General features: G+C 52.9%; 57 protein-coding genes (2 of these 57 running past the window's edge). 11 read left to right on the plus strand and 46 right to left on the minus strand.

Going from position 1 to position 57,201, the window contains the following annotated elements; translation table 11 throughout:
- The 3 genes from REH51_RS01340 to rpoE form a co-directional block, all read right to left on the minus strand.
- On the minus strand, window positions 1-574 hold the 5' portion of the coding sequence (locus tag REH51_RS01340; protein WP_009722080.1) for a MucB/RseB C-terminal domain-containing protein. Its footprint begins 392 nt before the window's first position; only the first 574 of its 966 coding nucleotides appear in the window; its start codon is at window positions 572-574; the stop codon falls past the left edge of the window.
- Window positions 575-613: 39 nt separating this feature from the next.
- Window positions 614-1,366 carry a sigma-E factor negative regulatory protein gene (locus REH51_RS01345; protein WP_009722079.1) on the minus strand — a complete coding sequence of 251 codons (753 nt, stop codon included), beginning with the start codon at window positions 1,364-1,366 and terminating at the stop codon, window positions 614-616.
- A gap of 296 nt (window positions 1,367-1,662) precedes the next feature.
- Complete coding sequence (rpoE, locus tag REH51_RS01350; protein ID WP_009722078.1) at window positions 1,663-2,262, minus strand: RNA polymerase sigma factor RpoE; 600 nt, start codon at window positions 2,260-2,262, stop codon at window positions 1,663-1,665.
- Window positions 2,263-2,641: 379 nt separating this feature from the next.
- Between rpoE and REH51_RS01355 the strand changes: the two genes are divergently transcribed.
- Window positions 2,642-3,718, plus strand: a complete 1,077-nt coding sequence (locus REH51_RS01355; protein WP_498936673.1) for a 3-deoxy-7-phosphoheptulonate synthase — start codon at window positions 2,642-2,644, stop codon at window positions 3,716-3,718.
- An 84-nt stretch (window positions 3,719-3,802) separates the two neighbouring features.
- Here REH51_RS01355 and dinG read toward each other — a convergent pair whose 3' ends face one another.
- Entirely contained in the window at window positions 3,803-5,932 is a 2,130-nt protein-coding gene (gene dinG, locus REH51_RS01360; protein WP_009722076.1) for an ATP-dependent DNA helicase DinG, read from the minus strand.
- 5 nt (window positions 5,933-5,937) lie between these two features.
- Complete coding sequence (gene rhlB / locus REH51_RS01365) at window positions 5,938-7,212, minus strand: ATP-dependent RNA helicase RhlB (RefSeq protein ID WP_009722075.1); 1,275 nt, start codon at window positions 7,210-7,212, stop codon at window positions 5,938-5,940.
- A gap of 145 nt (window positions 7,213-7,357) precedes the next feature.
- Between rhlB and REH51_RS01370 the strand changes: the two genes are divergently transcribed.
- Both REH51_RS01370 and xthA read left to right on the plus strand, forming a co-directional pair.
- Complete coding sequence (locus REH51_RS01370; RefSeq protein ID WP_009722074.1) at window positions 7,358-7,606, plus strand: hypothetical protein; 249 nt, start codon at window positions 7,358-7,360, stop codon at window positions 7,604-7,606.
- Window positions 7,606-8,439, plus strand: coding sequence for an exodeoxyribonuclease III (gene xthA / locus REH51_RS01375; RefSeq protein WP_009722073.1), 834 nt, complete (start codon window positions 7,606-7,608; stop codon window positions 8,437-8,439). Before REH51_RS01370 ends, xthA begins: the two co-directional genes overlap by 1 nt.
- 65 nt (window positions 8,440-8,504) lie before the next feature.
- Here the strand turns inward: xthA and REH51_RS01380 are convergent, their stop codons facing one another.
- Genes REH51_RS01380 through REH51_RS01405 form a run of 6 tightly spaced genes read right to left on the minus strand, consistent with a single transcriptional unit; the run spans window position 8,505 to window position 13,511 of the window.
- Window positions 8,505-9,599 (minus strand): hypothetical protein, encoded by a 1,095-nt coding sequence (locus tag REH51_RS01380; protein WP_009722072.1) that lies wholly within the window; start codon window positions 9,597-9,599, stop codon window positions 8,505-8,507.
- A gap of 57 nt (window positions 9,600-9,656) precedes the next feature.
- Complete coding sequence (locus REH51_RS01385; RefSeq protein WP_009722071.1) at window positions 9,657-10,421, minus strand: TonB family protein; 765 nt, start codon at window positions 10,419-10,421, stop codon at window positions 9,657-9,659.
- Window positions 10,418-10,825, minus strand: a complete 408-nt coding sequence (locus tag REH51_RS01390; protein ID WP_009722070.1) for an ExbD/TolR family protein — start codon at window positions 10,823-10,825, stop codon at window positions 10,418-10,420. The genes REH51_RS01385 and REH51_RS01390 overlap by 4 nt, the downstream gene beginning before the upstream one ends.
- Window positions 10,818-11,360: a MotA/TolQ/ExbB proton channel family protein gene (locus REH51_RS01395; RefSeq protein WP_009722069.1), complete on the minus strand. Its 543-nt coding sequence runs from the start codon at window positions 11,358-11,360 to the stop codon at window positions 10,818-10,820. Before REH51_RS01395 ends, REH51_RS01390 begins: the two co-directional genes overlap by 8 nt.
- A 1-nt stretch (window position 11,361) precedes the next feature.
- Complete coding sequence (locus REH51_RS01400) at window positions 11,362-12,732, minus strand: MotA/TolQ/ExbB proton channel family protein (protein ID WP_009722068.1); 1,371 nt, start codon at window positions 12,730-12,732, stop codon at window positions 11,362-11,364.
- Window positions 12,729-13,511, minus strand: coding sequence for a DUF3450 domain-containing protein (locus REH51_RS01405; RefSeq protein WP_009722067.1), 783 nt, complete (start codon window positions 13,509-13,511; stop codon window positions 12,729-12,731). The genes REH51_RS01400 and REH51_RS01405 overlap by 4 nt, the downstream gene beginning before the upstream one ends.
- Window positions 13,512-13,783: 272 nt before the next feature.
- Between REH51_RS01405 and REH51_RS01410 the strand changes: the two genes are divergently transcribed.
- Together REH51_RS01410 and REH51_RS01415 are read left to right on the plus strand one after the other, a co-directional pair.
- Window positions 13,784-14,095 (plus strand): BrnT family toxin, encoded by a 312-nt coding sequence (locus tag REH51_RS01410; RefSeq protein ID WP_009722066.1) that lies wholly within the window; start codon window positions 13,784-13,786, stop codon window positions 14,093-14,095.
- The gene (locus REH51_RS01415; protein WP_009722065.1) at window positions 14,070-14,342 is read left to right on the plus strand and encodes a BrnA antitoxin family protein; all 273 of its coding nucleotides are present in this window, start codon (window positions 14,070-14,072) and stop codon (window positions 14,340-14,342) included. Before REH51_RS01410 ends, REH51_RS01415 begins: the two co-directional genes overlap by 26 nt.
- A 169-nt stretch (window positions 14,343-14,511) precedes the next feature.
- On the opposite strand, the gene nrdF is transcribed toward REH51_RS01415, so the two are convergent.
- The 7 genes from nrdF to REH51_RS01450 form a co-directional block, all read right to left on the minus strand.
- Window positions 14,512-15,483: a class 1b ribonucleoside-diphosphate reductase subunit beta gene (gene nrdF, locus REH51_RS01420; RefSeq protein ID WP_498936675.1), complete on the minus strand. Its 972-nt coding sequence runs from the start codon at window positions 15,481-15,483 to the stop codon at window positions 14,512-14,514.
- 43 nt (window positions 15,484-15,526) lie between these two features.
- Window positions 15,527-17,740: a class 1b ribonucleoside-diphosphate reductase subunit alpha gene (gene nrdE, locus REH51_RS01425; protein ID WP_498936677.1), complete on the minus strand. Its 2,214-nt coding sequence runs from the start codon at window positions 17,738-17,740 to the stop codon at window positions 15,527-15,529.
- A complete protein-coding gene (gene nrdI / locus REH51_RS01430; RefSeq protein WP_009722062.1) occupies window positions 17,707-18,156 on the minus strand; it encodes a class Ib ribonucleoside-diphosphate reductase assembly flavoprotein NrdI in 450 nt (149 codons plus the stop codon). Before nrdI ends, nrdE begins: the two co-directional genes overlap by 34 nt.
- A gap of 9 nt (window positions 18,157-18,165) precedes the next feature.
- Window positions 18,166-18,387, minus strand: coding sequence for a glutaredoxin-like protein NrdH (nrdH, locus tag REH51_RS01435; RefSeq protein ID WP_009722061.1), 222 nt, complete (start codon window positions 18,385-18,387; stop codon window positions 18,166-18,168).
- 269 nt (window positions 18,388-18,656) lie between these two features.
- Window positions 18,657-19,268, minus strand: coding sequence for a superoxide dismutase (locus REH51_RS01440; protein WP_009722060.1), 612 nt, complete (start codon window positions 19,266-19,268; stop codon window positions 18,657-18,659).
- A 232-nt stretch (window positions 19,269-19,500) separates the two neighbouring features.
- On the minus strand, window positions 19,501-20,427 hold the full coding sequence (locus REH51_RS01445) for an electron transfer flavoprotein subunit alpha/FixB family protein (RefSeq protein ID WP_009722059.1): 927 nt from the start codon (window positions 20,425-20,427) through the stop codon (window positions 19,501-19,503).
- A gap of 14 nt (window positions 20,428-20,441) precedes the next feature.
- A complete protein-coding gene (locus REH51_RS01450) occupies window positions 20,442-21,191 on the minus strand; it encodes an electron transfer flavoprotein subunit beta/FixA family protein (RefSeq protein ID WP_009722058.1) in 750 nt (249 codons plus the stop codon).
- Between the two features lie 424 nt (window positions 21,192-21,615).
- Between REH51_RS01450 and REH51_RS01455 the strand changes: the two genes are divergently transcribed.
- Window positions 21,616-23,280, plus strand: coding sequence for an electron transfer flavoprotein-ubiquinone oxidoreductase (locus tag REH51_RS01455; protein ID WP_498936679.1), 1,665 nt, complete (start codon window positions 21,616-21,618; stop codon window positions 23,278-23,280).
- 34 nt (window positions 23,281-23,314) lie between these two features.
- Here REH51_RS01455 and REH51_RS01460 read toward each other — a convergent pair whose 3' ends face one another.
- The 15 genes from REH51_RS01460 to REH51_RS01530 all read right to left on the minus strand — a co-directional run bounded on the left by REH51_RS01460 (window position 23,315) and on the right by REH51_RS01530 (window position 36,468).
- Window positions 23,315-25,522 (minus strand): ATP-dependent helicase, encoded by a 2,208-nt coding sequence (locus REH51_RS01460; protein ID WP_009722056.1) that lies wholly within the window; start codon window positions 25,520-25,522, stop codon window positions 23,315-23,317.
- Entirely contained in the window at window positions 25,519-26,085 is a 567-nt protein-coding gene (locus tag REH51_RS01465; RefSeq protein WP_009722055.1) for a DUF1285 domain-containing protein, read from the minus strand. The genes REH51_RS01460 and REH51_RS01465 overlap by 4 nt, the downstream gene beginning before the upstream one ends.
- Before the next feature lie 31 nt (window positions 26,086-26,116).
- Complete coding sequence (locus REH51_RS01470) at window positions 26,117-26,950, minus strand: TatD family hydrolase (protein WP_009722054.1); 834 nt, start codon at window positions 26,948-26,950, stop codon at window positions 26,117-26,119.
- Between the two features lie 88 nt (window positions 26,951-27,038).
- Window positions 27,039-27,374 carry a PilZ domain-containing protein gene (locus tag REH51_RS01475; RefSeq protein WP_009722053.1) on the minus strand — a complete coding sequence of 112 codons (336 nt, stop codon included), beginning with the start codon at window positions 27,372-27,374 and terminating at the stop codon, window positions 27,039-27,041.
- Window positions 27,375-27,396: 22 nt separating this feature from the next.
- Entirely contained in the window at window positions 27,397-28,380 is a 984-nt protein-coding gene (locus tag REH51_RS01480; RefSeq protein WP_498936681.1) for a DNA polymerase III subunit delta', read from the minus strand.
- Complete coding sequence (tmk, locus tag REH51_RS01485) at window positions 28,371-29,024, minus strand: dTMP kinase (protein WP_009722051.1); 654 nt, start codon at window positions 29,022-29,024, stop codon at window positions 28,371-28,373. Before tmk ends, REH51_RS01480 begins: the two co-directional genes overlap by 10 nt.
- 63 nt (window positions 29,025-29,087) lie before the next feature.
- Window positions 29,088-30,095, minus strand: a complete 1,008-nt coding sequence (gene mltG, locus REH51_RS01490; RefSeq protein WP_009722050.1) for an endolytic transglycosylase MltG — start codon at window positions 30,093-30,095, stop codon at window positions 29,088-29,090.
- A gap of 30 nt (window positions 30,096-30,125) precedes the next feature.
- A complete protein-coding gene (gene pabC / locus REH51_RS01495; protein ID WP_009722049.1) occupies window positions 30,126-30,932 on the minus strand; it encodes an aminodeoxychorismate lyase in 807 nt (268 codons plus the stop codon).
- A 6-nt stretch (window positions 30,933-30,938) separates the two neighbouring features.
- Window positions 30,939-32,177 (minus strand): beta-ketoacyl-ACP synthase II, encoded by a 1,239-nt coding sequence (gene fabF / locus REH51_RS01500; RefSeq protein WP_234667759.1) that lies wholly within the window; start codon window positions 32,175-32,177, stop codon window positions 30,939-30,941.
- A gap of 193 nt (window positions 32,178-32,370) precedes the next feature.
- On the minus strand, window positions 32,371-32,604 hold the full coding sequence (gene acpP / locus REH51_RS01505; RefSeq protein WP_008956801.1) for an acyl carrier protein: 234 nt from the start codon (window positions 32,602-32,604) through the stop codon (window positions 32,371-32,373).
- Window positions 32,605-32,728: 124 nt separating this feature from the next.
- Window positions 32,729-33,472, minus strand: a complete 744-nt coding sequence (gene fabG, locus REH51_RS01510; protein WP_009722046.1) for a 3-oxoacyl-ACP reductase FabG — start codon at window positions 33,470-33,472, stop codon at window positions 32,729-32,731.
- 66 nt (window positions 33,473-33,538) lie between these two features.
- A complete protein-coding gene (gene fabD / locus REH51_RS01515; protein WP_009722045.1) occupies window positions 33,539-34,498 on the minus strand; it encodes an ACP S-malonyltransferase in 960 nt (319 codons plus the stop codon).
- Window positions 34,499-34,649: 151 nt separating this feature from the next.
- Complete coding sequence (plsX, locus tag REH51_RS01520) at window positions 34,650-35,669, minus strand: phosphate acyltransferase PlsX (RefSeq protein ID WP_009722044.1); 1,020 nt, start codon at window positions 35,667-35,669, stop codon at window positions 34,650-34,652.
- Window positions 35,670-35,712: 43 nt separating this feature from the next.
- Complete coding sequence (gene rpmF, locus REH51_RS01525; RefSeq protein WP_009099300.1) at window positions 35,713-35,883, minus strand: 50S ribosomal protein L32; 171 nt, start codon at window positions 35,881-35,883, stop codon at window positions 35,713-35,715.
- 36 nt (window positions 35,884-35,919) lie between these two features.
- Window positions 35,920-36,468, minus strand: coding sequence for a YceD family protein (locus tag REH51_RS01530; RefSeq protein ID WP_009722043.1), 549 nt, complete (start codon window positions 36,466-36,468; stop codon window positions 35,920-35,922).
- Between the two features lie 162 nt (window positions 36,469-36,630).
- Here REH51_RS01530 and REH51_RS01535 point away from each other — a divergent pair, with 162 nt between their 5' ends.
- Window positions 36,631-37,233, plus strand: coding sequence for a Maf family protein (locus REH51_RS01535; RefSeq protein ID WP_234667758.1), 603 nt, complete (start codon window positions 36,631-36,633; stop codon window positions 37,231-37,233).
- A gap of 3 nt (window positions 37,234-37,236) precedes the next feature.
- Here the strand turns inward: REH51_RS01535 and sppA are convergent, their stop codons facing one another.
- Genes sppA through REH51_RS01550 form a run of 3 tightly spaced genes read right to left on the minus strand, consistent with a single transcriptional unit; the run spans window position 37,237 to window position 40,020 of the window.
- A complete protein-coding gene (sppA, locus tag REH51_RS01540; RefSeq protein ID WP_498936683.1) occupies window positions 37,237-38,358 on the minus strand; it encodes a signal peptide peptidase SppA in 1,122 nt (373 codons plus the stop codon).
- Between the two features lie 60 nt (window positions 38,359-38,418).
- Complete coding sequence (locus REH51_RS01545; RefSeq protein ID WP_009722039.1) at window positions 38,419-39,069, minus strand: HAD family hydrolase; 651 nt, start codon at window positions 39,067-39,069, stop codon at window positions 38,419-38,421.
- A gap of 9 nt (window positions 39,070-39,078) precedes the next feature.
- Window positions 39,079-40,020 (minus strand): RluA family pseudouridine synthase, encoded by a 942-nt coding sequence (locus tag REH51_RS01550; RefSeq protein WP_009722038.1) that lies wholly within the window; start codon window positions 40,018-40,020, stop codon window positions 39,079-39,081.
- Between the two features lie 703 nt (window positions 40,021-40,723).
- Between REH51_RS01550 and rne the strand changes: the two genes are divergently transcribed.
- A complete protein-coding gene (gene rne, locus REH51_RS01555) occupies window positions 40,724-44,137 on the plus strand; it encodes a ribonuclease E (RefSeq protein WP_498936685.1) in 3,414 nt (1,137 codons plus the stop codon).
- 54 nt (window positions 44,138-44,191) lie between these two features.
- On the opposite strand, the gene murB is transcribed toward rne, so the two are convergent.
- The 7 genes from murB to REH51_RS01590 are packed head-to-tail and all read right to left on the minus strand — an operon-like array spanning window position 44,192 to window position 51,767.
- Window positions 44,192-45,232: a UDP-N-acetylmuramate dehydrogenase gene (murB, locus tag REH51_RS01560; protein WP_009722036.1), complete on the minus strand. Its 1,041-nt coding sequence runs from the start codon at window positions 45,230-45,232 to the stop codon at window positions 44,192-44,194.
- Window positions 45,219-45,704, minus strand: coding sequence for a low molecular weight protein-tyrosine-phosphatase (locus REH51_RS01565; RefSeq protein ID WP_009722035.1), 486 nt, complete (start codon window positions 45,702-45,704; stop codon window positions 45,219-45,221). The genes murB and REH51_RS01565 overlap by 14 nt, the downstream gene beginning before the upstream one ends.
- Window positions 45,701-46,492, minus strand: coding sequence for a 3-deoxy-manno-octulosonate cytidylyltransferase (gene kdsB, locus REH51_RS01570; protein ID WP_498936687.1), 792 nt, complete (start codon window positions 46,490-46,492; stop codon window positions 45,701-45,703). The genes REH51_RS01565 and kdsB overlap by 4 nt, the downstream gene beginning before the upstream one ends.
- Window positions 46,492-46,701, minus strand: coding sequence for a Trm112 family protein (locus REH51_RS01575; RefSeq protein WP_009722033.1), 210 nt, complete (start codon window positions 46,699-46,701; stop codon window positions 46,492-46,494). Before REH51_RS01575 ends, kdsB begins: the two co-directional genes overlap by 1 nt.
- A 13-nt stretch (window positions 46,702-46,714) precedes the next feature.
- Window positions 46,715-47,710, minus strand: coding sequence for a tetraacyldisaccharide 4'-kinase (gene lpxK / locus REH51_RS01580; protein WP_009722032.1), 996 nt, complete (start codon window positions 47,708-47,710; stop codon window positions 46,715-46,717).
- Window positions 47,707-49,443 (minus strand): lipid A export permease/ATP-binding protein MsbA, encoded by a 1,737-nt coding sequence (gene msbA, locus REH51_RS01585; RefSeq protein WP_498936689.1) that lies wholly within the window; start codon window positions 49,441-49,443, stop codon window positions 47,707-47,709. Before msbA ends, lpxK begins: the two co-directional genes overlap by 4 nt.
- A 56-nt stretch (window positions 49,444-49,499) precedes the next feature.
- Complete coding sequence (locus REH51_RS01590; RefSeq protein WP_234667757.1) at window positions 49,500-51,767, minus strand: DNA internalization-related competence protein ComEC/Rec2; 2,268 nt, start codon at window positions 51,765-51,767, stop codon at window positions 49,500-49,502.
- A 96-nt stretch (window positions 51,768-51,863) separates the two neighbouring features.
- On the opposite strand from REH51_RS01590, the gene REH51_RS01595 reads away from it, so the two are divergent.
- Window positions 51,864-52,415, plus strand: a complete 552-nt coding sequence (locus tag REH51_RS01595; protein WP_009722029.1) for a DUF2062 domain-containing protein — start codon at window positions 51,864-51,866, stop codon at window positions 52,413-52,415.
- 12 nt (window positions 52,416-52,427) lie between these two features.
- Here the strand turns inward: REH51_RS01595 and REH51_RS01600 are convergent, their stop codons facing one another.
- Together REH51_RS01600 and REH51_RS01605 are read right to left on the minus strand one after the other, a co-directional pair.
- Window positions 52,428-53,138, minus strand: coding sequence for an ABC transporter ATP-binding protein (locus tag REH51_RS01600; RefSeq protein WP_009722028.1), 711 nt, complete (start codon window positions 53,136-53,138; stop codon window positions 52,428-52,430).
- A 12-nt stretch (window positions 53,139-53,150) separates the two neighbouring features.
- The gene (locus REH51_RS01605; protein WP_009722027.1) at window positions 53,151-54,392 is read right to left on the minus strand and encodes a lipoprotein-releasing ABC transporter permease subunit; all 1,242 of its coding nucleotides are present in this window, start codon (window positions 54,390-54,392) and stop codon (window positions 53,151-53,153) included.
- A 240-nt stretch (window positions 54,393-54,632) separates the two neighbouring features.
- Between REH51_RS01605 and REH51_RS01610 the strand changes: the two genes are divergently transcribed.
- Window positions 54,633-55,703 (plus strand): agmatine deiminase family protein, encoded by a 1,071-nt coding sequence (locus tag REH51_RS01610; RefSeq protein WP_009722026.1) that lies wholly within the window; start codon window positions 54,633-54,635, stop codon window positions 55,701-55,703.
- A gap of 9 nt (window positions 55,704-55,712) precedes the next feature.
- Window positions 55,713-56,615 (plus strand): carbon-nitrogen hydrolase, encoded by a 903-nt coding sequence (locus REH51_RS01615; protein WP_498936691.1) that lies wholly within the window; start codon window positions 55,713-55,715, stop codon window positions 56,613-56,615.
- 88 nt (window positions 56,616-56,703) lie between these two features.
- Here REH51_RS01615 and REH51_RS01620 read toward each other — a convergent pair whose 3' ends face one another.
- Window positions 56,704-57,201 carry the 3' portion of a Nudix family hydrolase gene (locus REH51_RS01620; protein ID WP_009722024.1) on the minus strand. Its footprint extends 450 nt past the window's final position, so the window shows 498 of its 948 coding nt (coding positions 451-948); the start codon falls outside the window, past its right edge — the gene reads right to left on this strand; it ends in the stop codon at window positions 56,704-56,706.

The raw sequence follows: 57,201 nt of genomic DNA on the forward strand, positions 1-57,201 counted from the left end.
CACTAAGCACGTGCTTAAGTAACAGCCCCGTCTCTTGATCGATCCACCAAGTATGCTGATATCGCTGACTATCAATAGGCGAAAAGCGGAGTTCTACAGCATCACGTTCGGCTACCCGTGTTTTATCCTGAAGCGCTATTTCGTAATGCTCAGCAACATGCTCTGCCCATGCTTCTGGTGCAGACGTTGAGTCAGAGTCGCTGGGTGGAAACCAAGCTAAGTGCCCAGCAATGGAGCGGCGCTCAACACTAACGGACGGGCCATCCAGGTGTTGAACCACTTGTTGCCGGACGCCATCTCGAACACGATGGGAAAGTGCCAGCGTTCTCACCCCTATAGCATCAATAGAAACGGCGCGCGCTTGAAATTCAAAGCAGTGTCCAGCATAAACGCTCGACACAAGCCACTCATGAGCAGTAGTGAAGGGAGGTTGGTTAAGTGCATCTGCGCAGGAAAGCGACGGATAGCTATCAGCTTTCAGCTGGAGAGGCAGTAAACTGGTGCTCAATACGCCCAGGCCAACTGCTAACTTACCTCTCCAGGCAAGATATTTACCAATCACATTTCCAGCCACGTGGGCCCTCACTTGATATAAAGTCGGCCAAAATACCTATTAACGTTGCCCTAAAGGTTCCGTTACTGAAGAAGAGCGCATTAACGGCATCCAGCTATCACCACTCCCACCGGCAGCACCTTGCGCATGTTGCTCAAGGTACGATTTAAGCAGGCGAATCTGATCAGCATCAATAGCTAATGTCTGCTGAGCCATATCCCCTTGAGGCGCATGGGGCGAAGAAAACCCTGCATCGCTGACATTCATAAAACCGCCTTGACCGGATTGGCCATTAACACGAAACGGCGTTTGTTCGAACATCGGCATTTCTGATGGCGTCATCGAAGCGGGTTGAGATGCTGCTAAATTAACAGGCTGAACTTGCACACCACCGCCAGACTGGGCAGCAATGCTATCTCCTGCGCTTCCCCCCACACTCTGCGGGCTACCTGAGGTCGTGTTACCGTTGTTAAAGAACTGCACCCCAGTGATAACCATGAGCGAAACGGCAGCCGCTACCCCCGCACCACGGGCAAAGGAAAGCCCACCAGAGCGAGCGGGAGTAACCACGGTGTCGTCTTCAAGGGCTGGAGCAGGCTCATCACGCAATCGATCCATAATGCCAGCAGAGAGATCGATGCTCACATCTACATTTCTTTCACGCTGCATCATGCTGCGCGCCAAATGGTAGCGCCGCCATGTCTCCGCCGCATCAGAATCGTCAGGCAGTGACTTCAACACTCGGCGCAATTCAAGCTCGTCACTCTCGCTATCCATCAATGCTGAAAGCGACTCCCGTGTGTTTTGACTCATACTTCACACCCTCACACTGTGTTAAAAGAAGCGCTGCGATGACACTGCTAACGAGTGTTTACCACCCCAGCAACTCCACAGGCCAAGACCTTGTTTCAAATCGCCAACTTCCAAACGTTTAATAATCAGCAGATTAAACTGTGTAACTACTGAATATTGAACGTTCACTTGGCGCTTACTCGACCTAACCAAGATCGTCAGGTTCTATGACGCTTCACTTTCCAGACAGTTCACAAAAAAAGTAAAAACGTAATTAAATGTGAATTTAAAGCTCTGCGTCTACCACTATCCGCCCCTCACTCATCGCGACTATTCCTGGCTGTTGTCACTAATGGGCGTATATGCTCATCAACCGCTTCACGGGCGCGAAAAATGCGCGAACGCACTGTTCCTACGGGGCATTGCATCACCTGAGCAATGTCTTCATACGCAAGGCCATCTAGTTCACGCAGCGTGATCGCAGTGCGTAAATCATCTGGCAGATTCTCGATGGCTTCGTAAACGGCGGCTTCCAGCTGGTCCCGAGCAATCGATGCCTCTGGCGATTCAGAGTCAGCCAGCCGCCCGCTCTGATCAATCATTTCAGCATCGACAATATCTAGGTCACTGCCGGGCGGTCTACGCCCCCGAGACACTAAATGGTTTTTGGCAGTGTTGATCGCGATACGATACATCCATGTGTAAAACGCACTTTCCGACCGAAACTTACCGAGTGCACGGTACGCTTTGATAAAGGCTTCTTGCGCCACGTCTTGTACTTCGGAGTGATCGTGAACATAACGCCCAATCAATCCAATAATTTTGTGCTGATATTTTTTTACCAGTAGATCGAAAGCGCGTGTATCACCTTTTTGGGCACGTTCAACCAGCTGTTGGTCTGTTTCACGAGTGCCCATTCACACTTCCCTCCCGCTCGTGCGACGCACGCCGAGCGCTTTCTCTCTTCGCCCTTTCATGTGGGCCTTTACAGCAAGCAGCATAGTGTCCCTTGGGCATTGGTTAATCTTAATGATGACAGATGATAGTGAATGATTCGCCTACCACACCCAGTGTAAAAAAGTATCCAATGGTACTTAGTGTTACGCGTTCTTAGCGAGGCATCAAGCGCTTACACTCTTTCCCCTCCCATTCCTCCCGACCTAACCCACAGCCCCCGCAGAATCTTGACCGTGACACTTTTCGTTTAGATCAAGTTCCGCAACAATTGATTTTTACCTGCCTGACACGCCATAGTAGAGCCACTTTTTAGTCCATAGCGCACGCACAGGTAGCACGATGTCAGATCAGCAGGTTAGTAACCTTAACGTCCTTGCACAGGATGTTCTCACCACCCCCGAAGCTCTTAAACAGACTATTCCGCTGACAGAAGCTGCGGAACGCTCTGTTATTGAGGCCCGCCATACCATTCAAAACATCCTCGACGGCAAAGATCATCGGCTTCTCGTCGTTGTAGGCCCATGCTCCATCCATGATGTGGATGCCGCACTGGACTATGCGCGCCGGCTGCGTAAATTGGCAGATCAAGTGAGCGACAGCCTGTTCATTGTCATGCGCGTCTATTTCGAAAAACCCCGGACAACGGTGGGTTGGAAAGGACTGATAAACGACCCGCATCTTAACGATTCTTTCGAAATTGATGAAGGTCTTCACATCGCGCGCAAGCTACTCGTCGACCTGGCTGAGCTTGCCCTGCCGCTCGCAACGGAAGCGTTAGACCCGATCTCTCCCCAGTATATGCAAGACTGCATTAGCTGGTCGGCGATCGGTGCACGCACTACAGAATCGCAAACCCACCGTGAGATGGCGTCAGGTCTATCCTGCCCAGTCGGCTTTAAAAACGGCACCGACGGCAGCCTTGACGTCGCTATTAATGCACTGCAGTCCGTTGCCAGCCCGCATAACTTCCTAGGTATCAACAACGCAGGCCAAGTCGCCATTATTCGCACACGCGGCAACGCTTACGGCCACGTCGTGTTGCGCGGCGGCAACGGTAAGCCTAACTACGACAGCGTCAGCGTTTCGCTAGCTGAAAAGGAGCTTAAAAAAGCCGACCTTTCAGCCAACATTATGATCGATTGCTCTCACGCCAATTCTAATAAAGATGCTGGCCTACAGCCGCTTGTGCTCGAGAACGTCACCAACCAAATTCTGGAAGGCAACACGTCCATTATTGGTCTGATGGTTGAGTCAAACATTGGCTGGGGCAACCAAAAAGTTCCTGCCGACCTTAGCCAGCTGACGTACGGCGTTTCCATCACCGACGCCTGCATTGATTGGGATACGACGGTCGAAACTTTTACCCATATGAACGAAAAACTCGCTCCGGCGCTCACCAAGCGTATCGCACAGTAAGAAAAAACGGCTAGTAATCATAAGTGCCCCGCAAGGATATTAGCCTTAGCGGGGCATTTTATTGCTACATTTTATTACCACTTATTACTGCATGATTTCTCGTTTGAATGGCGGCAATGCATCTAGCAACGCTTGGCCGTACCGGCGAGTAATCACCCGTCGATCTAGCAGCGTAATGACACCGCGGTCGCTCTCCTTACGGATCAGCCGCCCGCAAGCCTGCACTAGCTTGATTGACGCATCTGGAACGCTAATCCGCATAAACGGGTTCCCACCCTGGCTTTCAATCCACTCGGCAAGCGTGGCCCCCACCGGATCATCAGGCACCGCAAATGGCAGCCGCGTAATCACCACATGGGTGAGATAGTCGCCGGGCAAATCGATACCTTCAGCAAAACTAGCCAAGCCAAAAATAATGCTGCCATTGCCGTCATCGACAGCCGCGCGATGACGCTCAAGCAGTTCGCGCTTGGGCAACGCATCCTGCGCCAGCACTCGCTCTTTAGTTGCCGCAGGCAGCGCTTTCTCCACCGCCCGCAATTGCGCCCTAGAAGAAAACAGCACCAGCACCGCTTCGTTATTTCCCAATTGAACCACGAAATTAACGATGGCGCTTTCATGGGCATCGCGATCACTGGGGTCGGTCGCCTCTTTAGGCACGCGCAGAATGGCATTGGCATAATCAAAGGGGCTCGGCAGCGCCTGATAGCGATAGCGGTTTGCTAACCCAGCGCGCTCTTGGATTCGCTCAAAACGCCCCAGCGCGGTAAGCGTGGCTGATGTTACTACCGCGCCATGACAGCGTCCCCACAAATGTTTCGCAAGGGTATGCGCCGCTGATACGGGACTTGCCGAAAACTCGATTTCCGGCTCTCCCGCCACACGACTAAGCGTTATCCAGCGGGCACTGGGTGGCGCATTGGCAGCATCCTGCTCACTGAAGGCTTGCCATAGCGCATGGGCATCAAGTGAACGCCCATGCAGCAGTGCAATCAGCGGCAACCACGTGTCGGCTTGATCCCTATCCAGCCCTGTTTGCTTATCAGGGTCGAGACTTTCGCGCAGGATATCGCTAATGCTTTCCAGGCTACGTGACAACGTGGCAAACATAACCAACAGTTGCTTGGCTTGTTCGCGAAGCGCTTCCGGCACCTGGCCTTTTTCAAAACGCTGCTGATGGCTAGCTTCTTCATCCGACAAGCCGTTTTCCCGCCCGGCCAGTTGGTGACCCATGCTAAACACATCGCCCAAGGCAGGCTCTAAGCTATGCAGTAACTCAGGTAACCCCGCGAGCAAGCGCGCGATTGTCGGCTGAGCCGCTAGCCCCTGATGAAGATCAGTCAAACTGCTTTTCAAGGTTTTAAGCCAGCGCAAACAGCCATGCACCGCAAAACGATGGGCAAAGTGGGAAAGTGCCTTATCTGGCAGGTGGTGGCCTTCATCAAAGACAAAAATGCAGTCAGCGGGATCGGGTAGAATCGCCCCACCACCCAACGCCAGGTCAGCAAGAACCAAGTCATGGTTGGCCACGATTATATCGGCATCTTCCAGATCACGCCGAGAACGAAAAAAGGCGCAAGCACCAAAATGACCGCAGCGACGGCCTGTGCATTGGCGATGATCCACCGTTAGCTGCCGCCAATGACTGTCGTCGATGGACGCCGACCACGTATCGCGATCGCCTTCCCACTCACCCTTGCCGTAAGCCTCTGCCATATCCGTGGCTAATAGGGAAAAGTCACTGCTGTTGGATTGAAGTGACTGCTCAAATAGCGACAGCGTCGGGTTTGGCTCAGAGCCTTCTAATGCCTGGTCAAGACGCGCAACACACACGTACCTGCCACGCCCTTTTGCCAAGGCATAACGAAAGGCAATACCGCTATGGCTGGCAAGCGAAGGCAGGTCTTGATTAAGCACCTGCTCCTGCAGTGCCACCGTTGCAGTGGAAACAATCAGTCGCTTTCCCTGCGCTTTGGCAATCGGCAACGCGGCAATCAGGTAGGCAAGCGTTTTACCAGTTCCGGTGCCCGCCTCCAGCACGCACACATGATTATCGTTTGTGCGCTTGCCTTCGCCATCCTGCTCAATGCCACCTAGCGTACGAGCAATTTCTGCAATCATCAGGCGCTGGCCGTAGCGTGGCGTCAGCTCAAGCTTTTCCACCACGCGACGATAGGCGTCTTGAATATCGCTTTTCAGCGCATTATCGAGCATGCGCGTTACAGCATGCCTTCCGGCGGATGTTCGCAGGGCAGCTTACCGTTAATGTAGCGCTCAATTTCTGGTAGCGAGAACGCATCTTCTTCACCAACAAAACTAATCGAAACGCCTTTGGCACCGGCACGTCCGGTACGTCCAATACGATGAACGTAATCTTCCGGATCTTCAGGCAACGTGTAGTTGATCACGTGGCTGACATCTTCGATATGAATGCCACGCCCTGCGACATCAGTAGCCACCAACACTTGAATTTCTCCCTCACGGAAGCTTTCCAACGTCTTGATGCGCTGATTCTGCGGCACATCGCCTGATAGCATGGCGACACTAACGCCTGCTTTTTTCAGCAAATCATCTAGCTTGCGTACGAGATCGCGACGGTTACCAAACACCATTACTCGCTCGAAGCTTTCCTGCGTTAGCAGATTCACCAGCAGTCGCTGCTTGTCGTCATCAGACACTAGATAAACGCGCTGATCGATATCTGCCTGGTTCTCAACGGTGACTTCAATCTCTACATGGGCAGGATCGAGCGTCCATTGACTCGCCAGACTCAAGATATCGTCAGTGAAGGTTGCCGAGAACAGGAACGTCTGGCGCTCCTCTTTTTTAGGCGTATAGCGAATGATGCGCTTCACATCGGGAATAAAGCCCATGGAAAGCATGCGATCCGCTTCATCCAGCACCAACACTTCGACTTCAGAGAGGTCGATATCGCGCTTCTGGTGGAAATCCAGCAGGCGTCCTGGTGTTGCCACCAAAATATCGATCTTCTTGCCCAGGCTCTCGCGCTGCTTTTGGTAATCCATGCCGCCGACAACACTGGCCACATTGAGCTGCGTGAAGCGAGCAAGCGCTTTAGCATCTTTTTCGATTTGCAGTGCCAGCTCCCGGGTAGGCGCGATAATCAACGCACGGGGTGCGCCTGATTTTTGGCCATCAGGGGTCGGCTCTTCCAGAAAATAAGCCATTACCGAAATCAAAAAGGCAGCAGTTTTTCCGGTACCTGTCTGCGCCTTGCCGACAATATCGCCACCCAGCAACGTATGACGCAGCGCCTCTGACTGAATAGGCGTGCAGTATTCAAACCCTTGGGCATGAATGGCACGCATTAAAGGCAGCGGCAAATCAAAGTCATGGAAGCGCCACTTGCCGGCAACGGCGGGCACCTGAAACTGACGAAGATCCCAGTTCGATTGACGACGACGCGGCTTCCGACGGCGGCGTTTTGGCTTGCGGTTCTGGGCCGATGCTGTGGTCTGTTCCGACTCGCTCATAGGCTGTGTATCTGTCCATTGCTGTGGATGTTAGGCATCACGAAGTGCGCATTGTACCAGGGGTTGGCGATAAGAGCGCGTCCTGCTGTCGAAGGAGTACGCTTGCCTGTTAGAATGAGGCATAAATTAACCCAAGGAGCGCGATATGACGCGTAAGAAAAAAACTCGTTCGCTGGCGGATAAGGTAACTATCCGTACTGGCCGCCGCAAAGATTACAAGAAGTGGCGCCATGATAACCCTGACCAGGTAACCTCTTCACGCCGTTTTGTGGCTAAAAAGCAGCAACAACGTAAGCTTCAAGCAGTGCGTAAACTAGCGCGCCAGCAAGAAGGACAAAATATTGTTATCCATCCTGACAAAGAAGGAGACAACCCGTCTGGAGAGCATTCGTAATGCGTTTGGTCTCGTTTAATATCAATGGCATTCGGGCACGACTGCATCAGCTTCAAGCGCTGATTGACACGCAGCAGCCAGATGTCATTGGCCTGCAGGAAACCAAAGTGCAAGACAGCGAGTTTCCCCTGGCTGACGTTGAAGCTATGGGCTATCACGTTTTTTATTACGGTCAAAAGGGCCATTACGGGGTTGCCCTACTGTGTCGGCAAAAACCTCAAGCGGTTTTTTATGGCTTTCCTGATGATGAGGAAGACGCCCAGCGCCGCATGATTGGCGTGCGGCTACTCGCCGATAATGGTGAATCAGTCACCGTGTGGAATGGCTACTTCCCCCAGGGTGAAAACGTTGAACACCCAACTAAATTCCCTCATAAAGCGCGCTTCTATCAGCAATTGGCAAGCCTGCTTCAAAACCAGCACCGCCCCGACGAACAGCTGGCGATCATGGGGGATTTCAACATATCGCCGGAAGATCAGGATATTGGCATTGGCGAACCAAGCCGCAAACGCTGGTTACGCGAGGGCAAAGCCAGCTTTCAGCCTATCGAGCGAGAATGGCTTGAAGGTATAAAAGCGTGGGGCCTTAGCGACAGCTATCGGCTGTGCCACCCGGATAATAGCGAATGGTTCAGTTGGTTTGACTATCGTTCAAAGGGTTTTGACCGCGAGCCAAAACGCGGCCTGCGCATTGACTATATTCTTGTGTCTAAACCGCTTGCCGAATGCGTCACCGATGCAGGCATTGATTATCAATTGCGTGGTATGGAGCGGCCTTCCGATCACGCTCCCACCTGGAGTGATTTTGCGCTGACGCTTTCACAGGCAGACTAAGCACAAACAAACAAGCTCGCCCCTCTCATCAATCGAGAGGGGTCCGATCAAGGGCTTCTCACCCTTCAAAAATTCGACAACCACTGCTTGGCCTGATCATCGCCAAGATTCACCGCTTTGATAAGCGCTTCCTCGGCCTGATCATCTTGCCCCCAGCGGTAAGCAAGCTGTCCGTATTGCCGCCAGTCTTCAGCTTTTTGAGTGTTCTCAGCAAGCGCCTTCCAAGCATTCAGCGCCTTTTCGATATCCTTGGCCTGCTGCCATGCGCCCGCCAACAACCTTAGCGCTTCTTCATCACGCGTCAAAGCACCTTCTTGGATAGCCGCTTCCAAGTGTTCGCCTGCCCTGGCTGGCGTACCACCGGCCAAATGCAGGCGAATTAACGTCAAGCGATCTTCGGTCGTGGTGAACTTACCCAACTGCCATGCCATCTCCCACACGCCGGCAGCCACGCCAGCCTGGCCTGCTTGTTGGGCAAGCCCGGCCGCCTGACGCCAGGCATCAGGCTCGCTCTGTGCATTCAAACCACCCACTAGCCAACCGAGAGCTTCATCGTTTTGCCCCGCATTGCGCAATACCGCGGTGGTTAGCGTCTGCTGCGTGTCAGTCAAACCGCCTTTTTGCAGTAACGGCGACAGCCAGCCTGCAGCAGCATCCCAGCGCTCCTCTTCCGCCAATAAGCGAACCAGCCGCCATGCTGACTCGTCATAATGAGAATTGCCCTGGGACTGCGTTAGCCACTGCTCATACAGCGCGATGGCCTCAGTGGGCTGGTTACCTGCGCGACGTAGCGACGCCTCATCACGCAGCCAGCGCAGGATTTGGCTGTTAGGCACGCTAGGGCGCTGTCGTGCGCTGGCTAACTCATTAGCAGCCGCAACGTGATCACCTTGACGCACTAACGCACTCGCGGCGAGCTGATGATATAGCGCACTTGCCCACTGGTCGGCACGATTGCCGCTGGCGAGACGCGCTGCCTGAGATCGTGCATGATCAGCAATACGGTTGAGCACATCGCTGTCAGCCTCGCCATTGGGCTGCTCAGCTAATTGGCTTTGAAGCCTGTTAAGATCGCGAACAATGTCACCCGGCAGCGGTTCGTTCGCCTGCGCCACAACGCTTAGCGCGCTCAATACGACGATTCCCACCCAACGCTGCATACTTTTTCCTCGACTGGCGTTCTCGACGAGCCAATTCATACTGGCTATCTCAACTGGCTATCTCAACTGGAACTCAATGCGCTGCGTGGCGCGGCGAAGCTGTTGGCCGGGCTCAAACTGCCAGCGCGCAATCGCTTCGCGGGCAGCGTCTTCAAACACTCGCCTTGGCTGTGCTCGCGTGACGCGAATCGTGCCGTTATCGACGCTGCCATCTCGGCGAATAACAAACTCCACCTCAACAAAGCCCTCCATGCCGCGCCTCTGAGCACGCGGCGGATAAGAAGGGTTCACGCGGCTGGTTGGGGCGACTTGCCCAACACTGACAGGCTCATTCGATGGCGCAGGCTCTGCCACTGGCGAGGCTTCACGCTGCACTGTCGTAGGCGCAGGAGAAGGCGCCGCCGTTTCAGCTGGCTGAGGTGCAGGATCAGGCTGCGGCGCTGGCCTTGGAGACGGCTTCGGCGCGGGCTGCGGGGTTGGTTCGGGAGTAATTTCCGTTAGCTCTGGCAACTCACTCTCCAACTCAACTGGTTCCACTGGCTCATCTGGAAGTTCCACTTCAGGCAGCGCAATCGCACTCTCTGCAACAGGTGCCGGTGCAGGCATAGGCATCGGCGGGGGTGCTGGCGCCGCCTCAGAAGGTGCAGGCGACGGCGCTTCTTGCTCTGGCGCTACCTCTGGTGCGTCTATCATAGTCATCGACATGGTCATTATCGGCGTCTCTGGCGAACGCTCTGGGGGTGTTACTAGTAGCGCCAGCATCCAAAACAAACCAACGGCTAAGGCAATACCACCTAGTATCGAGAGGGCATGACGAATCATGGAGCGCTCCGGCTCGCTGCCACGGCGATCTGATCAACACCCGCCTGCTTGAGGCGATCCATCACTTCAATCAACAGCCCAGTGGTGGACTCCCGATCGGCTTGGATAACAACGGAGCCATCATCACTCAACATACCGGCCACCTGCTGACCAATACGATGCACATCGACTGGCTTACCATCGACCCAAACAGCACCTTCTGGCGTCACCGCAATCAACACCTGTGCATCTGGCCGCGGGCTTGCCGCTGCCGCTTCAGGGCGGTCAATCTCAACACCGCTCTCTTTAATAAAGCTGGTCGTCACGATAAAAAAGATCAGCATGATAAAGACAACATCCAGCATCGGCGTCAGGTTAACTTCATTGCTATCAGCCGTGGTATCTATAGAGCGGCGTCTACGCATCATTCTCCTCCAAGGCACGAGCTAAGCGGTCGTGTAACCGCTGGTCTTCGCGACGAATAACGTGCTCTAAACGACTAATAAACAGCAACCCCACCACCGCAATCGCCATGCCGGTTAGCGTGGGCAATGTGGCACGGGCAACACCGTCGGCCATTGCCCTCGCCTGATGGGTATCACTGAGAGAAAGGCTATCGAACACGGTAATCATACCGGTGACGGTACCCAACAAGCCTAACAGTGGACATAGCGCCACGAGCAGCTTGATCCATGGCAACGGGCGGCGCAGCTTAGCAACCAGCGCCTCTGTCCAGACATTGCGCAGCGTGCGCGCACTCCAGCTACGATGATCACTGCGTGCCGCCCAGCGACGAATCAGTTGGCGCCGGGCACGCCGCCAGCTAAAGCGGTAATACCACCAACGCTCTATTGCCATCCCAAATACCAGCACGGCAACGAATGCCAGCACCATTAAAACGGCACCACCGGCATCAAGCAGCCGCTCAACGGGCTCAAGCCAAAGAGGTAACGTGGGCATATTAGGTCACCGCTTGCGCATTAGCCGTCGACTGCGCTTCGAGGTGGTCAGCCAAGGTAGCGCTTGCTTCGCCTTCAATGGCTTGGGTAATCAAGCGACTCCGGCTTGCCAAGGCCGTCTGGGCAAACAGCAGCGGAACCGCTGTCACAAGCCCCAGCACCGTTGTTACCAGCGCCTGACTGATACCACCGGCCATTAACTGCGGGTCACCGGTGCCAAATACGGTAATCGCTTGGAAGGTGACAATCATACCGGTCACGGTACCCAGCAGGCCTAGCAGCGGTGCAATGGCCGCCAACAGCTTAACGATAGGCTGACCACGTTCGATACGTGGCAACTCAGCTAACACCGCCTCATCTAACCTCGCTTCCAGTGCTTCCGGCGTTTGGTGTTTATCCAACTCCTTGAAGCGCGCCAGCACACGACCCAGTGGGTTATTGGCATTCGGTTGATCCAACGCTTTACGCTGACGATGCACTCGTGCACTGACGACGACTAAATAAAGGTACTGAGCCAGTGCCACCAATAGGCCAAAGCCACCCAGTGCCACTACTACGTAACCAACATAACCGCCCTGCTGGAAACGTTCCCAGAGGCTTGGCCGCTGAGCAAGGGCTTCCAGCACGCTACCCTGGGTAGGATCAATGGCAAACACACGGCTTTCGCCTTGATGATAGGCCGACAGTACAGCGCTAATTTCTGCAGGAGTACGCGGCACTTCGGCCAAGCTATCATCATCCTGGCCTTTTCTGAGCAGCGCTGTTTCGGTAAACGCCGCAAAATCGCCCAAGCGCACGACATTGCGCGGCTCAATCTCGCCACTAGCATCAGCCACCGGCAATTCAAGGCGTTCGGCACGCCCGGTGTTCCGTGTAAGTGTCGCTAAGCTGTCCACAACGGACTCGATCTGTTGACGCTCCAGCACTTCAATCTCATTGAGACGCGGCGGTAGCGCATCAGCATCCAGCGTTAACCAGCTGTCACCGCCAAGTTCGTTGCGTACCTCTTCGCTGTGCCGTGTCAAATCCGCCAGCAACGAGGTGATCGCTTCGCCTTGATCTTCCTGACGCTCGGCCAGCGCTTGAGCCTGCTGTGCTTGTTCCTGCTGCTGCGTGGCTAATGCTGCCTGCTGCTCTTCAGCGTCTTGATGCTCAGCACGTGCTTTTTCTAGCGCAGCCTCTAGCGCTTGCTGATCATTCAGAAATGATTGTAGTCGCGCTTGGTCGCGAGCTTCGGCGGCTTCACGAGCTTCACGTAACGAACCAACACTGTCAGTTTGTGCCAGCGCCACACTGCTGCCCAGAAGGCTTGCCAGTAGTGCTAAACAGATAATGGTTCTGCACGCACCTCGTTGGCGTGTCAACAGACTCATTGCTGGCCCCCTGCGTGGTCGTTAGCAATAATGGAAAGTGGTAAACGCAGCAATTCTGGCGTGCGCTGATCGTCGGCAATACGCAGGCCGTTGCGCACCTGACGGCGAGCACGTTCATCAAGCCCCTGCCATTCACCGCTCGCTTTATCCCACACACCCCCTTCTCGACCATCAGGGGTTAGGTAATAAAAGCCGATTCGGCCAATACGCAAGTATTCCACCTCACGCGGGTTACCTTCTGCCAATTGCAAACGACCACGCCAGCTATCAACCTCGCGGCCGTACGCTAGCTCGGCTCGCCACGCTTCCAACAAATTAGCAATGCGCGCTGCGCTCTCTGATGGCTGCTGTTCATCAGGCTTAACACGCGCCAAACGCTCGGCCTTCAGAAATGGCAGGTCAGACTCGATCCAACTGATCAGCTGTTCCATCATGTCCTGCTCAACCGCAGGCAGCGCGGCGCGGGTGTCGCTCAACGTATCGAGTGCTTGGCCAAGGCGCTGTTGGCGCTCGGCCTCACTGGCCAAGCGACCGCTTAGAGCAGCATTGGACGCTTCCATCTGGCGGGTTTCCTGCTCCAGGCGGCGCAGCTCTTCAAGCGCGGAACGCGTGACGTCATCAGCCTCATCAATTTGCTGCTGAAGTACGGACTGCGCTTGCTGGGCCTCGACACTCTGGGCCGCTTGATCGACTGTCTCATCGCTTGCCATTAGCGTACCGCTGACCAGCACCCCGGCAAGCCAGCCTCCATACAAGGCAAAGAAAGGCCTTTTCAGCACGTTACGTCTCCGTTACTGGTAAAAGCGCATAAAAATGGCGCCCCTACCCTCATTAGGTATGAGAACTATTTGCGTTTGATTGCAGAGGCATAGCCTAACATTAATTCAATAAATGACAATATTTATCATTAGCATTTAATGGTGTGCCGGATGAAGGCGTCATAAGAAAGGCTGTTCATCAATTCACCTACAACATCACCGCAGGCGCCATCACTGCAAATGGCTTTATTGGCACTAATTGACGCCTGCGTATATGCTGATAATATACTTCCATGATCAATTGGGCAGATGTGTCTGGCTTTGACTGGGACGAAGGCAACTCTCGCAAAAACGCGGAGAAGCATAGTGTTAGCCAGTCCGAAGCAGAAGAAACTTACTTTAATGAACCGCTTCTGGTGCTGGAAGACTCCAAACACAGCCAGAAGGAGCCTCGTTTTCACGCCCTTGGCAAAACTGATGATGAAAGACTGCTACATATCACGTTTACACTAAGACATCACCGCACGCTAATCCGAGTGATTTCCGCTCGCGACATGCACCGCAAAGAGAGGGCTCTTTATGAACAAACTAAAAAAGATGCCTGAGTTCAATACTGAGGCAGAAGAGCGAGCATTTTGGGAGACCCACGACTCCGCTGATTACCTGGATTGGAGCCAGGCAACACCGGCCTATTTCCCGAAGTTGAAACCCTCAACCAAGACTATCTCACTTCGCTTGCCCGAAACTCTGCTCGACCGTATCAAAATCGAGGCTAACAAGCGGGATATGCCCTATCAGTCGCTGATCAAAGTATGGCTTGCAGATGACGTAAATGACAGTCGTCGGAGTTGAGGTGTTGACGCGGAGTTTTGCGGTACTGAGTCTACATTCTCTCAACCCGCGCTCATGCCACTTTCCTGTGTCAATTACCTTTTCGAGGCTGGGCGTAGCCGAGTTTGCTGAGGCGGGAAGTGGCGAGCGCCTGCTCGCCACCCTTTCAAGCTAACTTCTTAACTGGGGCTCAAAACGCCCAGTCATCGTCCTCGGTGGCGACGGCTTTGCCGATCACGTAGGAAGAGCCGGAGCCGGAGAAGAAGTCGTGGTTTTCATCCGCACTTGGGGAAAGTGCCGCCATAATGGTTGGATCGACGTCGGTGACACTGCTGGGGAACAACGGCTCCAAGCCCAGATTCATCAGCGCCTTGTTGGCGTTGTAGTGAAGGAATTTCTTCACGTCTTCCGTCAAGCCTACCTCATCATAGAGCGATTCGGTGTAGCGCACTTCGTTGTCGTAAAGCTCTAGCAGCAGCTCATAAGCGTAGTCTTTCACCTCTTGCTGGCGCTCGGGCGTGGCTTCTGCCAGCGCTTGCTGGAACTTGTAGCCAATGTAGTAGCCGTGCACTGCCTCATCACGAATGATTAAACGAATCAGATCCGCCGTGTTGGTCAGTTTGGCGTGGCTCGACCAATACATGGGCAGATAGAACCCTGAATAGAACAGGAAGGATTCCAGGAAGACGCTGGCCACCTTGCGCATCAGCGGGTCGTCAGAGCGATAACGCTCAAGGATCAACTCAGACTTTGCCTGCAGTGTCGGGGTTTCTTCACTCCAGCGAAACGCATCATCCACATCCCGCGTAGTGCATAGCGTCGAGAAAATCGAGCTATAGGAACGCGCATGCACCGATTCCATAAAGGCAATATTGGTGTAAACCGCCTCTTCGTGTGGCGTGCGGGCATCTTCCATTAATACTGGCGCGCCCACGCTGCTCTGAATCGTATCCAGCAGCGTCAGGCCGGTGAACACACGAATCGTCAGCTGCTTTTCCTGCTGTGTCAGGGTATTCCACGATTGAATATCGTTGGAGAGCGGCACTTTTTCCGGCAACCAAAAGTTGCTGGTCAGGCGGTTCCACACTTCCAGGTCTTTATCGTCCTGAAGGCGGTTCCAGTTGATCGCATCGACCCGCGATAAACGTTGCATAGTGGTCATCAGAATTCTCTCACCAACATGATCTAATAAAAGCGATATACGATTACAGCGAGCAGGAAACGCAGCCTTCTACTTCCGTACCTTCAAGCGCGCTCTGGCGTAAACGGATGTAGTAAAGCGTCTTGATGCCCTTACGCCACGCGTAAATTTGCGCTTTGTTGATATCCCGAGTGGTGGCGGTATCAGGGAAGAACAGCGTCAACGACAGCCCCTGATCAACGTGTTTAGACGCTTCCGCATAGGTATCGATAATTTTCTCAGGGCCAATTTCATAGGCATCCTGGAAATAATCGAAGTTCGCCTCATTCAAGAATGGCGCCGGATAGTAAACACGCCCCAGCTTACCCTCTTTACGGATCTCAATTTTCGCTGCCACCGGGTGAATACTGGAAGTGGAGTGATTGATGTATGAGATAGAACCCGTTGGCGGCACCGCTTGCAGGTTACGGTTATACAGCCCGTGCGCCATCACCGAGGTCTTTAGCGCCTGCCACTCTTCCTGGGTAGGTAGTGCAATACCGCTACGCTCAAACAGGTGACGCACTTTATCAGTTTGCGGCAGGCATGCTTGATCGGTGTACTTATCAAAGAACGTGCCCGATGCATAGGTGGAATCTTCAAACCCAGCAAAGGCTTCGCCGTGTTCAATCGCCAACTGGTTAGATGCACGAATCGCATGGAATGCCACGCAATAGAAGTAGAGATTGGTGAAGTCCAAGCCCTCTTCTGAACCATAATAAATGTGTTCGCGCGCCAGGAAACCGTGCAGGTTCATTTGCCCAAGGCCAATGGCTCGAGACTTGGCGTTACCTTCAGCAATGGAGGGCACACTACGCAGGTTGCTCATCTCAGAAACCGCGGTCAAACCACGAATGGCAATCTCAACGCTGGTGCCAATATCGCCTGAGTCCATCACCTTAGCGATATTCATCGAGCCAAGGTTACAGGAGATGTCCTGACCGATCTGACGATAACCAAGATCGTCGTCGTACTCGGTGGGCGTATTCACCTGGAGAATTTCAGAACACAAGTTGCTCATATTGATACGACCGGCAATCGGGTTCGCACGGTTGACCGTATCTTCAAACATGATGTACGGATAGCCCGATTCGAATTGCAGTTCAGCCAGGGTCTGAAAGAACGCACGCGCATTGATCTTGTGCTTACGGATGCGCGCATCAGCAACCATTTCATGGTACTTCTCGGTGACGCTGATATCACCAAACGGCACGCCATAAACCCGCTCAACATCGTAGGGAGAGAACAGGTACATGTCGTCGTTGCGCTTGGCCAGCTCGAAGGTAATATCCGGAATCGTCACGCCCAGCGACAACGTTTTAATGCGGATTTTTTCATCGGCATTTTCGCGCTTGGTATCGAGAAAGCGCAGAATATCTGGGTGGTGAGCATTCAGATAGACCGCACCGGCACCTTGGCGTGCGCCCAGCTGGTTAGCGTACGAGAAGGCATCTTCCAACAGTTTCATAATCGGGATAATGCCCGACGACTGGTTTTCAATACGCTTAATGGGAGCGCCGGATTCACGAATATTCGTCAACAAGAAGGCAACGCCGCCGCCGCGCTTGGAGAGCTGGAGCGCTGAGTTAATCGAGCGACCAATCGACTCCATGTTGTCTTCAATACGCAGCAGGAAGCAGGAAACCAGCTCGCCGCGCTGTTGCTTACCACAGTTAAGGAAAGTCGGCGTGGCCGGCTGAAAACGGCCGCTAATGACTTCATCGACCAGCGACTTGGCCAAGGCTTCATCGCCGCGCGCTAACGTCAACGCCACCATGCAAACACGGTCTTCATAGCGCTCAAGGTAACGCTTACCGTCAAACGTTTTCAGCGTGTAGCTGGTGTAATACTTGAAAGCACCTAAGAAGCTCGGGAAACGAAATTTATAGGCGTATGCCTGCTCGAACAGGGCTTTGATAAAGGCAAAGCTGTACTGAGCAAGCATTTCTGCCTCGTAGTACTGCTCTTCCACCAGGTAATCGAGCTTTTCTTCCAACGAGTGGAAAAACACGGTGTTTTGATTAACGTGCTGCAGGAAATACTGACGGGCGGCTTCGCGATCTTTATCGAGCTGCAATTCACCGTTGGCACCGTATAGATTCAGCATCGCGTTCAGCGCATGGTAATCCAGGGTACGCGCCTCGGATGCCCCCGCAGTAGGCCGTTTTGTTTCTGCCGAGTTTTTTGTAGCAACGTTGTTAGAAGCTACGTTGTTAGAGACTGAGCTTGACGTTTCCAAAACTCTTCTACTCCTTTGCGGACCTTGGCGACATCGTCGTCAGTGCCAAACAGTTCAAAACGATAAAGCAGCGGCACTTGGCACTTTTGGGCAATGATTCGCCCTGCCAACCCATATGCTTCACCAAAATTCGTATTACCAGCGGCAATAACACCCCGTAAGAGATGTCGATTGTGCTCATCGTTTAAAAATCGGATCACCTGCCCCGGCACTGCCCCTTCGGCATAGCCGCCACCATAGGTAGGTGTCACTAATATGTAGGGCTGTTCTATGCGTGGTGTCGGTTCTTCACGGTTTAGTGGCAGCCGCTGAGCGCTTAAGCCAAGCTTTTGTATAAAACGGTGGGTATTGCCTGACTTAGTGGAAAAATAAACTAACGAACCAGCACGCTCAGTCTCCACATCAGCGTTTTGCATAGCGACGTTTTACGCTAGCGCTTGAATGCGGTCAGGACGAAAACCAGACCAATGATCCTCACCTGCAACTACGACCGGTAACTGGCGATAACCCAGCGCTTCCACTTCTTCTTGGGCACCGCTTTCAGCAGTAATATCGATAACGGTATATTCCAGGCCCTGCTTATCCAGCGCTCGGTAGGTAGCGGTACATTGAACACAAGCAGGCTTGCTATAAATTTGGATATCCATGGCTATTTTTCCTTTTCATAGCGGTGTTTTTCGGGTAGAGCACATCTTGTGCTCGCCCTCTCTGGAAGACACAACGCATACTATATATAGACCATGAGAAAATCAATTCAAGCATATGTGGTATTTTTCATCCACAGGTTATTGACAGCTCTTACCCAGGATAGTAGCCAAACGTATCATTCAAAACGAAAAAACCGCCCTCTTGATGAGGGCGGTTTTTAACTAGACGCCAACTAAATTGGCGTCCCTTCTTTCTTTCGCGCGTGGACTTAGGCGATAGCAGCCTGATAACGACGCTCAACATCTTCCCAGTTAATTACGTTGAAGAAGGCTTCTACGTAATCAGGACGCTTGTTTTGGAACTTCAGGTAGTAAGCATGTTCCCAAACATCCAGACCCAATACCGGCGTGTTGCCATGCATTAGCGGGCTGTCTTGGTTCAGCGTGTTTTCAACGACCAGCTTTTTCTCAGGCGTAACGGAGAGCCATGCCCAACCGCTACCGAAACGACCCAGTGCCGCTTTCTTGAAAGCTTCCTTGAATGCGTCAAGGCCACCTAGCTCAGCATCAATGGCTTTTGCCACATCACCCTGGGGCTGGCCGCCGCCATTCGGTGACATCATTTGCCAGAACATAGAGTGGTTGGCATGGCCGCCACCGTGATTAATAACGGCTTGACGCTTCTCTTCAGGTACACGATCAAGATTAGCAACTAGCTCTTCTACCGGTACGTCTTCAAGACCCGTGCCTTCAAGCGCAGCGTTCAGGCTAGTGACGTAAGTGTTATGGTGACGAGAGTGGTGAATCTCCATCGTCATCGCATCAATGTTCGGCTCAAGCGCGTCGTAGGCGTACGGTAATTCTGGAAGTGTATGTGCCATGCTAACTTCTCCTTAAGTGGCTTTTGTTACGTTCACTTAACTAAGTGTGGTCTTACCCCACCTTTTTCAACCATCACGGCCATTTTTATTACCGTGAGCGGCGATTATTTACGACCGGTACGTTATATACCCCAGTACCTTAGTCAACTATTGGCAGTTTATCGAATTCATCGCCAATAAAAAAGCCGACTTCTGGCGAAGTCGGCTTTTTAGCCAGTTAAGATTCAGTGGCTTATAGCTTGCTTTCAAGCTCCGGCAAAATATCGAAGAGATCGCCTACCAACCCGTAGTCGGCAACTTGGAAGATAGGTGCTTCTTCGTCTTTGTTGATCGCAACAATGACTTTAGAGTCTTTCATACCCGCCAAATGCTGAATTGCACCAGAAATACCCACGGCAATATACAGCTCAGGCGCAACAATCTTACCGGTTTGGCCAACCTGCATATCGTTGGGCACAAAACCTGCGTCTACGGCAGCTCGTGATGCACCAATGGCGGCACCCAGCTTGTCAGCAATGCCGTCGAGCAGCTTAAAGTTTTCGCCGTTACCCATACCGCGACCGCCTGACACTACTACTTTGGCACCGCCAAGTTCTGGGCGATCAGATTGCGCCAACTCTTGTTTAATAAAGCTAGACTGACCATTTTCGACCACTACCTCTACCGCTTCTACAGCGGCACTTCCCGCGCTCTCGACCGCATCAAACGCGGTAGTACGCACGGTCATAACTTTCAGTGCGTCGTCGCTTTTTACCGTGGCGATAGCGTTGCCAGCATAGATAGGGCGCAGGAAAGTGTCTGCGCTCTCAACGCCAATCACGTCGGAAAGCTGGCTGACATCTTTTAAGGCAGCCAAGCGCGGCAGTACGTTTTTACCGGTGGTAGACGCGCTAGCCAGTACGTGAGTGTAGTCGCCTGCCAGCTCCACCAGCAGCGCTCCCATTGGCTCAGCCAACTGATGCGCATAAACAGCGTTATCTGCGATGCGAACTTTACTGACGCCATCAAGCTTTGCAGCAGCATCAGCGGCCGCTTGAACGCCTTCACCAGCCACCAATACGTCAATATCACCACCAATCGCCTTGGCAGCAGCAACTACATGGGCTGTTGCGCCCGCCAACTGACCTTCATGGAGGTCGGCAAGTACCAGAATGCTCATGAGATCAGCTCCTATTAAAGCACTTTGGCTTCGTTTTTCAGTTTGTCGATCAGTTCGTCTACCGAGGCGACTTTAACACCACCTTTACGCTCTGCCGGGGATTCCACTTTGAGCAGGCTAACTTTGGAGGCCACTTCAACGCCGTAATCAGCGGGCGTTTTAACATCCAGAGGCTTCTTTTTGGCCTTCATGATGTCTGGCAGCTTAGCGTAACGCGGCTCGTTCAAACGCAAATCGGTGGTGACGATAGCGGGCAGAGAAAGCGCAACGGTTTGCAGACCACCATCGATTTCCCGAGTGACATTAACCTTGTCACCGTCAACGGCAACCTCAGAGGCAAAGGTACCCTGGGGAAGGTTGGTCAACGCGGCAAGCATTTGCCCTGTTTGGTTGTTGTCGGTATCGATGGCCTGCTTACCGAGAATCACCAAACCGGGCTGCTCTTCGTCAACGACTTTAGCAAGCAGCTTGGCCACCGCAAGCGATTCAACGCGCTCGTCGGTTTCAATATGGATAGCACGGTCTGCCCCAAGCGCCAGAGCGGTGCGCAACTGCTCTTGAGCTGCTTTAGGACCAACGGTAACGGCCACGACTTCTGTCGCAACACCCTTCTCTTTGAGGCGTACTGCTTCTTCTACGGCAATTTCGCAGAAGGGGTTCATCGCCATTTTGACGTTAGTAAGATCAACGTCAGAGTTGTCCGCTTTCACGCGGATTTTGACGTTATAGTCGATGACGCGTTTAACCGCGACGAGTACTTTCATAGATTCCTCGCTTGGCTTGTGATGGAAGCCGTTAGCCTGTCCCAGCATCGTACCAACTGATGCCGCTTAAAATAGGGGCGACGTTAATTTTTAAAACGACACCTTAAAAATTCATGCAAGCGTTTGATAGGTCTGTAAATGAAAACCCCTATCAATCTGCCACAACCTAGTGACTAGCGACAACATCGATTAACTACGGCCTTGGTCGTAGCAGCGATGCAAACTCCATGGATAAATGGTGCTTTTGCCATCGTAGGGGTGACCTTACAAGGGTATTATGCCTATCATGGAGCATAACCAGAAGCAAACGACCGTTTAAAATTAAGGCCATCTTTTTATAAGCTAGTTCTCATAACGCTCATTTGACGTTCACACAGGCTAGTTTTTGTAAATAATGGCACTTATGAGAATAAGGAGAAGCTGGGTGGAAAATGTTGAACGCGATGTCATGGACTTCGATGTAGTTATTGTCGGGGCTGGCCCGTCTGGTCTGGCTGCTGCCTGCCGTTTAATGCAACAGGCAAACCAAGCAGAACAAGAGCTGACGGTTTGTGTAGTAGAAAAAGGCTCCGAAGTCGGCGCCCATATTCTTTCCGGTGCTGTCTTTGAGCCCCGCGCACTGGCAGAACTATTTCCTGATTGGGAAGAGCGCGGTGCGCCGCTCAACACACCTGCCGTTCGTGACGATGTTTATCTATTAAAAGATGCCCAAAAAGCGCAAAAAATCCCTAATGCCCTAGTGCCCAAAAGCATGCATAACACTGGCGGCGAACTTACTCGCTATGTGATTAGCGCAGGCAATCTGTGTCGCTGGCTGGCCGAGCAGGCCGAAGCCCTTGGGGTGGAAATATTCCCCGGCTTTGCTGCCCAGGAAGTAATTATCGAAGACGATGCAGTACGCGGCATTCTCATTGGTGACATGGGCGTTGGCGCAGATGGCACACCCAAAGATGGCCATATGCCGGGTATGGAGCTACGTGCTAAGTACACGCTATTTGCCGAAGGTGCCCGCGGCCACTTAGGAAAACGGTTAATCAAAGAGTTTTCGCTAGATGCTGGCCGTGACCCTCAGCATTACGGGATTGGTTTGAAAGAACTATGGGATGTTCCCGCCGACAAACATGAACCAGGGCTTGTGCTTCACGGCTCCGGCTGGCCGCTTGAAAAAGACACTCACGGCGGTTGGTTCCTCTATCACGCGGAAAACCAGCAGGTCGTCGTTGGCCTCATTATGGATCTTGGTTATAAGAACCCCTGGCTGTCACCTTTTGATGAATTCCAGCGCATGAAGCATCACCCGGTGCTTAGCCAGTATTTAGAAGGCGGCAAACGGGTTGCTTATGGTGCGCGCGCCATTACGAAAGGCGGTTTTAATTGCCTACCGAAAATGACTTTCCCGGGTGGTCTATTGATTGGCTGCGATGCGGGCACGCTGAACTTTGCCAAAATCAAAGGCCTGCACACGGCGATGAAATCTGGCATGGTCGCTGCAGAAAGTGTCTTTGAGGCAATTAAGGGTGGTGATGAAGGTGCTCAGGAGCTAGGTAGCTTCACTGAGAAATGGGAAGCCAGCTGGGCCCATGAAGAACTGAGAGAGAGCGCAAGCTTTGGTCCTGCTATCCATAAATATGGTACGGTAGGCGGTGGTGCTTACAACTTCGCCAATCAACTGCTGGGCAATAAGCTACCCAATGTTCACGACACCACCACTGACTACGGCGCGCTGAAGCCTGCTGCTGAGTTCGAGAAAATTAATTATCCGAAGCCCGATGGCAAGCTATCGTTTGATAAGTCGACCTCCGTCTTCTTGTCTAACCCCAACCACGAAGAAGACCAGCCCTGTCATCTGCGCCTAGCAGACCCGGAACTGCCAATTCGCGACAACCTGCCAACCTATGCAGAACCGGCGCAACGTTACTGCCCTGCTGGGGTTTATGAAGTCGTTGAGGATGATCAAGGTAAGCCACGCTTTCAGATTAACTTCCAGAACTGCGTGCACTGCAAAACCTGCGATATTAAAGACCCTGCCCAAAATATTACCTGGGTAGCACCAGAAGGTGGCGGCGGACCTAACTATCCCAATATGTAAGCCGCTCTGCTAGATAGCTATCCTGCGCGGCCAGTTATGCTGGCTGCGCTGGTGGCTCTATTCGTTCTATCGGCGCACGCCGGGCAATGAGACGACGCCGACCGGCCTGAGCAAAGCGCACGTCGATGACCGGGTCAGAAGGGTTGCCTTCCACCGACGCTACCTCCCCTTCTCCAAACACGGCATGCATCAAGCGCTGTCCAGGGTAAAAGTGAGCATCAGCCTGATAACTTGCCGCTGCCTCATTGATCTGCGGCGCTGCCAGCTCAATATCCGTTCGCCCTAATCGCTCAAGATAGCGCCTCACCAAGCTCGGCGATGCGACTTGCACGGCCGTTGCAGGGGGATCTTGACGCGACAGACACGACGCCATCCGCAGACTGTCCTGCCAGGCGCTTTCCGCAATAAAGCGACTAGGCCGATGAACTCCACCATCATGCAGCACCAGCAGTTGCTCTTGAGCCCGCGTAATCGCTACGTAAAACAGTCGTCGCTCTTCCTCTAGCCGCTCATCATTAAGCGGGTTATCGCGGCTGTAGTGAGGAAAATCCTCTTCGTTTACGCCAGCAACGGCGACCAACGGCCATTCAAGGCCTTTGGCTCCGTGAACCGTACTAATCAAAACGCCGCCCGCTTGGTTTTCTACTGGACGCTCAAGCAGCTCGATAAACGCATCTGGATCTTTCACGCTATCGGCCTGCTCAATAAGCACATCCAATAGACGAACGTCCTCCTCGCCCTTGTCGCGTCTTGCAGCTGCTCGCTTTAGGGTTTTTTCCGCGTCAATCGTCTCCACCACATGACTCAGCAGCTTCGCAGGCGGCCAATCACTCAATTTGGGGAGCTCACATAGCAGTGACCAGCGTTTTTTTAATGTGCGGCGCTGCAGTGGCTTTAAAGCGGCCAGAACAGGCTCATGGCGCTCAGGCCAGCGCTGGGTGCTGGCCAGCTGATACGCGAGCTGCTGGAGCCGCTCACGGGCAACGAAAGGCGTTGGCTGAGAGAGCAAAAGCAAGAGTTGCTCTGGGTCGTGCAGTAGTTCTGGCTGGCGAGACAGTTTCAAATAGCCAGCCAATGCCTGCACTAGAGGGAGTCGGAAAACGAAACGATCTTCTCGCTGAAGACGAAACGGGATACCCGCCTGCAGTAGTGCCAACTGAAACGGCACCGAAAGCGCCCAGCTACGTACCAACAAACTGGCATCACTCAGTGCTCGCCCCTGCGCTTGCCAATCGACCAAGGCATCGAGCAGCAGTCGGCTGCCCTGGCCGACAGATATATGAGTCTCAGGATTATTAGCATCTGCCAAACAGAGCTGGTCTGGTCGGCGCTGATTAGCCATAATGGCGTGGTTAGCGGTTAGCGCCAGCGCGTGGCCATGACGAAACGTTATAGAGAGCGGGTAGTCTGTGGCGCTGCCAAACGTGGCGGTAAAGTTCTCCAGCATGGTGTCAGGGCGTGCGCCCCGCCACTCGTAGATGCACTGATTCGCATCACCGACCGCCATCACATTGGCACTGGAGCCCGCTAGCACCGCCAGCAACCGTTGCTGAGCAGTATTAATATCCTGATATTCATCAATGATGACATGATCCAGAAAGCCTTCCACACGGCTACGCAACGTCTGATCTGCTTCTAAAACCTGTAGAGGTCGATACAGCAAATCGGCATAGGTCATGACGCCTTCGGCGTGTAGCAGACGTTCGGCTTCATCAAACGCCATGGGAAAGTAGTCAGTATCCGGCTCATAATTAAGTCGTTTGTAAAGTGCATCAGCCGATAGCATTTCCGCTTTTACCAGCCCACAGAAATGAGCAAGCGCTTCTAACCGATCCCCTTCTATTGCCGCATCACGACGCTCGACCGCAGCGCTAAGTACATTCAGGCTGGCTTGGCGTAAAAGACGCTCTAACTGCCAATCGGCAGATAGTAGACGCCTTGGCGCAATCGCGCCCCAGCGACACAGACTCTGCGTCAACCGATGGCCAAGGGAGTGAAAGGTGCGCACATCGGGCAACGACTGTCCTTTAGGCGCCATGCTGATCAAGCGGCGTTGAAAGTCGTCCCGGGCGGAGCGGTTAAACATTAGCACCAGCATACGCTTCGGCGACACGCCAGACGCCAACAGGTGGAGTACCCTTGCTGCCATCGTAGTAGTTTTACCTGCCCCCGCGACAGCAGCTACGCGGGCATGCCCCTCGCGATGATGGACAACAGCTTGCTGTTCAGCGGTTAATTTCACGTCGCCTCGCCTGGCATCACATCGTTGGCATTAAACTGACCTAAGACATACCAAGACCCAGCGCTATAAAGCCGACACTGACATTCGCCGTCGTCTGCTTCGCTCAGCGTGGCCTGCTCTACCAACCGATAATACACGTTGCGATGCAAGCGAGCCGCTAGCCCAAAGCGAACGGCACACTCAGGCGTAAGATCGCCCTCAGGCGTTTTGGAGAGGCTGAGTGGGTGCTCTGCATCTACACGGACAACGTCGTCAAACTGGGTCGTCAGCCACCAGGCATCATCGTAAAAATCTGCCTCTACCGCCACAAACGGGCAGTCAACCACGGTGACACGCCAACGCTCAACAGGTGTTACCAGACAATAGCCATCGGCATCGCGTCGTAATAGGCTCGCTAACAGCCGTGGTATGGCAAGGCGCTCAAACGGCTTTCCTTCATGCAGCCACGTGCCATCAGCCTGAATAACGATATCGATATCGCCGCTTAGGGCTGGCTGCCACTCATCAACGGGGGGAATCGTCGCCGAGCCGTTAAATTGCTGCATAAGCCGATCAATATTCATCGCTTACCTCCCAGGCTGTGCTTTCAGCCACTTATACCACTAAACCGGACTGCGCCAATGCTTCCTTTACGTTATCAGGTGCATCGGGCACAGCAGCGCGGAATAAGTGATAAAAGTTGGCGGTGGTTTGCATCGCCACTTCATCAACGCTGATACCCCGCTCTTTAGCGATACACTCTGCCACCTCAACCACCCAGGCGGGTTCGTTGGGTTTTCCACGATAAGGTACAGGCGCTAAATAAGGGCTATCGGTTTCAATCAGTAGTCGGTCAAGCGGCAGCTTTCTGGCTAGTTCTCTAAGCGACGCGGCATTGCGGAAGGTGATAATACCCGATAACGAAATATAGAACCCAAGCCGCACAGCCTCACGCGCCATGTCTAAATCTTCAGTAAAGCAGTGTAATACGCCACCAATATCTGGATTAGTGTGCTCGCGCAGCAGCGCTAACGTGTCTTCTTTCGCTTCACGGGTATGAATAATAACCGGCAACTCTAGCTCGTTAGCCGCTATCAAATGGCGCTTAAAACGCTCGTGCTGAACCGCCACAGGCACGCTGTCCTGATAGTGATAATCCAGCCCTGTTTCACCAATGGCGACTGCACCATACTGCTCAGCAGCATCAACAATATCGCTAACGCTTGGCTCTTTTGAGGCCTGATGTAGCGGGTGCAATCCCGCCGAAATAACGACGTCGTGGTGCTCACGGGCGATTGCAGCTAACCCCGGCATCTCCTCAAGCGTCACCGCAATAGCTAAGAACTGGTTCACGTTAGCAGCACGAGCAGCTGCCAGCGTTGCGGCAATATCGCCATCATGGGTGAGTTCAGATAAACGGTCTAAATGGCAGTGGGAATCGACAAACATGCAGCTCTCTTAAATTCTTGTAAACAGGTAAAGGGGTAGGCCTTGTTCAGTGCTATTACGGTGTAAACTCGGTGTTAACTCGGCGCTATCAAAGTGTAAAAGAGGGAGGCGCTTTATCTAACTGGCCAGCCAACAACGTTTCAATACGATCACGTACGGAGTAGTCCTGCTGACTGAAATGTACCCCAATACCTGGCATTCGCTGTCCACTTACGCCTTCAGGCGAGACCCAAACAACATGGCCAGTAATGGAGAGGCGTTCACTCTCCCCTGGCAATGTCAGCAATAGATTGACCTGCTCTCCAAGTTTGTAGGGCGTTTTAGTCGGTACAAAAATGCCGCCTCTATCCAGAAAAGGCATATACGCGGAAAGCAACGTCGGTATATCCGGTATTGTCAAAGAAAGTGCTTTTTGAACCGTCATAACAGCCTCGTTGGCAACAACCCTAGGAGCGTAACAGCGCCGACCAGCGCCCCAGCCACGCTTCAAGTACTAGCTGAGGGTTCGGGTTAGCACCGACTGCAAATAAACGGCGCTGCTCTCGGGCATAATCCAGTAACCGGAACCAGTCCTGCACCCGTCCATTTTTCATCGCTTGACGGTATAACGGCTCTAAATCAGGGTTATGCAGCACCGAGGTTTCTCCAGACAAGCCCAGCCGTATCAGGTCTTCAAGCCAAGCAATACCGTACCACAAGATGGCATCAATGGCCTGACGATCAAGCCTGGCAGCTTCTGAAACAGGCTCAGCACCACGCACCAACTGCTCGAAGCTGTCATGAATTTGATGGCGAAGAGCGCGCTCCTCTGGCGTTGCTAATTCCACTGCAAGCAGCGGCAAACCACCCGACACTCGCCACCAAAAATGTGCTTCGTCGCTGCCAAGCTTCTCAGTCACCCAGCCACGGCAATCATTAAAAGGGACACTGGCTAATGGCCACTGCTGACAGCGGGAGCGAATCGTGGGTAGCGTTCGCGAAGGGACGTCTGACAGCAAAATAAATAGCGTTTTATCGCCGGGCTCTTCAAGGCTTTTAAGCAATGCGTTTGCCGCCGCAATATTCATCGCTTCCGCGGGAGAGATCACGATCACACGATAACCTCCCTGCTGCGCGGTTTGCGAAACAAAGCGGTTTACATCTCGTATGGGGTCAATTCGAATCTGGCGCTTCCCCTCTTCCGGAGAAATGCGCATCAAATCAGGGTGGTAACCTGAGGCTAGCATGGCACAGCTATGACAATGGCCACAGGCTAGCTCGCCAGGCTGTGCGCATAACGTTCGAGCGATTAACGCTTCCGCCAACTGCTGCTTGCCAACCCCGTGAGCGCCACTGATTAACAGCGCATGCGGCAGTCGTCCTTCATTGGTGAGACGAATCAACTGCTGCCACGTAGACTGGTGCCAAGGCAGCACTCCCGTTATTGCCATAGAGCCACTCGTTCTTCTAGCGTTTGAGCTAGCGACGCCTGTACTTGATCAAGCGCTCGCCCTGCATCTATTAACGCGAAACGCTGAGGCGCCGCAGCAGCACGCTCTAAGTAAGCGTGGCGAACAGCCTGAAAAAAGGCGAGCTGCTCTTGCTCAAAACGATCACGCTGCGTTTGCTGGTCTCTTAACCGCCCTTCAAGACGCTCTTTCGCAGCATCGGGTGACATATCTAACAACAGGGTTAGATCTGGGGAGAGGCCTTTTTGCACGAACTGCTCCAGTTGAGCAATGCGATCTGACTCAATACCTCGGCCGCCGCCCTGATAAGCAAAGGTAGCGTCGGTAAAACGATCACAGATCACCCAGGCACCGCGCTCAAGGGCTGGGACTATTTTTTGCGCTAGATGCTGGGCTCGCGCGGCAAACATTAATAGTAATTCGGCATCACTGTGCAAGGGCTCATCGAAAGAGGGATCAAGCAGCAATCCTCGAATCGCTTCAGCGCGCGGCGTCCCCCCGGGCTCACGGGTTCGCACAACCTCTATCCCGCGCTCTTGTAGCCATGTCTCTACAAACGCCACGTTAGTAGATTTTCCGACTCCCTCACCACCCTCAAGGGTGATGAAGCGTCCGCGCTTGCTCATTGAAGCCCCTTACTAAGTAAATTCGAGAAAAACACATCACACTTAAACAATGACTTAACCTAATTAGCGATTGCGAATATAGCGATTAACCGCGTTATTATGCTCACGTAGCGTACGTGAAAAATGGTGGGTACCGTCACCGCGCGAGACGAAGTAAAGCGTTTCTCCGGGTAGCGGATTCACAGCCGCTTCAAGGGAAGCGCGCCCGGGCAAGGCAATCGGCGTTGGTGGCATGCCGTCAATCACATAAGTGTTATAGGGTGTTGCCTCACGTAAATCCGCACGTGTGATTCGCCCCTCATAGCGCTCGCCCATGCCATAGATGACGGTGGGATCTGTTTGCAAACGCATTCCCTGCTCCATACGACGTTTAAAGACGCCTGCAATTTCTCGACGCTCATCCGGCGCGCCCGTTTCACGCTCAATGAGCGATGCCATAATGAGCGCTTCGTAAGGTGTATCGATCGTCAGATCATCATCACGCGCATCCCACACCTCTTCTAAAATCCGCTCCATACGGGAAAGCGCCTGACGTAGAATATCAACATCGCTCATGCCCAGGTGGTAACGGTAGGTATCGGGGAAAAACCAGCCTTCAGCAAACGTATCTTCACGTTCTAATAGTGCCATTACTTCGTTATCACTTAACGATTCGGTATGGTTCTCTAACTTTGGCGCACTGTTGAGCAGCTCTCGCATTTGGCGAAACGTCCACCCTTCGGGAATCGTTAACGCATAAGTGACAACGTTATTGCTCCCCAGGAGAGCAATCAACTCAAGACCACTCATGCCTGGAGTAAGCTGATACTCACCCACACGTAAGCGTGGCACCCGCTCAGGCTCAACACGCGCTAATAGCTGAAACGCCCAAGCATCTTCAATAAAGCCTTGGCTTTCCAGTTCTCGAACGACCTGATTGAAACCAGCACCAGCAGGAACCTGATAAAGCTTGGGTTCTTCAAGTGTGATCGGTGCCGATAAGCGGTGTTGCCAGTAAGCATAGCCGCCCACGACTGCGGCGACTCCAACTACAACCACGACACCTACGGCAGCTAATAACCGTTTCACCATGACACCTCAATAATGTTGATAAAATTCTGCTTAACGGGATGTCGGCGAATAGCCAAGCAAGTCATGGCCTATTACTTGCAGCCTATCTTGGCCTGAGGATGACCAGCACTTCAGGACTGCGCCTGTTTTACTTAAAAGCGTGTTCACTGGCCACACACCTTGTACCGAGTTAGCCACCCAGAGACGATCAACCTCATGGATAGCGTTCAGCGCAATCGTGGCTTCCTGCACCACTCCACGATCCAGTAATGCAGCACGCAGTGTTCCCGCTACGCCACATTGCGATAATGGAGGCGTGAATAGCGCTCCCGCCTGCTGCCAGAAGACATTCATGCTAGTGGCTTCCACTAGCCAACCATCGGTATCTCCCAGCAAACCCTCAGCGATAGATGGGTCATTCCACTCCTGGCGTGCTAGTACATTTTCCAACCGATTAAGGTGTTTAATGCCTGCCAATAGCGGCTGATGCCCCAAACGCAACTGACAAATCCGTACGTTAACGCCCTCATGCCAATGGTCGGCATTCACCACAAAAGGCGTTCTACGGCTAATCAAGCGCGGCTGAGAATTGTCAGCCGTCGCATACCCTCTCCCACCACTTCCACGCGTCAGAATTAGCTTGAGTACTTCAAGCTCAGCGATAGGCGGGGATTGCCAAGTAGCGACTAATTGCTCCATAGAGGGCAACGGAATATTTAAACGCTGACAGCCCTGCAGTAAGCGCGCGTAGTGGTAATCCCATAGCACAGGGACACCAGCACGCAGCAGCACTGTTTCAAATACTCCGTCACCATACGCAAGCCCTCGGTCGTCAAACGGCACCTGGGGCATTGACATCGCGTGCTATACCTTTTTAAACAGCAATGAGCCGTTGGTACCACCGAACCCAAACGAGTTTGAGAGCGCAATATCAATGGGCATCTCCCGTGCGGTGTGCGGCACGTAATCGAGATTACAACCTTCCTGCGGGTTATCCAGGTTAATGGTAGGCGGCGCAACCTGGTCTCGAATAGCCAGAATACTAAACACCGCTTCAACCGCACCTGCTGCACCTAAGAGGTGGCCAATCATTGACTTGGTAGAGCTCACGGCAACCTGCTGAGCTGCGCTACCTAGCACTTTTTCAATCGCACGGCTTTCTGCTAAATCACCCGCTGCGGTAGACGTGCCATGCGCATTAATATAATGCACATCCGCTGGGTCGATACTCGCATCTTTAATGGCATTGCTCATAGAAAGTGCAGCTCCACGACCATCTTCCGGCGGTGCCGTCATATGGTAGGCATCATCACTCATACCAAAGCCGGCAAGCTCTGCGTAGATATTTGCGCCGCGCGCTTTGGCGTGCTCGTACTCTTCCAAGACAAGCACACCAGCACCGTCTGACAGCACAAAGCCGTCACGATCAGCATCCCATGGGCGACTCGCCGCCTGAGGATCTTCATTGCGCGTTGAGAGTGCTCGTGCTGCAGAAAATCCGCCCAATCCTAACGGCGTAGTAGCCATTTCCGCGCCGCCACAGATCATCACATCGGCATCGCCGTAAGCAATAGTACGAGCGCTGTAGCCAATATTATGGGTACCCGTTGTACACGCGGTGGTGATCGCAATATTCGGGCCTTTGAAGCCATGCTGAATCGCCATGTTGCCGGAAATCATATTAATGATTGAACCGGGAACAAAAAACGGCGAAACGCGGCGTGCGCCTCCCTTGTTAAGCGCATTGTGGTTATGCTCAATCATCGGCAAACCGCCAATGCCTGAACCAATAGCCACACCAATTCGCTCAGCATTCTCTTCGGTACACTCAATCCCCGAATCCTGAACGGCTTGGGCACCCGCCGCCATGCCGTACTGGATAAACAGATCCATCTTGCGTGCATCTTTAGGATTCAGATAGGGGCTAATATCGAAATTTTTAACCGACCCTCCAAAACGCGTGTTGAAGCCACTTGTATCAAAGTGCTCAATCGGCGCTATGCCACTTTTGCCGGCGACAATATTTGCCCACGACTCATTAACACTGTTGCCCACTGGGGTCACCAGGCCTAACCCAGTTACCACTACCCTTCTTCGCGCCATCAGCTTTCCTCCAGGCATCCATGGTGACACGACCCATCTGGGTCATTTGCTGCAGAAATTTGGTGACTAGTATAACGGAGATTGAACGTTATATTCATTGTGACAACAAAGCAAAAAAGCCGCCCCTACTCAGGACGGCTTTTTATACGGGTGGGTAAGCACCCCACCCTGGCTCACTGCTTCGACTCAACCCTTACTGATGGGCGTTTACGTAGTCGATAGCTTCTTGAACCGTGGTGATTTTTTCGGCTTCTTCGTCAGGAATTTCAGTATCAAATTCCTCTTCAAGTGCCATCACCAGCTCAACGGTGTCAAGAGAATCAGCACCCAGGTCTTCAGTAAAAGAAGAGCTGTTCTGGATGTCTTCTTCTTTAACGTTCAGGCGCTCTGCCACAACTTTCTTCACGCGCTCTTCAATAGTACTCATCAACGTACTCCAGTCGTTCACATTAGCCGTTTTTGATAACCAGCCATTTGGAAACCGCAAGCCAAAAGCTGCGGGGTAGTTTATAGACGCCCTTAAGCTGACGCAACCGCCAAACCCAAGGCCATCAACGCATATTCATGCCGCCGTTAACGTGTAGCGTTTCACCAGTGATATAACCTGCAGCATCACTTGTCAAAAAGCCAACGGCGGCAGCAATTTCCTCAGGCCCGCCTAAACGCGAAAGAGGGATTTGCTTGAGCAGCATTTCATGCTGCGCTTCAGGCAACGCTTCGGTCATGTCTGTTGCAATAAACCCAGGCGCTACCGCATTAACCGTAATGGCACGAGAAGCGACCTCACGCGCCAAAGCACGACTAAAACCTTCCATCCCGGCCTTGGCGGCGGCGTAGTTAGTTTGGCCTAGGTTACCCATCGTCGCCACTACGGAACTTATCGACACGATACGCCCAAAGCGCGCCTTTGTCATACCACGTAGACATGCTTTGCTAACGCGATAAACAGATTTAAGATTGGTATCCATCACGGAGTCCCACTCATCCTCTTTCATGCGCATTAGCAAGTTATCGCGGGTAATGCCGGCATTATTGACCAAAATTGTGGGCGCACCAAAACGTTCGCCAATGGTCTTTAGCACCTGATCAATACTCTGCTGATCGGTAACATTAAGGCACATTCCTGCACCTTCAATGCCATTCTCTTTTAGATCAGCATCAATTTTTTCAGCGCCCGATTCGCTAGTGGCAGTTCCCACTACGATACGTCCTTGACGCCCAAGCTCATGAGCAATGGCTCGCCCAATACCTCGGCTAGCACCAGTAACTAGTGCCACTCTTCGTTCTTGAGTCATAACGTTCTTCCTTCAACCTAACTAAGCAAGGGTAGCGGAAAATAGCGACTTAACACGCGCCATTTCTCACGCACCACCCGCCGACGCCTCACGTGCTAACTCAAGGGCTGAATCCAAGCTATCAGGATCATTTACCGCCAACCCTTTGGCACTACGTATAATGCGCTTGTTTAACCCGGTAAGCACTTTGCCAGGCCCGCATTCAATGAACACATTAGCACCTTGCTCGACCATCGCTTCAACGCAAGATGACCAACGAACCGGCTGATACAGCTGCTCGATTAGGCGCGTACGCAATGTCTCAATATCAGCATGGGCTTGCGCATCGACGTTTTGAATAACCGCATAACGAGGTGCACGTAACTCAATTTCCTGCATAGCCGCAGCAAGGCGCTCAGCGGCTGGTCGCATCAGCGCACAGTGGGAAGGCACCGAAACCGGCAGTGAAAGCGCTCGCTTGGCTCCAGCCTCTTGGCAAGCAGCGATGGCACGCTCAACGGCATTTTTGCTGCCTGCGATGACAACCTGCCCAGGCGAGTTGTAATTAACGGCAGACACTACCTCATCTTCAGCCGCTTGGGCACAGGCCGCTTCCACGGCGCTATCATCAAGCCCAAGGATCGCCGCCATGCCACCCTCTCCCGCAGGGACAGCTTCCTGCATAGCTTCACCACGCAATCGAACAAGGCGTACGCCTTCAGCGAACCCCATCACTCCAGCGCAAACCATAGCACTATATTCACCGAGACTATGGCCGGCCATGACGCTTGGGCGAGGCCCTTCCAACTCTTGCCAGATACGCCAAATAGCAACGCTGGAGGCAAGTAGTGCCGGCTGAGTGCATGCCGTCGCATTCAACGCTTCTTCTGGACCTTCCTGGACGACTTTCCACAAATCGTAGCCCAGAGCGTCTGACGCTTCCTCAAATGTAGTTCCCACCACACTGTAGCGCTCGGCTAGCTCTCGCAACATTCCAAGCTGCTGAGAGCCTTGCCCGGGAAAAATGAGGGCAAGGGGTTGAGACATGTCGTTCACCTTTGCTCTTGTAGGCATTTGCTCAGTTGAGCGATAAGCGTGCTATTGGCGCCATTGCTGTAACAGCGTTGGCCACATCCTGCTACCACCAATAGCCCGCAAAAAATATATAACGTCTTATTATCTACTGCGTTGACAGCGCTCAAGAACGCGACCAGCGTGCTGCAATCCGGACAGGCAAATCATGCTCCACTTCTTGCAATGCACGCTGGATAGCATAATAAAAACCATCCGCCTGGGTGCTGCCATGGCTTTTTACCACAATACCCTGCAACCCCAAGAGGCTGGCCCCATTATAGCGTACCGGGTCTAGCTCCCGTTTAAGCCTCTTCAGTACAGGCCTGGCCAGTATACTTGCCAAACGTCCACTCAGGCGTGACTCAAACGCCATTTGTACACGCTCCACCAACATACGAGTCAACCCTTCACTGGCTTTCAAAGTGACATTACCAACAAAGCCATCGCAAACCACGACGTCAAGATCACCTTGAAAAATATCGCCGCCCTCGGCATAACCAAGGTAATCAAAGCTTAAGTCACTGACACTCTCACGGAGCAAACGATCCGCTTCGCGTACATTAGCGCTACCTTTTGTAGCTTCAGACCCCACATTCAGCAAGGCAACGCGAGGCCGCTTAATGCGATCCATGCACTGGGCCATGGCGGCACCCATCATGGCAAAATCAAACAGCCTGGATGCTGGAGAATCAACATTTGCTCCTAAATCAAGCAAATAACAACGTTTTCCCCCACGCGCGGGTATTGCGGTACTTATTGCAGGCCTTGAGATACCAGACAACATGCCAAGTTCACGCCTCGCTAAAGCGACCAAAGCACCGGTATTTCCGGCACTCACTCCCGCCGCCGCTTCACCGGAAGACAGGCTGCGCAGCATACACGCCATGCTGGTAGCGCCTCCGCGCCGCATTGCCCAGGCAGCTGTTGCCGCTTGAGACACACTTTCTGGAGCATCGACAGCCACCAAACGTGACGTTGCCGCAGCCAAAGGCTGCGGCAAACGCGAAAGCTCAGCATCAATCTGCTGACGCGGACCAAACAGAGTTAATGCTAAGCCAGGGCGCTCAATAACCGCCCTTGCGGAGCCTTCGATAATGGCACGGGGGCCTTGGTCACCCCCCATTACATCAATCGCTAGGCGCACACAGCACCCACCCTGTTTTGCCGCTCATAAAAAGCGCTAAGGCTTAAACCTCAACCACTTTACGACCGCGGTAAAAACCGTCTGGAGAAACGTGGTGACGCAGGTGAGTAGTACCGGTTTCTTTGTCCTGAGACAGAGTCGGTGCGCTCAGCGCATCGTGGCTACGACGCATACCGCGCTTGGAACGAGTTTTACGGTTCTGTTGAACTGCCATGGGTGTTTACTCCAAGGTAATTAAGGTAAGTGATGCTTACTTTTTGCCTTTCAAAGCGCCACTGCTTTTCAAAGCATTAAGCACTGCGAAAGGGTTTTTGGCCGGAGCGGACTCTTCCGCCGTGCCCTCGGTCTTGCTGACCAGCTGCTCCGCCGAGACATGGCATTCGGTCTCATCGTGATAGACCACCTGCGGCAAGCTAAGGATAAGCTCATCCTCTATTACCGTCAGCAAGTCCAGCTGTTCATTTTCCACCAGCACCGGCTCATGACTGGCAGGCAGCTCGGCAGCCAAGGCTTCGTCTGCAATCATTCCTAATAAGAAATCACTGGAAACGTCTTGGCTTAGCGGCACCAGACAACGGCGACAAGGCAACGCCAGGGTCGCTTGCAAATGGCCACGAATTTCGCGACGGCCTTGGGCATCAACGCCAAACTCAAGTACGACATGACAGTCGCCGGTTTGGTCACCTGCTTCTTCAGCTAGGCGTGGCAACTTATTAAGCGCCACAATGCCTTCTAGTCGTTCGCGGCGGGCTGCAAGCTTATAAGGCTCAACCCGGCTGGGGATTTGTGAGGTCAACATAGGCGCGCAATGATAGGCACTCGCCCCCCCGCTGTCAAAGCTGTCGGTACAATTCTTACGAGATTATCTGCCAAAACCACCTAAATAGGCAGACCACTAAGGTTTCGTTACACTCGTTTGAACGGTGATTACTGCCTAACCAGGCCCATTAAGGAGAATGCTGTGCCTCAAACAAATGACGCGACACTCGTCCTCGCCTCTAGCTCTCGCTTCCGACAAGCACTACTGGACAGGCTATTACTGCCCTACCAGTGCTGCTCACCAGACATCGACGAAACGCCCCATCCTAATGAAACGCCCAGCGCCTTAGTACATCGCTTGGCGCTGAGCAAAGCCAACGCCGTTGCTGAGCACTTTCCCAACCATTGCATCATTGGCTCCGATCAAATAGCTCTGTTTGAGGGTGACATTCTCGGCAAACCCCACACAGAGGAGCGCGCTCGGGAGAACTTGACGCGCTTTTCTGGCCAAAAAGTGACATTTCTAACGGGTTTAGCTTTAGTTGATACTCGCCACCAACGGCATCACGTCCATATCGAGCCGTTTGAGGTGTTTTTTCGCTTACTGAGCGAACAGGAAATTGCGCGATATGTTGCCCTTGAGCAGCCACTGGATAGCGCAGGCAGCTTCCGCATGGAAGGGCTGGGTATCAGTTTGTTTGAAAAACTCGAAGGCCGAGACCCAAACGCACTCATTGGGCTCCCCCTCATAGCACTGTGCGACATGCTTCGCCAAGCAGGCATGAACCCCCTCGGCGACGTTTAGCATTTACTGGGTCTGAAAGCGCAATGGAGCATGTGCACGCTGCAGCCCAAGCACTTCAGCGGCTGTTTGGGTAAATCGGCGCGTCAAGCGCTCAAAAGGGTCTAAGCTAGGCGTATAGTTTTCCCAATCAGCCTCACCCACCTGCGATCGAGCCACTTGCTCAAGGCTGGCTAGTTCATCTACCAAACCCAGCTCTAACGCCTGCTCTCCACTCCAGATAAGCCCTGAGAAAACTTCAGGGCTGTCGCTCAATCGATCACCGCGCCCTGCCTTAACATCGTCTATAAACTGCTCATGGGTTTGAGCCAAAACGCCTTGCCAGAACTCAGCCACGTCTTCATCAAGCGGCTGAAAAGGATCCAGAAAAGCCTTATTTTCACCGGCAGTCATTACGCGACGCTCAATGCCAATCTGGTTGATCGCTTCTTGGAAGCCAAAGCCGGAATAAATAACGCCGATAGAACCAACTAAGCTTGCACGGGACGCCACGATGCTATCCGCAGCTGAGGCAATGTAGTAAGCGCCACTAGCGCCAATATCCTCTATCACTGCAATAATAGGCTTATCCCCCTGATCACGCAGACGCATTATCTCTGCATAAATACGCTGCGATTGGACAGGACTTCCACCGGGACTATCAATGTGCAACACAACAGCAGCGGCACTTCCCGATGACCATGCACGATTCAAACCTTTGATGATCCGCTCAGCATTCGCTGGTGCATCACTAGTAATCACACCATGCACTTCAACCAGTGCCAAATGGCGCTGAGTGGGCAATGAGGCAGTCGGCTCAGCGAGAAAAACGCGGTACAGCATTGTTGTTAACGATATCAATACAATCGCCAACAGCATCAAACGAAAGAACAATTTCCACCGTCGGGTTCTGCGCTGCTCCGTTAAAACACCGCCAACCCAACGATCCATCATTTCTAATTGCGCTAACCGCTGTCGCTCCCGGAGCGTCTCAGCATCATCACCCTCTGCCCCCGGCAGCGGTTGCTGCTTGGCTTGCCGAACAACTTCCGGCCCGTCGGTCCACCGATCACCACTCACCTTCCCCGGGGAATCATCACCCACTGGGGAGCCACTATCATTATCACCGCGCTGTTGCTCATCACTCATATACGATTCCTAATGTCCGCCTGGTCGTACAATTACTGCCCGTAGCGACTATTAACACCACTAACCATGGAGCCAGTCGAACAGGCTATCTACATCATCCGCCAGCCACACAGGCTGACTAGCCGCCAACCGAGCGCGGGCATGTACACCGTAAGTAACGCCCACACGATCCATATTAATGGACCTAGCCATTTCAAGATCATATTCGGTATCACCCACCATCACAGCGCGTTCGACGGGCACTTTCAGCTCGTCAAGCAGCTCAAGAATCATCTGTGGATGGGGCTTAGAACGCGTTTCATCTGCCGTTCGACTGGCATGAAACCAAGCGCCACACTTTGCTTCGGAGAAAACTCGATCTAAACCACGGCGACTTTTACCCGTTGCCACCGCCAGACGCTGATGGGGATGTTCACGCAGCCGGGCGATTTGCTCTTTTACGCCTTCAAAAAAAGGCATGGGCGTCGAGTCGCCATGTACGAAATGGTAGGCATAGCGTTGACGCAAACGCTCAGCCTGAGCCGCTTCAATACCAGGACATAACGTCGCTATCGCCTCAGGCAGGCCCAAACCAATAATATTTTCGATAGCACTGACGTCTAACTCATCCCACTCGGCATCAAAAGCAGCTGCCTGCATGCAGGCAACTATTTTCGGCACAGAGTTCATCAGCGTGCCGTCCCAATCAAAGATAATTAGCTCATAGCGCATTTCGTTTCCTTATTTCCGAGCGCGCTTTAGCGCTTCTTCCAACGCCTCAGGCAACGGCGCCTTCACCGTAACGGGACGGCCATTGCCAGGTTCAGGAAACGTTAATGCACGGGCATGAAGAAACAGACGCCCCAGGCCAAGGCGCTGTGCCATGTGGTTACTTTCGCGGGTTCCATATTTATCGTCACCCAACAAGGCATGCCCGGCATGAGCCGCATGCACACGAATCTGGTGGGTGCGACCTGTTACAGGCTCTGCCTCTATTAGCGTGACCTTTTCAAAAGTTTCTACTACCGAAAAGTGAGTCCGTGAAACCTTGCCGTTAGGATCTACTCGCACCCGCCGCTCACCGTTACCCGCATCAAAGCGGTCTAAACGAGCACTCACATAGGTCTTTCGGGCAGGCCAGCGCCCACTCACTAGCGCCAAGTAGCGCTTGTCCATTGCGTGCTTTTTAAGCGATTCGTTGAGTGTGACTAGCGCATCCCGAGATTTTGCCAACAGCAAACAACCCGATGTATCACGATCCAAGCGGTGAACAAGCTCTAAAAAAGTAAGGTCGTCGCGCACTTGTCGAAGCGCTTCAATTAGACCAATTTTTACACCACTTCCTCCATGGACTGCCAGGCCGGATGGTTTGTTAATCACCATCCAATCTGGCCCTTCCATAATGACGCTACCAATCAACAAATCACGTAAATTGTCGCTAACTTCTTTAACCGCTTCTCTGGGTGCTAAGCGCAGCGGTGGCACACGCACTAAATCGCCAGCTTGAAGGCGATAATCCACTTTAACGCGTTTTTTATTAACCCTTACCTCGCCTTTACGCACAATGCGATAAATCAATGCACGAGGAGCACCTTTTAAACGCGTCATCAGAAAATTGTCGATTCGTTGACCTGCTTGTTCCGGGGCGATATCCACCCACTGTACTTCCCGCCCTTCGGACATTAACGCTCACTCCTGGTGTGATCTTATAGCGACAGGCTAAAAACGGCATTCTAGCGTAGACCAATGCGCATTGCGTCAATTGCTGGTAGTTGTCTTTACTGTTATATTCCAGAACGTTCAGCGGCCAAGTGTGGCTTACCCGTAAACAGACACGTCGTAACGGGTGCGTTACCATTCTTCGCCTAGCGCCTGCCCGACAAACACGCAGGCCAGAGCATAGGCAAAATGGCGTAGTGTACGCATTACCCAAACGCCTAACGCATTGAAATAACGTACTGAAATAACGTACTGGATATACAGTTACTCTGTCGCATGCTTTTTGACGGCAGATACGCCTTTGCTTCGCCCGCAATGGCAGGCAATTGAATTAATAAACGTCACGCCTCAAGCAGCCTCTCCTGTTCGTCACAAGGTGCTGCTCGACTTGGGGCGCCAAGTTCAACGCTGTGCCGATGACCGGCGTTGACGAATCGATGAATGCTAGGTGTTGGCGGTGTCAGCAGAGCCGGATGGACGTGACAGCCACCGAAACATGTTCTGCCTCCGCCACGTACTCAACGCCCTTTCGGCCGGGTCGGCATGATTGCCTTCCCGGCTTAATGCGTCAGCATAGCAATGCGCCGAGCACAAGCACGCAGCACCCAGCGATTCGTCTACGCCACGCCTAGACGGTTCGTCGGCACGCAACGCTATGTGAGACAATATGAAACGGATGCTGATTAACGCGACCCAGCCAGAAGAGCTTCGGGTTGCGCTGGTAGACGGGCAACGCCTTTACGATTTAGACATCGAATCTGGCGCTCGAGAGCAGAAGAAAGCCAATATTTACCGGGGCAAAATCACCCGAGTAGAACCTTCCCTTGAAGCCGCTTTTGTTGATTTTGGTGCCGAACGCCATGGCTTTCTGCCGCTAAAAGAAATTTCTCGCGAATATTTTATCAAAGATGTTTCTGGCCGCCCCAGCATCAAAGAAGTGCTGAAAGAAGGCCAGGAAGTCATTGTCCAAGTTGATAAAGAAGAGCGAGGCAATAAAGGGGCCGCACTGACTACCTTTATTAGCTTAGCGGGTCGCTTTCTTGTTCTGATGCCGAACAACCCCCGTGCGGGCGGCATTTCACGCCGCATTGAGGGTGATGATCGCAGCCAACTGAAAGACGCCATGGGCCAACTGACAGTACCGGACAAAATGGGCCTGATCGTTCGCACCGCCGGTATCGGCCGTAGCCCAGAAGAGCTGCAGTGGGACCTGGATTACCTTGTCCAAGTGTGGGAATCCATCACCACTGAAGCAGGCAAACGTTCAGCTCCTTTCCTGATTTATCGCGAATCTAATGTCATTATCCGCGCCATGCGCGATTACCTACGCCAAGATATTGGCGAGGTGCTAATTGATAGCCCAGAGATTCATGCAGAAGCACTGGGCTTTATTCGTCAGGTAATGCCTTCTTACCAGCAGAAAATTAAACTTTACGCGGATGAAGTTCCGCTTTTCTCGCGCTTCCAAATTGAGTCGCAAATCGAAACTGCTTACCAGCGCGAAGTAAAACTTCCCTCTGGTGGCTCTATTGTTATCGATCACACCGAAGCGCTGGTCTCTATTGATATTAACTCTGCCCGGGCTACACGTGGCAGCGATATTGAAGAAACCGCACTACAGACCAACTCTGAAGCAGCCGATGAAATTGCTCGACAGCTGCGTCTGCGTGATATCGGTGGCCTCGTAGTTATCGACTTTATCGATATGGGCCCTGCGCGCAATCAGCGTGAGGTTGAAAACCGCATGCGCGATGCACTGAAGCTGGATCGGGCGCGCGTTCAGATTGGCCGAATTTCACGCTTTGGCTTAATGGAAATGTCACGCCAGCGGCTGCGCCCCTCATTAGGCGAAACCAGCGGCGTTGTTTGTCCGCGCTGTAACGGACAAGGCACCATTCGCGATGTTCGCTCGCTTTCACTCTCTATCATGCGCCTGATTGAAGAAGAAGCCATGAAAGAGCGTAGCGCACAAATCCGCGCCATTCTTCCCGTTCCGGTGGCTACCTACCTGTTGAATGAAAAGCGTAGCGTTCTGGCAGACATCGAATCACGCCAAGGCGTGCGTGTGGTTCTCTTACCGAATCCCGAAATGGATACGCCGCATTACGACGTCCAGCGACTGCGTGATGACCACCTAGATGATGATGAAAGCCTGACATTATCCAGCTTCGAGCTTTCTACTGATACTGAGGTAGGCAAAGAACCCGACCCAAGCTTCACCCCACCAGCCATGCGCGCTGAAGCAGCGGTTAAAAGCGTTGTACATAATGCGCCAGCTCCCGCCTCTCTTCAGACTGAAGAAAAGGCAGAGAAAGTAGCAAAAGCAGATAAAGTCGTTGCCGCGACGACACCCGTTGCTGAAGAGCAACCCAGTGTGATTGGCCGCTTTATCAGAGGCTTTGCTAAACTACTAGGGGGTGAAGATACCAGCACGAGTCAGCCCGAACAGGAAACCCCTGTTGCCCGTAAGCAGTCTGAAAAGACTAGCAGCAATCGCACGCGCAGCGAAAGCAAACCAAAGCCTGCCCGTGAGCGTGGCGAAAGCGCCAGCAAAAACGAACAGCGCAATAATCAACAATCGAGCAATCAACAGCCGAATAATCCGCAGCCCAGCCAACCGCGCAACGCTGATAATAACGACGACGCTAACGATAAACGCAGCGGCCTTAGCCGTACTCGCAATCGTCGACGCCATCCTCAGCAGGATGATGCCAAGGCCCAGGACAGCGACCAGAAGAGCAATCGTCAAAAAGAGCAGCAAACAAACCAAGCGGCTAAAGAATCACCTAAAGACGAGCCAGCTAAACCCGCTGCCCAGCCAGAAAACCGTCGCGATAAACCGCGTGATGCAAAGCCGAAAAACGAAGATACCCGCGAGCCCGCATCACAAACGGATGACAGCAAGCAAGATGATGGCAAGCCAAAGCGCACGCGCAACAATCCGCGCAATCGCACGCGCAAACAAGCTGTTAATCCCCAGGCTGAAGCGGAACAGCTAAAACTGCAAGCCGAAGCGGCTGAAGCACCCGCCGTTGATGCAACTGCTGTTGAAGCGCCTGCTGTTGAAGTACCCAGTAATGAAACAGCACCTGCTAGCGCCTCTTTGCAGGATGAAGCCAGCACAACTGTTGCAACAGCGACTGAGACGCCTGACCAAGCTGCAGAGGAAACAGCAACTGCCGATGGAACAACGGCTGAGCGCCCTGCCGAAAAGGCGGAGAAAGCACGGAAAGCCACGCGTCAGCGTCGCCAACCTCAGCAAGCGGTAGACAAAGCTGAAGCCGAGACACGTGTAGAGAATAGTGTTGAAAGCAAACCTCAGCAGACAATGAACGACGCAGCCGCTGCTAAAGAAGCGCCCCAGGAAGCGACCAGCCGTTCGTCTGAAGTCGCGAGTGCTGAGACTCCTTCAACTGACGCGGAAGTAAAGCCACAGGAAAAGAGTACTTCAGACACGAAAGAGCTAGATACCGCCTACAGCGAATCAATGAGCTCACGTGGCGAAGAAACCGCAGAGGAGACTGACAAGCTCCATGAATCTGCGCTTCAAGAACCTGTGACCCAAGAATCTGCGGCCCAAGAACCGGTGTCTCAAGAACCTCACGAGGCAGAGCAAGCGACATCAGTATCCGCCGGCACGCACACAGAAGCGCCGAAACCTGCTGAGACTGCTGAGACTGCTGAGACTGCTGAGACTGCTGAGACTGTCGACAGTGATGCTAACAACATTCAGGCGCCACCGAAAAACCTAGTGGCTAGCATTGAATCAAGCTCACCAGAGTCTGCTGAACAGCCAGAAGCACCTACGGCAAGCAACGACGCGGTGAGCGATACAGTTTCAGAAACAGCTAACAGCACCGCGGCTGCTCAAGAAAGCGAAGAGCCACAGCCTACGTTGGCGACCGATGAGAAGACTCAAACACCTTTAGCAGAGTCCATTGTTGAGACTGAAACAGTGACACCTGAAGCGGCGCCCGCTGCTTCTGCCCAAGACGAGACGCCCAAGCCGCGCCGCCGTCGTCGCGCTCATAACGATCCTCGTGAACTGCGCAAACAAGCACAGAACACGCATAACGAGTAATCGCTAGTAACTCAAGAAACTAGCACTAAAAACCCCGCTAAGGCGGGGTTTTTTTTATGCTTGTATTAAGCGTGGCTCAGGCTCTAACTTAACACCAAACTGGTCATAGACCCTGTGGGCAATGTACTCGGCAAACTGCAATAATTCACGCCGATCGCCGCCGCCGAAATGTACAAGCACTAAGGCTTGCCGTGCGTGCACACCGAAAGCCCCTTGCCGAGTTCCTTTCAACCCGCACTGGTCAATCAACCACCCTGCTGCCAGCTTGCTTTGTCCGTTAACCTGCGGAAAATGTGGCATGCTAGGGTATGTCTGTAACAAGCGTGATAACTGGTCGCTACTAACCAGCGGGTTTTTAAAGAAGCTACCCGCATTTGCGAGCACCTGAGGGTCCGGTAGTTTTTCCTGACGAATAGCACACACCGCTTGAGCCACCGCTAAGCAACTCGAAGAAGCGGTCACCCGGGCAGCTAAATCTCCATAACCCAGTCTTGGCAGCGGCTTTTTTGATAGCCGAAGTGCCAACTGAGTAATGACTACTTTATCCGCTAGTGCTTTTTTGAAAATGCTATCTCGGTAACCAAACTGGCAAGCATCCGCGCTCAACCAACGCACATTACCCGACGCCAGCTCTACTATCTGCACACCCTCCAGGACATCTTTAAGCTCGACACCGTATGCACCAATATTTTGTACCGGCGCGGCGCCGCAATCGCCCGGAATCAGCGCTAAGTTTTCGATCCCCCACAGGCCACGAGCAGCCAGCGTCATTACTAACGAGTGCCAATTAACGCCAGCCCCCACATAAGCAACAACAGATTCTCCGCCACCCTCCAGCCACCACTGCCGCATACCAGGCCGAATCGCAATGCCTTTTAGCTTAGCGGGAAGTAACACATTACTGCCGCCTCCCAAGAGCGTAATGTGCCACTGCTTATCAACGGCATCACGCACCACATTCTGGAGTGCACTTAGCGTTTTAGGGGCAACATATCGCTCTGCCTGGCAAGGTAAACGCAGCGTGTTAGCAGAGGTTAAATCGACCGATTGGCAACGACTGAGCAGATCGCTACTGTTAGTTTCACAACCCGTCATTTCTCAGCCCGTCTTTCCTCAGTTGGGCAATCAGCCCTGCCGAAGCCGCTTCAATTAAATTCAGGACATGCTCAAAGCCCTCATCGCCACCGTAATAAGGGTCTGGCACTTCTGCCTCAGGCATATCGGCAAAATCTAGAAATAGCCCCACATGGGCACGGCTATTGCTCGGCTGTAGCGCTTGCATCGCCTTGAGGTTGTCGCGATCCATCCCTAGCACATAGTCGAAGTCAAGAAAGTCATTAGCGCTTAACTGACGAGCGCGCAAATGACTAATATCGATACCACGCTGCAACGCAGCTGACTGGGCGCGGGTGTCTGGCGCTTTTCCGACATGCCAGTTACCTACACCACAAGAGTCAACGTTAATATGACGATTTAAGCCAGCCTCTTCAACAGCGTGCCAAAAGACGCCTTCGGCCGTTGGCGAACGACAAATATTGCCCAAGCAGACAAACAGTACGCGCTTCATTCGCATTCACCTCCACTTTCACTCGCCAGAAGCGCTCTCACTCTGGCTAAGTCTTCCGGCGTATCCACACCAGGAGGATTGATAGTGCTGGCCAGCGCAACTTGAATGGCATAGCCATGCTGTAGCGCGCGCAACTGTTCTAGTTGCTCCAACTGCTCAAGGCTCGACGGCGCCAGCTCACGATAAGCGGCGAGAAAACTGGCACGATAGGCGTATATACCAATATGACGCAACCAAGCATCGGTGGCTAAAAGCGCAGGCTGCACTTTAAATTGCTCTCGATCCCAAGGAATGGGCGCACGAGAAAAGTACAGTGCACGCCCCTGCATGGAGCGAACAACTTTGACGACGTTGGTGTTAAATAACGTTTCAACATCGCTAATGGGTTCAGCAAGTGTCGCAATGGCCGCTTCTGGATCTTCGGCTAAACGCATCGCCACTTGGTCGATTAAAACCGGTGGTATAAGCGGCTCATCGCCTTGCACATTCACCACTAAAGCGTCATCACTTAGCCCTAGGTGCTCTGCCCCCTCCGCCAGTCGATCAGTACCAGACGGGTGATTCGATCTCGTCATAACGACATCCGCACCGTATGGCAACATCGCCTCACGGATACGTGGGTCGTCAGTTGCCACTACCACACGACTTGCTTGGCTTTGACAGGCTCTGCGCCAGACATGGGCAACCATAGGCTCGCCCGCTATATCCAGCAACGGCTTACCCGGCAAGCGGGATGAGCCAAAACGCGCGGGAACAACAGCGATAAATTCGGTCTCAGCGACTGACATTACACCTCTCCGGTACGACCTGGCGAGATAGGTAACTTTTCATCGGCATCCATCGGGCGTGCCTCTTCAGGTAGCATCACAGGGATGCCTTCTTGAATAGGATACGCCAAACCGTCGTAGTGGCAGCAAAGCTCTTGGGCTTCACGGTTATACTTGAGCTTGCCATTGCAAAGTGGGCAAACCAGCATTGCCAATAGTTCTTTATCCATCGGTGTATCCCTTTTAAGAAAGCGCTGACAATTTAGCTGCCAGCCAGTGTTCAAACTCTGGCGGGAGCACGGCTTCTACTTCTAGCACCCAGCTATCGGGTGGCGCTAACGCTTGGCACTTCACTGCGTCTTTGGCGGTCATTATAACGGGGCGCTGATGATTAAAACGGAAAGTCTGATAATCAAAACGCTGATGATCCGCTAGCGGACGCATCTCGCCTTCAACCCCCAAACTGCGCAACGTATTAAAAAAACGCTCAGGATGACCAATACCCGCCACGGCATTCACAGGTAACATGAATGGTAGAGGAGTAAGCGGCATACGTTGACCATCCTGCATTCGACGCCAGCTTAGCGGCGCTAGTTGCATCGCTATTCCTTTTATTGGCAGGGGGCAACACTGCTCACCATTGATAATCACAGCATCGACCTGGGTTAGTCTGCGGGGTGATTCTCTCAGCGGCCCAGCAGGCAAACAGCGCCCATTACCTAGCCCTCTCGCCCCATCAACGACGATTATTTCAATATCACGCCCTAGCGCCAGATGCTGTAATCCATCGTCACTAACAACAATGTCGCACCCTTGGTCAACCAGGGCCTGAACACCTCGTGAACGGATCGGATCAGCCACTACCGGACAGCCAGTTTGCTGCGCCAGCATTAATGGCTCATCACCGCTTTGGGCAGGATCAGTGATTGTGGTCACCTGTAACGGGTAGTGCGATGCTTTACCACCGTAACCACGGGTAATAATGCCTGGCGACCGCCCCTGCTTCACCAGCCAGTTCACCATCCATGCAACTAACGGGGATTTACCGGTTCCACCAAGGGTGATATTACCCACCACGATTACGGGCACGTCTGGCTTAACAACTGGCTTTTTCCCGGAACGATAGTCGAGGGTGCGCCGCGCCATAAGATAACGGTATAAAATACCAAGCGGATACAACGGCGTTAGCCATCGGCTTCCGAGATAGGCCGCCTTAAGCCAGCGTTGCTCCAGGCTCATTCACTCTCCTGAAACTGAAGCTGGTGCAGCGCCGCGTAGGCACCTCCCGCCTCTAGCAACGCCTGGTGAGTCCCCTGCTCAATAATACGCCCTTGATCCATCACCAAAATACGGTCAGCGCGTTCAATAGTGGACAGGCGGTGGGCAATGACCAGCGTAGTACGCCCTTTACATACATGCTCCAACGCTTTCTGGATATAGCGCTCAGATTCGTTATCCAGTGCCGATGTCGCTTCGTCCAATATAAGAATAGGCGCATCTTTAAAAATCGCCCGGGCGATTGCCAATCGCTGTCGCTGCCCACCGGATAGCATCACGCCGTTTTCACCCACCACCGTGGCATACTCCTGGGGCAGCTTCTCAATAAATTCACTGGCGTAAGCCGCCTGGGCGGCCGCTTCAATGGCGGCTGGGGCCGGGTTGGTAACGCCATAGCCGATATTATCAGCGATGGTCGCATTAAATAGCGTGACTTGTTGCGATACCAATGCAATATGTTGGCGCAAAGGACCTAATGCATAATCATCTGCGTTCACACCATCAATCAAAATGCGCCCTTCGCTAGGCCGATAAAAACGCGGTAGCAGGCTGACTAAGGTTGATTTGCCGCTGCCAGAGCGGCCAACAATTGCCACTAGCTCTCCAGGGGCAACATTAATATTAATATCGCGCAATACGTTAGGCTGATCATCAGCGTAACGAAAACTGACGTTGTCGATCACCACGTTGCCTGTTAGCTGACGAGGTATTTTCTTGCCTTCATCCTGTTCAGGTGTCAGATCAAGCAAGCCAAATAGCTCCGAAGCCGCCGCAATACCTTTTTGAATCTCGCTATTCACTTCTGTGAGCTGGCGCACGGGCTTGATCATTAGCGCTGCTGCGGTAATAAAGGCAACAAACTCACCCGGGGTCATGTTTGCCATAAGCGCAGGCGCCATGGCTAACCAGACCAGAATTGCCATGGAAATAGCTACCAGCATCAAAATCACTGGTGAGCTAACAGCACGCGTCATCGCCTCTTTCATACTTTGACGACGATTTTCTTCGCTTACCCGCTCAAAGCGCTGTTTTTCATACTCTTCAGCGCCATGCGTACGCACAACGCGATAACCAGAGAGCGCTTCAGAAGCGACGTGAGTAACATCTCCCATGGAGTGCTGAATACGTTTGGAGATACGCCTGAAACGTTTGCTGGCGTAACTCACCACAACAGCAATCACCGGTGTTACGCCAAGAAACAGCAGCGTTAGCATCCAGTTGGTCCAGAACAGATAACCGATCAGTCCGATAACAAATAAACCTTCACGCAGGATAATGGTGACGGCTTTCGTGGCAGCACCTGCAACCTGTTCTACGTGATACGTTACCCGAGATACCAAATGACCACTTGAGTGATGATCGAAGAACCGCCCGGGCAAATGCAGTAAGTGCGCAAATACATCACAGCGCAGCGTGTGAATCACATAACGTCCGACGTAGGACATAAAGTAGGTGCTTAAAAATGTCCCCAGCCCGCGCGAGGCGAACATAATTACAACGAACATGGGGAGCAGTAAACGAAAGGTGGCATCAGGATTCTGGATGCCATCAATAAGCCGTTTCATCATTTCAGCTAGTGCCGTACTGGAGGCGGCATAAATGATAAAACCTACTATCGCTAACGCGAACGCGCGCCAGTGAGGTTTGACGTAAGTTAATAATCGCTTGTAGAGAACCCAACCTGAATCAGTCACACGCGCTCCCGGCCTTAGTGTGCAGTTGCCAGAATTCTACCTTATGGTGACGCGCATCAACACCGCTTACGAGCGCCCGGTTGTTTTCGCATGGGAATGATCTGCATCGGTTGAGTGGCTGTGAGGCTAAATTCGAGAGCGCCATCCTGGGCGGTACTCCATAAACAGCTCTGCTGTTGTCGAAAGCGGCGTACTACCGCGTCGACCGGATGATTAAAGGGATTATCTTTCCCCGCACTAAAAATGACATGCCGAGGACGGCTTACTTGAACGAACTGAACACCCGAACTTGTATTGCTTCCATGATGCCCAGCCACTAACACGCTAATCGGCGTAATAACATTGGCTAAGACTCTCCTCTCAATGTCCTTGCCAACGTCTCCCGTGATCAGCAAACGCTGCTCTCCCACTCTTACTTGAAGAACACAGGAGCGATCATTAGAGGTGAGCTCGTTATCCCCCTTTGGTGGCCAAAGTATCTGATAGTGAATGCCATCACGCCGCCACTGCTGACCTTGAACACACTCTTTACTAGCAACGGGAAGAAGCTCTCCACGGGGAGCCCACCATTGCGTTACCCGATGGTCTTTTAAAAGAGCACTGACACCCCCAGCATGATCGTTATCGGCATGACTGACGATAACGTGATCGAACGATTGGCCTGGAGACCAAAGGGTTTGCAGCGGCATAAAACCACTGCGAAAGCGAGGCCCAGTGTCATACAGCAATCGGTAGTTGGCGCTACGCAACTCAATCAGTTGACCTTGCCCGACGTCATAAACAATGACACGTAGCTCGCCCTGGTTAAGCTGTTCGTCCGGAGACCACCACGGAAAGCTTAACAGTAGCAATGTTGCGCCAACACGTAACCACCCAGGAACGTTGGGAAGCCCCCAGCATAGCGACAGTAATAACAGCGCGCCTACCAGCGGAAACACCAGTACCGATGGTGGCTGCAAAAGTGGTGCCCATTGTACGGTAATGACTAATAGCTGATGGAAAACCTGCAATGCCTGCTCAAAACACCACCATACAAAAAGCCCTATCCCAGGCAGTGGCGACAGCACCCATCCCAATAACGCACTAGGCACCATAACGGAGCTGACCCAAGGTACAGCAACAAGATTCACCAAAGGTGCCGCAGGGGCGACTCTCCCAAACGCCACCAGCACCGCTGCCGCCATTAGCGGTGCGATGAGGAGTTGAGAACGCAGTAATGCCCAACACCACCCCTTCAGCCCTTGTGGTCGGGGACGACCTTGCCAAATAATAATCAACCAGCCTACCGCAATAAACGAAAGCCATAGACCAGGCCGCCACAGTGCAAGCGGATCAACGACTAACACCATTCCGAGCGCAAGCCACCAAGCTTGCCAAGCACCTGGTGCATGACGTCCGCTAAGCACCCACAGGCCTAACAGCGTCATGATCATGGCTCGCATGGCAGGAGGGGCTAGTCCAGCTAACATGGCGTAACCCACCGCCGCCGCTCCTGCTAGCCACCAGGGCCAAGCACGCAGACGCCAATGGATAGGCGTTACTAGCCTGGCAGTAAAACGAGCCAACAGCAGTACAAATGACGCGACGAGCCCAACGTGTAATCCTGAAATAACCACTAAATGTGTTGTACCCGTTGCATTGAGCAAGGTCCAATCATCTTGGGTCAACTGCTCACTATCACCCAGCGTTAGCGCCGCAAGCCAGCGCTGGGTTCGCTCTTGCAACGGTTGGCTAGACAACGTTTCGACTGCTCTCTGACGAAGTGTCAGCTTAGCCTCCGACAGGCGTTCAGGCTTAGGCTCCTGGCGCACATAACCGGTCGCGTGTATGCCTTCGCGCCATAACCACTGCTGAAAATTAAACGTATTTGGGTTAGAAAAGCCACTGGGAGGACGAAGCCGAAGTGTCATTTTCCAGCGCTCGCCAACGAGGAAGCGTTGATCACCGTAAGCACTTACTCGCACACTGCGCAGTGCGCTACAGCTTGGAAGCCCCTCAGGAGAGAGACAGGTTTCAACTGTCAGGCGTAAGCGTGACGACCCCGTTTCCGTTTGAACATTGATTACTCGAGCCTGCAGGGTGACATCTTTCCCACTGAGCCCACTTGGCAAACGATGCCCCCACTCTTGCTGCACGCTGACAAAAACCCAGCTTGAAATAACCAACCAAATTAATAAGCTACGCCGAAGCACAACCAAGCAAAGCACCACCACAAGCACGCTTGGTAGCAGAACCTGCAGGTGCCCCTCGGGGCCGCTTAACCACGCCGCTAGCGCACCCAGCAATACTGCCAAGGCAGCAGGTAGTGCAACACCTAGTTGCATATTCCCTCCGTGGAACTAGATCATTCATACCCACGCCATAGCCGAAGCACGCCGCTATATGGATAATAGGATGCACCAATTGCAAGAGTACCTGACATGCCGCGCCGTTTCCTGCAGCGCTACATGCCAAAACCCGACACATTAAGGCGACAGCGCTCACTACGCTTTATTGCGCCATTAATTGCAGACCCTGGGTTATGGCTTTTAACACGTCGAAGCGTTGCAAACGCGTTCAGCGTGGGGCTTTTTTGCGCCATGCTGCCCATACCGTTTCAAATGGTAGTTGCAGCACTAGGGGCAAGGTTTAGCCGTTGTAACTTGGCACTTTCAGTAGGGTTGGTGTGGATTACGAACCCACTCACCATGCCGGTTATTTTTTATTTTAATTATCGAATTGGCACGTTTCTTTTAGAAGCACCAGTGAGAGAGGCGCCATCGCGCATATCAACACGCTGGATTGCAGAACAAATGCACGACATCATGCCGCCGCTGATGCTTGGATCGTTAATTTCCGCCGTACTATTAGCCATTGTTGCCAATATTGTCATACGGCTAATTTGGCGCTGGCATGTTTCCCATCATTGGAAGCGCCGCCGCCTGAAGAGACGGCAGCGCCGGGCCCGCATTGAGTCAGAATTCGACGACTAGCCCTCCCAGCTACTAGTCGTTTTTCTGCTCAATTAACTGCCCACTATCCAACTTCATCACACGATCCTGATGAGCAGCCAAGCTGACATCATGAGTTACAATCACAAACGCGCAGGCGCTCTCTTTAGCCAACTCGTCCATAAGCGCTAAAATGGTACTTGCCGTGGTTTGGTCTAGGTTTCCGGTTGGCTCATCCATCAATACAAGACTGGGATCTGTCACTAATGCACGGGCGATGGCCACACGCTGACGCTCCCCTCCCGAAAGCTCGCCAGGTTTATGATCAGCCCGAGCCTTCATGCCCACCCGTTCAAGCAGCTGCATAGCGCGCTGCTCAGCCATCTTTTTAGACTGGCCGCGAATAATTAACGGAAGTGCGGCATTCTCGACCGCAGTGAACTCAGCCAGCAAGTGGTGAAACTGATAAACAAAGCCAATATAACGATTCCGAAAACGACCTAATGCCGCTTCGTTAAGCCCGGATAATGGCTCGCCAGCAATCACTACGCTGCCAGCGCTGGGCCGATCAAGACCACCCAACAGGTTTAGCAGCGTCGTTTTACCCGAGCCTGAGCTCCCCACAATGGCAACACGCTCTCCAGCATGCACCTTAAGCTCAAGCTGATCTAATACGGTGAGATCTTGGGGGCCTTCACTATAAACCCGTGTCAGGCTGTTACATTCCAGCATAACTGCTGCGGAGTGCTGTGTACTTGAGGTCATCGTTTTGCTTCCTTATTCATAACGCAGTACGTCGGCAGGCTGAACCCGAGCGGCCCGCCAAGCGGGATAAAGCGTCGAGAGGAAGGTCAGACCAAAGGCAGCGATGACAATATCGCGCACATCGCCCCACTGCAGCTGAGAGGGCAAGTCACTAATAAAGTAAACTCCGGCATCTAAGAACTGAATACCGAAAGTTGTTTCAAACCAACTGATCAAATCAGAGATAGTCAGTGCCAGGAGAACACCCGCAGCTACGCCAATCGCAATACCGATCAGACCGATGGTTAGCCCTTGCACGATAAAAATACCCATAATCGAACGTGGGGTGGCGCCTATGGTACGTAAAATGGCGATATCCGCTCGCTTATCAGTAACCACCATCACTAGCGTAGACACTATATTAAATGCGGCAACGGCAATAATGACAGTAAGCAGTAATGCAATCATGCGCTTTTCCATCTGAATCGCTTGAAATAGGCTCCCATGGGAAGCAGTCCAATCCGTGCCGCGGTACCCTGAGCCCAGTTCATTAACGATCGCTTGAGTTTCACTGCCAGCTACAAACAGGTCATCCAGCTCCAGCCGCAGACCACCCACTGCATCGCCCAAGCGCGCTAAGGTTTGCATATCTTCAATATTGGCATAAGCCAGATTAGCGTCTAAATCAGCGCCCACACTAAAGATACCGCTAACGGTAAACCGCTTTAGCCTTGGGAAAACCCCAGCGGGTGTAATCGATGCTTCCGGGACAAGTAGCGTAACTCGGTCACCTACCCCCACACCCAAGCGACGTGCCAGCATAGATCCCAGAACCACATTCCACTCGCCAGGCACCAGATCGGAAAGCTGGCCTTGGCGCATATGCTCGCCAATAATCGACACTTGATCTTCCCAGTCTGGATGAATGCCATTCACCATGGCGCCTTGATTTCTACCGCCTGCCGAAAACATACCCTGCTGTTCAACATAAGGCGCTGCACCGATGACTCGCTCACGCTCAACGAGCTGATCTGCTAGCGCTTGCCACTCGACCAACCCTTCTTGCGATTCAATTTTAGTGTGAGGCACCATTCCTAAGATGCGGGTACGAAGCTCGTGATCAAAACCATTCATCACCGACAGCACAAGGATTAGTACTGCCACGCCAAGCATTAATCCCAGCATTGAAGTTAACGAGATAAACGAAATAAAGTGGTTCCGGCGTTTAGCGCGCACGTAGCGCAGCCCCACCAGGAAAGGCAAACGATCAAGCATGGCATCATTCCTTAGTAATAAGCGTCCATGGTACGGTTTTTTTAGCATGGGTGCATGTAAGAACGCTGCGTTAGAGTAACAAGTATGCTCACCGTTCCCTTAAGCACGGTAACGCTTGCATGTTGGCAAACAAGCCCCTAAATTGCGCCCATTCTCATTGTCTTGAGGGCAGGCCTTTAGGGCAGGTCTTTAGGGCAAGCATTTTTTCGGCTATTAATTTTTCGACTATTAAGAGCACCTGTGACGTTGGCTAACAAGACTTACCGTTTATTGCCCGAGTGGTCCCCCCAAGACGGCCTGCAACTGACTTGGCCACGTCCAGACGGCGACTGGGCACCACTGTTATCGCGCATCGAAGCAACACTTGAACGTATCGTGATTGCAACGACACACTATCAGCACGTGTTGATCAGCGTTTCTGATGACACCATCCACCGCCGTCTGGCTGCGACGTTTAAGTCCTATGGCATTTCCCAACAACAGCTGACACTTATTGTCGCTCCAACCGATGACACCTGGGCCAGAGACCATGGGCCAATCACCGTGGTGGATGAAACTCAGCAGCCACTAATGCTGGATTACACGTTTACCGGCTGGGGCGGTAAATTCCCCGCCGAGCATGACAATCGGCTTACCCAGTGGCTGGCCGATGCAGGCGTATGGGCCTGCCCCACCGCTCCACGGAATATGGTACTAGAAGGCGGTGCTATTGAAACCGACGGAGAGGGCACGCTGCTAACCACCGAAGCCTGCTTGCTGAATCCAAATCGCAATCCGTCACTTGCGCGTACGGATGTTGAAGCTCAGTTAGCGGAAGATTTTGGCGTCGACCGTGTCCTTTGGCTGGCAAATGGGCATCTTGAGGGTGACGATACCGATAGCCATATTGATACGCTCGCGCGCTTTTGCAATGCCTCTACCATTGCGTATGTCCGCTGCGACGACCCGACCGATCCGCACTACCCTGCGCTAAACGCGATGGAGCAAGAGCTCATGGCGTTTCGTCAGCGCAACGGTGAGCCCTACCAATTAATTGCCCTGCCTTGGCCACAGGCCTGCTTTGACCCTGAAGATGGCCATCGCCTCCCAGCCACCTACGCTAATTTTTTGATTATCAACAATGCCGTACTAGTGCCCACCTACGGCGACCCTGCTGATGTTGTCGCGCTGCAAGCGCTGCGTGTCGCCTTCCCAGAACACGCGTTGATTCCGATTGAGTGTGCTAGCGTCATTCGTCAGCATGGCAGCCTTCACTGTTTAACCATGCAGTTACCGAAAGGCACGCTTGCCCCAGTGCTAACTGAATCCTAAGGAGCCATCATGTCTAACAGCTTAACCGTCGGTGTTGTTCAACAGCCTGCGTGGCCAGATAAAGCACGTAGTCTTGCTGCCAGCGAAGCAGGCATACGCGCTGCCGTTAGCCAAGGGGCACAGTTAGTTTTGCTTCAGGAGCTGCATGCCACTCACTACTTTTGTCAGTACGAAGACCCTGCACTGTTTGATTTGGCTGAACCGCTAGACGGCCCCACTGGCCAACGCCTAGCTGAACTAGCTAAGGAACTGAATATTGTGCTGGGGGGGTCGCTGTTTGAAAAACGTGCCGCGGGGCTTTACCACAACACAGCCGTCGTTTATGACCGCGCAAAAGGGCGTGTTGGGCAATACCGCAAAATGCACATCCCTGATGATCCGGCCTTTTACGAAAAGTTTTACTTTACCCCAGGCGATGCTGATGACGAACGCGGCCAAGGCTTCACGCCCATTGACACCTCTGTTGGGCGGCTAGGTGTCTTAGTTTGCTGGGATCAATGGTACCCGGAAGCGGCACGTTTAATGGCACTCAGTGGTGCGGAGCTCCTTCTCTATCCCACTGCCATCGGCTGGGATCCAAATGATGATGACGCTGAAAAAGCCCGTCAGAAAGATGCTTGGACCATTATACAGCGCTCCCATGGCGTCGCTAACGGGCTCCCCGTCCTGGTAGCTAACCGTGTCGGCTTCGAACCCGATCACTCCGGCGTTGGCGGCGGCATTGCGTTTTGGGGCGGTAGCTTTGTGTGCGGCCCGCAAGGAGAGATGCTGGCGCACGCAGGAGAAGAGACGCAACAGCTGGTAGTCAACATCGATATGGCACGTAGTGAGAACACCCGGCGCATTTGGCCTTATTTGCGCGACCGGCGTATTGATGCCTACGGTGATCTAACACGTCGCTATCGCGATTGATGGCAAACGTGGTTGATAGCAAACACGGCGCCTGCTCCCATAAAGAGCAGGCGCCGTATTTAAAACATTAACAATGTAGCGGTTGGCTTCACTTCCAAAAATCGCGGATAGACGCAATTCCCTGAGCACCAACAGCGCGTGCATGGCTAGCATCAAAGCGTGTCATACCGCCCAGTGCAAATACCGGCATACCAGCACGTTCCACTAGTTGCTGGAAGTCATGCCATCCCAGCGGTGCTACCTCAGGATGAGAAGGCGTGGTACGCAGCGGCGACAGCGTCACAAAATCACAGCCTAGGACCGCTGCCTGAGAAAGCTGCTTTTGATCGTGAGTAGACGCCGAGAGCCATTTATTTTCAGCAATCGGGCGACGCTCAAGATCCATTAACCGTGCGCTCGTTAAATGAATACCGTCAGCATCAACAGCATCAAGCAATGCAGGTTCTCCGTTCAGCAATAGCTTTGCATCGTACTGACGACAAAGGCGCAGGGCGCGCTCAGCACGGGCAATGTATGCCGCTTCATCAAGATTTTTTGCCCGCAGCTGTACGAGTCTTACACCGTCTTCACTGAGCGCTCTTTCCAA

It is taken from the genome of Halomonas bluephagenesis (assembly GCF_054790765.1).

What these genes read in the sequence shown, in the direction of transcription:
- REH51_RS01345 (WP_009722079.1), bottom strand. Translation starts at nt 1,366, where the DNA reads ATGAGTCAAAACACACGGGAGTCGCTTTCAGCATTGATGGATAGCGAG.
- rpoE (WP_009722078.1), bottom strand. Translation starts at nt 2,262, where the DNA reads ATGGGCACTCGTGAAACAGACCAACAGCTGGTTGAACGTGCCCAAAAA.
- REH51_RS01355 (WP_498936673.1), top strand. Translation starts at nt 2,642, where the DNA reads ATGTCAGATCAGCAGGTTAGTAACCTTAACGTCCTTGCACAGGATGTT.
- dinG (WP_009722076.1), bottom strand. Translation starts at nt 5,932, where the DNA reads ATGCTCGATAATGCGCTGAAAAGCGATATTCAAGACGCCTATCGTCGC.
- rhlB (WP_009722075.1), bottom strand. Translation starts at nt 7,212, where the DNA reads ATGAGCGAGTCGGAACAGACCACAGCATCGGCCCAGAACCGCAAGCCA.
- REH51_RS01370 (WP_009722074.1), top strand. Translation starts at nt 7,358, where the DNA reads ATGACGCGTAAGAAAAAAACTCGTTCGCTGGCGGATAAGGTAACTATC.
- xthA (WP_009722073.1), top strand. Translation starts at nt 7,606, where the DNA reads ATGCGTTTGGTCTCGTTTAATATCAATGGCATTCGGGCACGACTGCAT.
- REH51_RS01380 (WP_009722072.1), bottom strand. Translation starts at nt 9,599, where the DNA reads ATGCAGCGTTGGGTGGGAATCGTCGTATTGAGCGCGCTAAGCGTTGTG.
- REH51_RS01385 (WP_009722071.1), bottom strand. Translation starts at nt 10,421, where the DNA reads ATGATTCGTCATGCCCTCTCGATACTAGGTGGTATTGCCTTAGCCGTT.
- REH51_RS01390 (WP_009722070.1), bottom strand. Translation starts at nt 10,825, where the DNA reads ATGCGTAGACGCCGCTCTATAGATACCACGGCTGATAGCAATGAAGTT.
- REH51_RS01395 (WP_009722069.1), bottom strand. Translation starts at nt 11,360, where the DNA reads ATGCCCACGTTACCTCTTTGGCTTGAGCCCGTTGAGCGGCTGCTTGAT.
- REH51_RS01400 (WP_009722068.1), bottom strand. Translation starts at nt 12,732, where the DNA reads ATGAGTCTGTTGACACGCCAACGAGGTGCGTGCAGAACCATTATCTGT.
- REH51_RS01410 (WP_009722066.1), top strand. Translation starts at nt 13,784, where the DNA reads ATGATCAATTGGGCAGATGTGTCTGGCTTTGACTGGGACGAAGGCAAC.
- REH51_RS01415 (WP_009722065.1), top strand. Translation starts at nt 14,070, where the DNA reads ATGAACAAACTAAAAAAGATGCCTGAGTTCAATACTGAGGCAGAAGAG.
- nrdF (WP_498936675.1), bottom strand. Translation starts at nt 15,483, where the DNA reads ATGACCACTATGCAACGTTTATCGCGGGTCGATGCGATCAACTGGAAC.
- nrdI (WP_009722062.1), bottom strand. Translation starts at nt 18,156, where the DNA reads ATGCAAAACGCTGATGTGGAGACTGAGCGTGCTGGTTCGTTAGTTTAT.
- nrdH (WP_009722061.1), bottom strand. Translation starts at nt 18,387, where the DNA reads ATGGATATCCAAATTTATAGCAAGCCTGCTTGTGTTCAATGTACCGCT.
- REH51_RS01440 (WP_009722060.1), bottom strand. Translation starts at nt 19,268, where the DNA reads ATGGCACATACACTTCCAGAATTACCGTACGCCTACGACGCGCTTGAG.
- REH51_RS01445 (WP_009722059.1), bottom strand. Translation starts at nt 20,427, where the DNA reads ATGAGCATTCTGGTACTTGCCGACCTCCATGAAGGTCAGTTGGCGGGC.
- REH51_RS01450 (WP_009722058.1), bottom strand. Translation starts at nt 21,191, where the DNA reads ATGAAAGTACTCGTCGCGGTTAAACGCGTCATCGACTATAACGTCAAA.
- REH51_RS01465 (WP_009722055.1), bottom strand. Translation starts at nt 26,085, where the DNA reads ATGAATATTGATCGGCTTATGCAGCAATTTAACGGCTCGGCGACGATT.
- REH51_RS01470 (WP_009722054.1), bottom strand. Translation starts at nt 26,950, where the DNA reads ATGTTTGTCGATTCCCACTGCCATTTAGACCGTTTATCTGAACTCACC.
- REH51_RS01475 (WP_009722053.1), bottom strand. Translation starts at nt 27,374, where the DNA reads ATGACGGTTCAAAAAGCACTTTCTTTGACAATACCGGATATACCGACG.
- REH51_RS01480 (WP_498936681.1), bottom strand. Translation starts at nt 28,380, where the DNA reads ATGGCAATAACGGGAGTGCTGCCTTGGCACCAGTCTACGTGGCAGCAG.
- tmk (WP_009722051.1), bottom strand. Translation starts at nt 29,024, where the DNA reads ATGAGCAAGCGCGGACGCTTCATCACCCTTGAGGGTGGTGAGGGAGTC.
- mltG (WP_009722050.1), bottom strand. Translation starts at nt 30,095, where the DNA reads ATGGTGAAACGGTTATTAGCTGCCGTAGGTGTCGTGGTTGTAGTTGGA.
- pabC (WP_009722049.1), bottom strand. Translation starts at nt 30,932, where the DNA reads ATGTCAATGCCCCAGGTGCCGTTTGACGACCGAGGGCTTGCGTATGGT.
- fabF (WP_234667759.1), bottom strand. Translation starts at nt 32,177, where the DNA reads ATGGCGCGAAGAAGGGTAGTGGTAACTGGGTTAGGCCTGGTGACCCCA.
- acpP (WP_008956801.1), bottom strand. Translation starts at nt 32,604, where the DNA reads ATGAGTACTATTGAAGAGCGCGTGAAGAAAGTTGTGGCAGAGCGCCTG.
- fabG (WP_009722046.1), bottom strand. Translation starts at nt 33,472, where the DNA reads ATGACTCAAGAACGAAGAGTGGCACTAGTTACTGGTGCTAGCCGAGGT.
- fabD (WP_009722045.1), bottom strand. Translation starts at nt 34,498, where the DNA reads ATGTCTCAACCCCTTGCCCTCATTTTTCCCGGGCAAGGCTCTCAGCAG.
- rpmF (WP_009099300.1), bottom strand. Translation starts at nt 35,883, where the DNA reads ATGGCAGTTCAACAGAACCGTAAAACTCGTTCCAAGCGCGGTATGCGT.
- REH51_RS01530 (WP_009722043.1), bottom strand. Translation starts at nt 36,468, where the DNA reads ATGTTGACCTCACAAATCCCCAGCCGGGTTGAGCCTTATAAGCTTGCA.
- sppA (WP_498936683.1), bottom strand. Translation starts at nt 38,358, where the DNA reads ATGAGTGATGAGCAACAGCGCGGTGATAATGATAGTGGCTCCCCAGTG.
- REH51_RS01545 (WP_009722039.1), bottom strand. Translation starts at nt 39,069, where the DNA reads ATGCGCTATGAGCTAATTATCTTTGATTGGGACGGCACGCTGATGAAC.
- REH51_RS01550 (WP_009722038.1), bottom strand. Translation starts at nt 40,020, where the DNA reads ATGTCCGAAGGGCGGGAAGTACAGTGGGTGGATATCGCCCCGGAACAA.
- rne (WP_498936685.1), top strand. Translation starts at nt 40,724, where the DNA reads ATGAAACGGATGCTGATTAACGCGACCCAGCCAGAAGAGCTTCGGGTT.
- murB (WP_009722036.1), bottom strand. Translation starts at nt 45,232, where the DNA reads ATGACGGGTTGTGAAACTAACAGTAGCGATCTGCTCAGTCGTTGCCAA.
- REH51_RS01565 (WP_009722035.1), bottom strand. Translation starts at nt 45,704, where the DNA reads ATGAAGCGCGTACTGTTTGTCTGCTTGGGCAATATTTGTCGTTCGCCA.
- kdsB (WP_498936687.1), bottom strand. Translation starts at nt 46,492, where the DNA reads ATGTCAGTCGCTGAGACCGAATTTATCGCTGTTGTTCCCGCGCGTTTT.
- REH51_RS01575 (WP_009722033.1), bottom strand. Translation starts at nt 46,701, where the DNA reads ATGGATAAAGAACTATTGGCAATGCTGGTTTGCCCACTTTGCAATGGC.
- lpxK (WP_009722032.1), bottom strand. Translation starts at nt 47,710, where the DNA reads ATGAGCCTGGAGCAACGCTGGCTTAAGGCGGCCTATCTCGGAAGCCGA.
- REH51_RS01590 (WP_234667757.1), bottom strand. Translation starts at nt 51,767, where the DNA reads ATGCAACTAGGTGTTGCACTACCTGCTGCCTTGGCAGTATTGCTGGGT.
- REH51_RS01595 (WP_009722029.1), top strand. Translation starts at nt 51,864, where the DNA reads ATGCCGCGCCGTTTCCTGCAGCGCTACATGCCAAAACCCGACACATTA.
- REH51_RS01600 (WP_009722028.1), bottom strand. Translation starts at nt 53,138, where the DNA reads ATGACCTCAAGTACACAGCACTCCGCAGCAGTTATGCTGGAATGTAAC.
- REH51_RS01605 (WP_009722027.1), bottom strand. Translation starts at nt 54,392, where the DNA reads ATGCTTGATCGTTTGCCTTTCCTGGTGGGGCTGCGCTACGTGCGCGCT.
- REH51_RS01615 (WP_498936691.1), top strand. Translation starts at nt 55,713, where the DNA reads ATGTCTAACAGCTTAACCGTCGGTGTTGTTCAACAGCCTGCGTGGCCA.